The sequence below is a fragment of the Roseovarius litoreus genome, assembly GCF_900142765.1.
GTDB lineage: Bacteria > Pseudomonadota > Alphaproteobacteria > Rhodobacterales > Rhodobacteraceae > Roseovarius > Roseovarius litoreus.
Window position 1 is genome coordinate 223,755 of record NZ_FRCB01000005.1, and the last position, 56,350, is coordinate 280,104.

Annotated in this window: 54 protein-coding genes and 1 pseudogene (1 of these 55 running past the window's edge); 21 read left to right on the forward strand and 34 right to left on the reverse strand. The window is 63.9% G+C overall.

Features of this window, described 5'->3' with window-relative positions:
* Positions 1-686, reverse strand: partial view of a DUF6456 domain-containing protein gene (locus F3H35_RS11795; RefSeq protein ID WP_149779780.1) — the 5' portion only. Its footprint begins 445 nt before the window's first position; 686 of the gene's 1,131 nt are visible here — the first part of the coding sequence; it begins with the start codon at positions 684-686; the stop codon falls past the left edge of the window.
* A gap of 231 nt (positions 687-917) precedes the next feature.
* Between F3H35_RS11795 and F3H35_RS11800 the strand changes: the two genes are divergently transcribed.
* Entirely contained in the window at positions 918-1,208 is a 291-nt protein-coding gene (locus F3H35_RS11800; protein ID WP_007816144.1) for a DUF6477 family protein, read from the forward strand.
* A 9-nt stretch (positions 1,209-1,217) separates the two neighbouring features.
* Here F3H35_RS11800 and F3H35_RS11805 read toward each other — a convergent pair whose 3' ends face one another.
* Positions 1,218-2,762: a trimethylamine methyltransferase family protein gene (locus tag F3H35_RS11805; protein ID WP_149779781.1), complete on the reverse strand. Its 1,545-nt coding sequence runs from the start codon at positions 2,760-2,762 to the stop codon at positions 1,218-1,220.
* A gap of 210 nt (positions 2,763-2,972) precedes the next feature.
* Between F3H35_RS11805 and guaA the strand changes: the two genes are divergently transcribed.
* The 8 genes from guaA (at position 2,973) to F3H35_RS11845 (ending at position 11,091) form a co-directional block, all read left to right on the forward strand.
* Positions 2,973-4,535: a glutamine-hydrolyzing GMP synthase gene (gene guaA / locus F3H35_RS11810; protein ID WP_149779782.1), complete on the forward strand. Its 1,563-nt coding sequence runs from the start codon at positions 2,973-2,975 to the stop codon at positions 4,533-4,535.
* Positions 4,526-5,452, forward strand: coding sequence for a DMT family transporter (locus F3H35_RS11815; protein WP_394852313.1), 927 nt, complete (start codon positions 4,526-4,528; stop codon positions 5,450-5,452). Before guaA ends, F3H35_RS11815 begins: the two co-directional genes overlap by 10 nt.
* Positions 5,453-5,564: 112 nt before the next feature.
* Positions 5,565-6,674 carry an OmpP1/FadL family transporter gene (locus F3H35_RS11820; RefSeq protein ID WP_149779783.1) on the forward strand — a complete coding sequence of 370 codons (1,110 nt, stop codon included), beginning with the start codon at positions 5,565-5,567 and terminating at the stop codon, positions 6,672-6,674.
* A 124-nt stretch (positions 6,675-6,798) separates the two neighbouring features.
* Positions 6,799-7,659 (forward strand): ATPase, encoded by an 861-nt coding sequence (locus tag F3H35_RS11825; protein WP_149779784.1) that lies wholly within the window; start codon positions 6,799-6,801, stop codon positions 7,657-7,659.
* 40 nt (positions 7,660-7,699) lie between these two features.
* Positions 7,700-8,623: a homoserine O-acetyltransferase MetA gene (metA, locus tag F3H35_RS11830; protein WP_149779785.1), complete on the forward strand. Its 924-nt coding sequence runs from the start codon at positions 7,700-7,702 to the stop codon at positions 8,621-8,623.
* On the forward strand, positions 8,613-9,575 hold the full coding sequence (locus tag F3H35_RS11835; RefSeq protein WP_149779786.1) for an alpha/beta fold hydrolase: 963 nt from the start codon (positions 8,613-8,615) through the stop codon (positions 9,573-9,575). Before metA ends, F3H35_RS11835 begins: the two co-directional genes overlap by 11 nt.
* Before the next feature lie 36 nt (positions 9,576-9,611).
* Positions 9,612-10,481 carry a polyphosphate kinase 2 gene (gene ppk2 / locus F3H35_RS11840; protein WP_149779787.1) on the forward strand — a complete coding sequence of 290 codons (870 nt, stop codon included), beginning with the start codon at positions 9,612-9,614 and terminating at the stop codon, positions 10,479-10,481.
* The gene (locus F3H35_RS11845; protein WP_149779788.1) at positions 10,474-11,091 is read left to right on the forward strand and encodes a TetR/AcrR family transcriptional regulator; all 618 of its coding nucleotides are present in this window, start codon (positions 10,474-10,476) and stop codon (positions 11,089-11,091) included. The genes ppk2 and F3H35_RS11845 overlap by 8 nt, the downstream gene beginning before the upstream one ends.
* Positions 11,092-11,165: 74 nt before the next feature.
* Here the strand turns inward: F3H35_RS11845 and rpsI are convergent, their stop codons facing one another.
* The 3 genes from rpsI to F3H35_RS11860 all read right to left on the reverse strand — a co-directional run bounded on the left by rpsI (position 11,166) and on the right by F3H35_RS11860 (position 12,804).
* Positions 11,166-11,654, reverse strand: coding sequence for a 30S ribosomal protein S9 (gene rpsI / locus F3H35_RS11850; protein WP_149779789.1), 489 nt, complete (start codon positions 11,652-11,654; stop codon positions 11,166-11,168).
* Positions 11,654-12,118: a 50S ribosomal protein L13 gene (gene rplM, locus F3H35_RS11855; RefSeq protein WP_007816128.1), complete on the reverse strand. Its 465-nt coding sequence runs from the start codon at positions 12,116-12,118 to the stop codon at positions 11,654-11,656. Before rplM ends, rpsI begins: the two co-directional genes overlap by 1 nt.
* A 260-nt stretch (positions 12,119-12,378) precedes the next feature.
* Positions 12,379-12,804, reverse strand: a complete 426-nt coding sequence (locus tag F3H35_RS11860; RefSeq protein ID WP_149779790.1) for a PaaI family thioesterase — start codon at positions 12,802-12,804, stop codon at positions 12,379-12,381.
* 89 nt (positions 12,805-12,893) lie between these two features.
* Between F3H35_RS11860 and F3H35_RS11865 the strand changes: the two genes are divergently transcribed.
* The 3 genes from F3H35_RS11865 to gluQRS all read left to right on the forward strand — a co-directional run bounded on the left by F3H35_RS11865 (position 12,894) and on the right by gluQRS (position 16,159).
* On the forward strand, positions 12,894-13,682 hold the full coding sequence (locus F3H35_RS11865) for an enoyl-CoA hydratase (RefSeq protein ID WP_149779791.1): 789 nt from the start codon (positions 12,894-12,896) through the stop codon (positions 13,680-13,682).
* 254 nt (positions 13,683-13,936) lie between these two features.
* Complete coding sequence (gene trmFO, locus F3H35_RS11870) at positions 13,937-15,295, forward strand: methylenetetrahydrofolate--tRNA-(uracil(54)-C(5))-methyltransferase (FADH(2)-oxidizing) TrmFO (protein ID WP_149779792.1); 1,359 nt, start codon at positions 13,937-13,939, stop codon at positions 15,293-15,295.
* Between the two features lie 9 nt (positions 15,296-15,304).
* A complete protein-coding gene (gene gluQRS / locus F3H35_RS11875; protein ID WP_149779793.1) occupies positions 15,305-16,159 on the forward strand; it encodes a tRNA glutamyl-Q(34) synthetase GluQRS in 855 nt (284 codons plus the stop codon).
* Positions 16,160-16,162: 3 nt separating this feature from the next.
* Here gluQRS and hisI read toward each other — a convergent pair whose 3' ends face one another.
* The gene (gene hisI, locus F3H35_RS11880) at positions 16,163-16,525 is read right to left on the reverse strand and encodes a phosphoribosyl-AMP cyclohydrolase (protein WP_149779794.1); all 363 of its coding nucleotides are present in this window, start codon (positions 16,523-16,525) and stop codon (positions 16,163-16,165) included.
* A 67-nt stretch (positions 16,526-16,592) separates the two neighbouring features.
* Here hisI and F3H35_RS11885 point away from each other — a divergent pair, with 67 nt between their 5' ends.
* Positions 16,593-17,048, forward strand: a complete 456-nt coding sequence (locus F3H35_RS11885; protein WP_149779795.1) for an iron-sulfur cluster assembly scaffold protein — start codon at positions 16,593-16,595, stop codon at positions 17,046-17,048.
* A 207-nt stretch (positions 17,049-17,255) separates the two neighbouring features.
* Here the strand turns inward: F3H35_RS11885 and F3H35_RS19135 are convergent, their stop codons facing one another.
* The 5 genes from F3H35_RS19135 to F3H35_RS11905 all read right to left on the reverse strand — a co-directional run bounded on the left by F3H35_RS19135 (position 17,256) and on the right by F3H35_RS11905 (position 23,275).
* Positions 17,256-17,378, reverse strand: a complete 123-nt coding sequence (locus tag F3H35_RS19135; RefSeq protein ID WP_007816113.1) for a hypothetical protein — start codon at positions 17,376-17,378, stop codon at positions 17,256-17,258.
* Between the two features lie 143 nt (positions 17,379-17,521).
* Complete coding sequence (gene recG, locus F3H35_RS11890) at positions 17,522-19,612, reverse strand: ATP-dependent DNA helicase RecG (protein ID WP_149779796.1); 2,091 nt, start codon at positions 19,610-19,612, stop codon at positions 17,522-17,524.
* On the reverse strand, positions 19,609-21,771 hold the full coding sequence (gene ligA, locus F3H35_RS11895; protein ID WP_149779797.1) for an NAD-dependent DNA ligase LigA: 2,163 nt from the start codon (positions 21,769-21,771) through the stop codon (positions 19,609-19,611). The genes recG and ligA overlap by 4 nt, the downstream gene beginning before the upstream one ends.
* Positions 21,772-22,180: 409 nt before the next feature.
* Positions 22,181-22,897: a response regulator transcription factor CtrA gene (ctrA, locus tag F3H35_RS11900; RefSeq protein ID WP_149779798.1), complete on the reverse strand. Its 717-nt coding sequence runs from the start codon at positions 22,895-22,897 to the stop codon at positions 22,181-22,183.
* 93 nt (positions 22,898-22,990) lie between these two features.
* Positions 22,991-23,275: a DUF1153 domain-containing protein gene (locus tag F3H35_RS11905; protein ID WP_149779799.1), complete on the reverse strand. Its 285-nt coding sequence runs from the start codon at positions 23,273-23,275 to the stop codon at positions 22,991-22,993.
* 123 nt (positions 23,276-23,398) lie between these two features.
* Here F3H35_RS11905 and mnmA point away from each other — a divergent pair, with 123 nt between their 5' ends.
* Positions 23,399-24,538, forward strand: a complete 1,140-nt coding sequence (gene mnmA, locus F3H35_RS11910; RefSeq protein ID WP_149779800.1) for a tRNA 2-thiouridine(34) synthase MnmA — start codon at positions 23,399-23,401, stop codon at positions 24,536-24,538.
* Between the two features lie 85 nt (positions 24,539-24,623).
* On the opposite strand, the gene F3H35_RS11915 is transcribed toward mnmA, so the two are convergent.
* Both F3H35_RS11915 and F3H35_RS11920 read right to left on the reverse strand, forming a co-directional pair.
* Positions 24,624-25,241, reverse strand: a complete 618-nt coding sequence (locus F3H35_RS11915; RefSeq protein WP_149779801.1) for a transmembrane anchor protein — start codon at positions 25,239-25,241, stop codon at positions 24,624-24,626.
* A 17-nt stretch (positions 25,242-25,258) separates the two neighbouring features.
* Positions 25,259-25,933, reverse strand: a complete 675-nt coding sequence (locus F3H35_RS11920; RefSeq protein ID WP_449619070.1) for a HupE/UreJ family protein — start codon at positions 25,931-25,933, stop codon at positions 25,259-25,261.
* Between the two features lie 197 nt (positions 25,934-26,130).
* Here F3H35_RS11920 and F3H35_RS11925 point away from each other — a divergent pair, with 197 nt between their 5' ends.
* On the forward strand, positions 26,131-26,409 hold the full coding sequence (locus F3H35_RS11925; RefSeq protein WP_149779803.1) for a hypothetical protein: 279 nt from the start codon (positions 26,131-26,133) through the stop codon (positions 26,407-26,409).
* Positions 26,410-26,524: 115 nt separating this feature from the next.
* Here F3H35_RS11925 and lpxB read toward each other — a convergent pair whose 3' ends face one another.
* From lpxB to pyrH, 13 genes are all read right to left on the reverse strand, one after another.
* Positions 26,525-27,679 carry a lipid-A-disaccharide synthase gene (gene lpxB, locus F3H35_RS11930; protein WP_149779804.1) on the reverse strand — a complete coding sequence of 385 codons (1,155 nt, stop codon included), beginning with the start codon at positions 27,677-27,679 and terminating at the stop codon, positions 26,525-26,527.
* On the reverse strand, positions 27,679-28,485 hold the full coding sequence (locus F3H35_RS11935) for an LpxI family protein (RefSeq protein WP_149779805.1): 807 nt from the start codon (positions 28,483-28,485) through the stop codon (positions 27,679-27,681). Before F3H35_RS11935 ends, lpxB begins: the two co-directional genes overlap by 1 nt.
* 2 nt (positions 28,486-28,487) lie before the next feature.
* Positions 28,488-29,291 carry an acyl-ACP--UDP-N-acetylglucosamine O-acyltransferase gene (lpxA, locus tag F3H35_RS11940; protein WP_149779806.1) on the reverse strand — a complete coding sequence of 268 codons (804 nt, stop codon included), beginning with the start codon at positions 29,289-29,291 and terminating at the stop codon, positions 28,488-28,490.
* A gap of 5 nt (positions 29,292-29,296) precedes the next feature.
* Positions 29,297-29,761 carry a 3-hydroxyacyl-ACP dehydratase FabZ gene (fabZ, locus tag F3H35_RS11945; RefSeq protein WP_149779807.1) on the reverse strand — a complete coding sequence of 155 codons (465 nt, stop codon included), beginning with the start codon at positions 29,759-29,761 and terminating at the stop codon, positions 29,297-29,299.
* A gap of 81 nt (positions 29,762-29,842) precedes the next feature.
* The gene (locus F3H35_RS11950; protein WP_223228395.1) at positions 29,843-30,457 is read right to left on the reverse strand and encodes an OmpH family outer membrane protein; all 615 of its coding nucleotides are present in this window, start codon (positions 30,455-30,457) and stop codon (positions 29,843-29,845) included.
* A gap of 8 nt (positions 30,458-30,465) precedes the next feature.
* Positions 30,466-32,790, reverse strand: a complete 2,325-nt coding sequence (bamA, locus tag F3H35_RS11955) for an outer membrane protein assembly factor BamA (RefSeq protein ID WP_149779808.1) — start codon at positions 32,788-32,790, stop codon at positions 30,466-30,468.
* A 127-nt stretch (positions 32,791-32,917) separates the two neighbouring features.
* Positions 32,918-33,043: a hypothetical protein gene (locus F3H35_RS19140; protein WP_262975131.1), complete on the reverse strand. Its 126-nt coding sequence runs from the start codon at positions 33,041-33,043 to the stop codon at positions 32,918-32,920.
* Positions 33,044-33,189: 146 nt separating this feature from the next.
* Positions 33,190-34,533, reverse strand: coding sequence for an RIP metalloprotease RseP (rseP, locus tag F3H35_RS11960; protein WP_149779809.1), 1,344 nt, complete (start codon positions 34,531-34,533; stop codon positions 33,190-33,192).
* A 10-nt stretch (positions 34,534-34,543) separates the two neighbouring features.
* Positions 34,544-35,716, reverse strand: a complete 1,173-nt coding sequence (dxr, locus tag F3H35_RS11965; RefSeq protein WP_149779810.1) for a 1-deoxy-D-xylulose-5-phosphate reductoisomerase — start codon at positions 35,714-35,716, stop codon at positions 34,544-34,546.
* A complete protein-coding gene (locus F3H35_RS11970; RefSeq protein ID WP_149779811.1) occupies positions 35,713-36,492 on the reverse strand; it encodes a phosphatidate cytidylyltransferase in 780 nt (259 codons plus the stop codon). Before F3H35_RS11970 ends, dxr begins: the two co-directional genes overlap by 4 nt.
* On the reverse strand, positions 36,489-37,214 hold the full coding sequence (locus tag F3H35_RS11975; protein ID WP_149779812.1) for an isoprenyl transferase: 726 nt from the start codon (positions 37,212-37,214) through the stop codon (positions 36,489-36,491). The genes F3H35_RS11970 and F3H35_RS11975 overlap by 4 nt, the downstream gene beginning before the upstream one ends.
* Before the next feature lie 17 nt (positions 37,215-37,231).
* Positions 37,232-37,795, reverse strand: a complete 564-nt coding sequence (frr, locus tag F3H35_RS11980) for a ribosome recycling factor (protein ID WP_149779813.1) — start codon at positions 37,793-37,795, stop codon at positions 37,232-37,234.
* A gap of 51 nt (positions 37,796-37,846) precedes the next feature.
* Complete coding sequence (gene pyrH / locus F3H35_RS11985; protein ID WP_149779814.1) at positions 37,847-38,578, reverse strand: UMP kinase; 732 nt, start codon at positions 38,576-38,578, stop codon at positions 37,847-37,849.
* A gap of 141 nt (positions 38,579-38,719) precedes the next feature.
* On the opposite strand from pyrH, the gene miaA reads away from it, so the two are divergent.
* From miaA to F3H35_RS12000, 3 genes are all read left to right on the forward strand, one after another.
* Positions 38,720-39,601 (forward strand): tRNA (adenosine(37)-N6)-dimethylallyltransferase MiaA, encoded by an 882-nt coding sequence (gene miaA, locus F3H35_RS11990; protein ID WP_149779815.1) that lies wholly within the window; start codon positions 38,720-38,722, stop codon positions 39,599-39,601.
* A 79-nt stretch (positions 39,602-39,680) separates the two neighbouring features.
* On the forward strand, positions 39,681-40,505 hold the full coding sequence (locus tag F3H35_RS11995) for an AraC family transcriptional regulator (RefSeq protein WP_223228396.1): 825 nt from the start codon (positions 39,681-39,683) through the stop codon (positions 40,503-40,505).
* A 113-nt stretch (positions 40,506-40,618) separates the two neighbouring features.
* Positions 40,619-42,286 (forward strand): ABC transporter substrate-binding protein, encoded by a 1,668-nt coding sequence (locus F3H35_RS12000; protein WP_149779816.1) that lies wholly within the window; start codon positions 40,619-40,621, stop codon positions 42,284-42,286.
* A gap of 20 nt (positions 42,287-42,306) precedes the next feature.
* Here the strand turns inward: F3H35_RS12000 and F3H35_RS12005 are convergent, their stop codons facing one another.
* Positions 42,307-42,903 carry a lytic transglycosylase domain-containing protein gene (locus F3H35_RS12005; protein ID WP_149779817.1) on the reverse strand — a complete coding sequence of 199 codons (597 nt, stop codon included), beginning with the start codon at positions 42,901-42,903 and terminating at the stop codon, positions 42,307-42,309.
* Positions 42,904-43,101: 198 nt separating this feature from the next.
* On the opposite strand from F3H35_RS12005, the gene ssb reads away from it, so the two are divergent.
* Both ssb and typA read left to right on the forward strand, forming a co-directional pair.
* The gene (gene ssb / locus F3H35_RS12010; protein ID WP_149779818.1) at positions 43,102-43,620 is read left to right on the forward strand and encodes a single-stranded DNA-binding protein; all 519 of its coding nucleotides are present in this window, start codon (positions 43,102-43,104) and stop codon (positions 43,618-43,620) included.
* Positions 43,621-43,771: 151 nt separating this feature from the next.
* Positions 43,772-45,592, forward strand: a complete 1,821-nt coding sequence (typA, locus tag F3H35_RS12015) for a translational GTPase TypA (protein ID WP_149779819.1) — start codon at positions 43,772-43,774, stop codon at positions 45,590-45,592.
* Between the two features lie 12 nt (positions 45,593-45,604).
* On the opposite strand, the gene F3H35_RS12020 is transcribed toward typA, so the two are convergent.
* The 4 genes from F3H35_RS12020 to recA all read right to left on the reverse strand — a co-directional run bounded on the left by F3H35_RS12020 (position 45,605) and on the right by recA (position 50,423).
* On the reverse strand, positions 45,605-46,153 hold the full coding sequence (locus F3H35_RS12020; RefSeq protein ID WP_149779820.1) for a histidine phosphatase family protein: 549 nt from the start codon (positions 46,151-46,153) through the stop codon (positions 45,605-45,607).
* A 58-nt stretch (positions 46,154-46,211) separates the two neighbouring features.
* Positions 46,212-46,499, reverse strand: a complete 288-nt coding sequence (locus tag F3H35_RS12025; protein WP_007815998.1) for a DUF1330 domain-containing protein — start codon at positions 46,497-46,499, stop codon at positions 46,212-46,214.
* 3 nt (positions 46,500-46,502) lie between these two features.
* A complete protein-coding gene (gene alaS, locus F3H35_RS12030; RefSeq protein ID WP_149779821.1) occupies positions 46,503-49,166 on the reverse strand; it encodes an alanine--tRNA ligase in 2,664 nt (887 codons plus the stop codon).
* 162 nt (positions 49,167-49,328) lie between these two features.
* On the reverse strand, positions 49,329-50,423 hold the full coding sequence (gene recA / locus F3H35_RS12035; protein WP_149779822.1) for a recombinase RecA: 1,095 nt from the start codon (positions 50,421-50,423) through the stop codon (positions 49,329-49,331).
* A gap of 193 nt (positions 50,424-50,616) precedes the next feature.
* Here recA and F3H35_RS12040 point away from each other — a divergent pair, with 193 nt between their 5' ends.
* Positions 50,617-51,243 (forward strand): sulfotransferase family protein, encoded by a 627-nt coding sequence (locus F3H35_RS12040; RefSeq protein ID WP_149779823.1) that lies wholly within the window; start codon positions 50,617-50,619, stop codon positions 51,241-51,243.
* Positions 51,244-51,260: 17 nt separating this feature from the next.
* Here F3H35_RS12040 and F3H35_RS12045 read toward each other — a convergent pair.
* The 3 genes and pseudogenes from F3H35_RS12045 to guaB form a co-directional block, all read right to left on the reverse strand.
* Positions 51,261-53,561 (reverse strand): annotated as a pseudogene (locus F3H35_RS12045) (ATP-binding protein).
* A 113-nt stretch (positions 53,562-53,674) separates the two neighbouring features.
* Positions 53,675-54,841 (reverse strand): RsmB/NOP family class I SAM-dependent RNA methyltransferase, encoded by a 1,167-nt coding sequence (locus F3H35_RS12050; RefSeq protein WP_149779824.1) that lies wholly within the window; start codon positions 54,839-54,841, stop codon positions 53,675-53,677.
* 24 nt (positions 54,842-54,865) lie between these two features.
* Positions 54,866-56,314: an IMP dehydrogenase gene (guaB, locus tag F3H35_RS12055; protein WP_149779825.1), complete on the reverse strand. Its 1,449-nt coding sequence runs from the start codon at positions 56,312-56,314 to the stop codon at positions 54,866-54,868.
* Positions 56,315-56,350 lie beyond the last annotated feature (36 nt).

Genomic DNA, 56,350 nt, shown 5'->3' on the forward strand with positions numbered 1-56,350 from the left:
CGCTGCCGATCCGAGGCGTCGTTCGCATGGCTGTCTGCCCGGTCATGCGCCAAGGCCGGGCGCATGTCCCGAAAGCCCGCAGCGATGCCGTCCTGTGACGCCGGGGTGTCATCCAGCAGCGTCATCATGGCCTCGCGCCCGCTTTTTGTGATCCGGTAGCGGGACACCCGGCCCTGGGACTGGCAGGCGATCCAGTGATTGAGCGCCATCGCCTCGGCCACCGAACGATCCACCACCGCGGTCCGGCTTGCCTGCCCTGACGGGCCGTCGCGCAGCACAACCGCCTTTTCCATATCCGCCGCCACGGCCAGCACCGCGCCGGATTCGCACAGCCGCTTGAGCACGCGGCAGGCTTCGCTCAGCAACGTCCCGCCAGCCAGCGCAGCGGTATCCTGAAGAACAGTCTTGTCCATTTTTCTGGTCTCCTCCTGGGCGGGGTGCCGTCTGACAGGCGGCGGCATCCGCCGGCCAATGCGCCTGAGCGCGGCATCCACCAGCGGATCGTCGCGGCGGGCCTCATAGGCCCTGATCTGGCGCAGAACGGTCGAGGCGTGACAGCCGGCCCGCCGCGCGAGGGCGCGGATGGATGTGCCCGCCTCGGTATGGGCGATGTAGCGCCGCGCAGGTTCCGGCACCCAGTCCGGCAGCGCGGCTATCGGGTCGATGGTCTCTGGATCAGCAGCCACGGCGTCTCTCCATCGGTCAGGCCACGCAGGGCGCGGCAAAATCATCCACAGGGTTATCCACAACCCTTGCGTGTAAATCGTTACCAGTTCGTTAACTGATAACGTTTCAGCAACAATTGTTTCCGAATTATGAACAAGCACATATCACGGCGCGCGCCACATCAGCCAGATGCGCAACACCCGCTCAGGTTGTGTCACCAAGAGGGGAGACGATCTGATCGGAGACCAGACATGAACGACATCCTCTCGCATATGGCCGCCCTGCGCCGGCCCCGCCTTTTGATCCATGCGGCCCGTTTCGGGCTCATGGAGTATCGCCGCAACACGCATCTGCCCCGGCATCTGGGCATGGGCACCCTGCCCCGCAGCGGACCTGCTCTCATGCGGCTGATGGATATGGAACTGATTCTCGAAAGCCAGCGCACGCATCGCGACGCGGGCTATTCCGCGGAACGCCATGTCGAGATTCTGATCGCGATGATGGGCGAGGCGCGCCTGCTGCGCGCCTCGCTATCGGCCTGACCGCAACGCTCAGGAGAACGCGTCGGGCATCGAGGCTTTCTTGTGCGCCACATAGGCGGCCAGCGCCTCGGCGATGGCGGGATCAAGCGGCGGCTGCTGATAATTGGCCAGCATCTGATGCATCTTGGCGTTGGCCAGAACCATCGTGTCGCGCCCGCCTTCCTCGTGCCATGTCTCGAACGGTTTGTAATCCAGCACGTCCGAGCGCCAGAACGCCTTCTTGAAATTGGACTGCGTATGTTCGCACCCAAGGTAATGGCCGCCGGGGCCGACCTCGCGGATCGCGCCCATCGCCTGCCCGTTCTCGTCGGTGGTGATGCCTTCAGCGAATTTGTGGAGCGCGCCAAGCTGGTCGGCGTCCATCACGAATTTCTCGAAGCTCGCCACCAGACCGCCTTCCAGCCAGCCACAGCTGTGCAGCATGAAGTTCACCCCGCCCATCATCGCCGCATTGAGCGTGTTGGCGGTCTCATAGGCGGCCTGCGCATCCGGCAGCTTTGAGCCGCACAGGCTTCCGCCCGACCGGAACGGCAGGTTCATGCGCCGCGCCAATTGTCCCGCGCCATACAGGATCTGGCTGGCCTCGGGCGTGCCGAAAGTGGGCGCGCCGCTGTTCATGTCGATCGAGGTGACGAACGCGCCGAAGATCACCGGCGCGCCCGGGCGCACCAGCTGGCTATAGGCGATGCCCGCCAGCACCTCGGCCAGAACCTGCGTAAGTGTGCCCATGACCGACACCGGCGCCATCGCGCCACCGACGATGAAGGGCGACACGATGCAGGCCTGATTATGCTCTGCATAGACTTCGAGCGCGCCCATCATCACATCGTCGAAGGTCATCGGCGAGTTGATGTTGATGAGCGAGGTCATCACCGTATTGTCGCGCACGAACTCCTTGCCGAACAGGATCTCGCACATTTCGACACTGTCGCGTGCCCGGCTCGGTTCGGTGACCGATCCCATGAAGGGCTTGTCGCTCAGCGTCATGTGGGCATAGAGCATGTCCAGATGGCGCTTGTTCACCGGAACATCCGTGGGCTCGCATACGGTGCCGCCGGAATGATGCAGCCATTTCGACATATAGCCCAGTTTCACGAAACGTTCGAAATCGGCCATCGTCGCATAGCGGCGTCCGCCTTCCATGTCGCGCACGAAGGGCGGGCCATAGACCGGCGCACAGACCAGTGTCTTGCCGCCGATCTCGACATTGCGGGCGGGGTTGCGGGCATGCTGGACATAGCGCGAGGGCGCCGTCGCGCAGAGCTGCCGCGCCAGACCGCGCGGAATGCGCACCCGCTCGCCCTCGATGCTGGCACCGGCGTTGCGCCAGCGCTCCAACGCCTTGGGGTTCTCGACGAAATTGACGCCGATCTCTTCGAGAATCGTTTCCGCGTTCGTCTCGATGATCTCCAGCGCCTCATCGGTCAGGATGTCATATACCGGAATGTTGCGCTCGATATAGCGCGCGGTCTCGATGCTGACGGATGTGCGTTCGGCCCGGCGTGCGGCGCCGCCGCCGCCCCGTGCCCGTCTGCGGGTTTCTGCTTCGACCATGATTGTCTGACCCCTGCATTGGTTGAAACGCCCCGGCTCGGGGGCAGCTGCGCGCATCCATATCGCAGCAAAACGCCCCGCCATCGGAGATTTGCGCCCTCTTGGGGTCTAAAGCGACATGCAGCCCGCCATTCCGCCGCACACAGGCGCTTTCGGGGCGAATCCTGTCTGGGTCTTGCGCAAAGCGCGCCTGCGTCCTACTAGGCAATCATGAGCCAGACATCGCATGACCGCCTTCTCATCATAGACTTCGGAAGCCAGGTGACGCAGCTGATCGCGCGTCGCCTGCGGGAACTGAACGTCTATTGCGAAATCCACCCGTTCCAGAACGTGACCGAGGCGTTTCTCGCCGAGTTCGCGCCGAAAGCGGTGATCTTTTCGGGCGGTCCCGCCAGCGTGATCGATGCAGGCTCGCCGCGCCCGCCTGAAAAGGTGTTCGATCTGGGCGTGCCCATCCTTGGTATCTGCTATGGTCAGCAGGTCATGATGGAGATGCTGGGCGGCAAGGTCGAACGCGGCGACGGCACCGCCGAATTCGGCCGCGCCTATGTCAGCCCGACGGCGCATCGAATCGACCTTCTGAATGGCTGGTTCCTCGAAGAGCGCGAACAGGTCTGGATGAGCCATGGCGACCATGTCAGCCGCATCGCGCCCGGATTCGAGGTCTTTGGCACCTCGCCCAACGCACCTTTCGCCATCACCGCCGATCTGAGCCGCAATTTCTTTGCCGTGCAGTTCCACCCCGAGGTGCATCACACACCGAACGGCAAGACGCTCTATGAGAATTTCGTGCGCCTTGCCGGGTTCAAGGGCGACTGGACCATGGCCGCCTATCGCGAAGAGGCGATTCGCCTGATTCGCGAACAGGTCGGCGACAAACAGGTGATCTGCGGTCTCTCGGGCGGCGTCGACAGCTCGGTTGCCGCCGTTCTGATCCACGAGGCGATCGGCGATCAACTGACCTGCGTCTTTGTCGATCACGGCCTCTTGCGCCATAACGAGGCCGATGAAGTGGTCACCATGTTCCGCGACCACTACAACATCCCGCTGATCCATGCCGACGAGGCGGACCTGTTCCTGGGTGAGCTCGAAGGCGTAAGCGACCCCGAGGTGAAAAGAAAAACCATCGGCCGCCTGTTCATCGACGTGTTCCAGAAATACGCCAGCCAGATCGAAGGCGCCGAGTTTCTGGCCCAGGGCACGCTTTATCCCGACGTGATCGAATCGGTCAGCTTCTCGGGCGGCCCCTCGGTCACGATCAAGAGCCACCACAATGTCGGCGGCCTGCCCGAGAAGATGGGCCTCAAGCTGGTCGAGCCGCTGCGTGAACTGTTCAAGGACGAGGTCCGCGCGCTTGGTCAAGAACTGGGCCTGCCCGCCTCGTTCATCGGCCGCCACCCCTTTCCCGGTCCGGGCCTTGCCATCCGCTGCCCCGGCGAGATCACGCGCGAAAAGCTCGACATCCTGCGCAAGGCCGATGCGGTCTATATCGACCAGATCCGCAAGCATGGCCTTTACGACGAGATCTGGCAGGCCTTCGTTGCGATCCTGCCGGTGCGCACTGTCGGCGTGATGGGGGACGGGCGGACCTATGATTTCGCCTGTGCCCTGCGCGCGGTTACCTCGGTCGATGGCATGACCGCCGATTACTACCCGTTCAGCCATGAATTCCTTGGCGAAACCGCCACACGGATCATCAACGAGGTGAAGGGTATCAACCGCGTCACCTATGACGTGACATCGAAGCCGCCCGGCACCATTGAGTGGGAGTGACCTCTCCGACCGGAGATATCCCTCGCGCCGACACAGCTGAAATTCTTCGTGCGGCGCTCTGGATGCTGGGGGCGGTGGTGTCGTTCTCTGCGATGGCAGTGGGCGGCCGGTCGGTCAGTTTCGAGCTCGATACCTTTGAAATCATGATGTATCGCAGCCTGATCGGGCTGACACTCGTGGTCCTCGTCGCATGGGCCACAGGGGCGCATCGCACCATCACGGGCCGCAAGCCCGGCCTTCATCTGCTGCGCAACGTGTTTCATTTCAGCGGCCAGAACCTGTGGTTCTACGCGATCACCGTGATCCCGCTGGCGCAGGTGTTCGCGCTGGAATTCACCTCTCCGCTCTGGGTGCTGATCCTGTCGCCGCTGGTGCTGGGCGAGCATCTGACGCGGGTGCGCATCCTTGCGGCCTGCATCGGCTTTGCCGGCATCCTGATCGTCGCGCGCCCCAGCCCCGACACGATCAATTTCGGCACGCTGGCCGCGATGTGCGCCGCGATCGGCTTTGCCGGATCGATCCTCGTGACCAAGCGCCTGACCCGCACCGAGACGCTGACCTGCATCCTGTTCTGGATGACCCTCAGCCAGTCGATCTTCGGGCTGCTCTGCGCGGGCTTCGACGGCGATATCGCCCTGCCCTCGGCACAATCCCTGCCTTGGCTCGCCGTGATCGCCTGCGGAGGGCTGATGGCGCATTTCTGCCTGACCACCGCCCTTGCGATGGCGCCCGCGACGCTTGTGAGCCCTGTGGATTTCATGCGCCTGCCGCTGATCGCGGTGATCGGCCTCATGATCTATGACGAGCCGATCGACACCCTGACCATCGCCGGCGCGCTGGTGATCTTCGGGGCCAATTACCTCAACATGTGGTCCGAAACGCGGCAAGGCCGTCAGCCCATCGCACATACCCGTTAGAGGTGTGGCGCGGCTACAACCGTTTGTGCCGTTACGTCACTGACGCGGCGTCAAAGATTGACCGCGACCGCGCCGCCGATAGCATGGCCGAAATTCGGAGGAGAGCACCAGAATGAGAAACGCATCCACCACCGCCCTCGCCCTCTGCGTCATCGCAGGCGGCGCTTCTGCTGGCGGTATAGACCGCTCCGGTCAATCCATCGCGCCCCTGTTCCAGGAAGGCAACTATGCCGAGATCAGCCTCGGCACAGCCGTTCCTTCGGTATCCGGTTCGGTCGTCGGGATTCAATCGGGCGACATGGCCAAAACCTATTGGCAGTTCGGCGCTGCGATGAAGCAGCAGATCAACGACAGGTTGAGCTACTCGATCATCCTCGACCAGCCCTTCGGCGCCGATGTCGACTATAGCGCGTCCACCGGCTATCCGCTGCGCAGCACCTTTGCAGAGTTCGATTCGACCGCCCTGACCGGCGTTCTGCGCTACAACATGGATAACGGGTTCGGCGTGCATGGCGGCCTGCGCGTTCAGCGCGTCACGGCAAACGCAAGCGTCCCGACGGTCGCTGGCTATAGCGTGGAAGGTAAGGCCGATTATGGCACCGGATATCTCGCCGGCGTGTCCTACGAGCGTCCCGACATCGCGCTGCGCGTCTCGTTGACCTACAATTCCAAGATCAAGACCGAGCACCGCACCAGCGAAAACCTGGCCCTTGCCGCCACATCGCTGGTCACCAAGACCACGATCGAAACCCCGCAATCGGTCAACCTCGATTTTCAAACCGGCATCGCGAAAGACACCCTGCTGTTCGGCGGCGTGCGTTGGGTGGACTGGAGCGATTTCACGATCGACCCGCTTCTCTATCGCACAGCGACGCGCGTTCCTTTCCTGTCCTATGACGATGATACCTACACCTACACGCTCGGTGTTGGCCGCCGCATCACGGACACCTGGAGCGGCTCTCTCGCGCTGACCTACGAAGATGGCGACTCCAACAAGCCGGTCTCGAACCTCGGCCCGACCAGCGGCAAGTTCGGCGTCACGCTCGGTGCGCGCTACAAGAACGACAATTTCTCGGTGTCCACCGGCGTGAACTATACCTGGATCGGCAATGCCACGACGAATGTGCCGATCGCAGCCGGCCCGCCCCCGGTGCTGGCGCGCTCGAGCTTCTCGAACAACAGCGCCGTCGGCTTCGGCGTCAAGGTCGGCTGGCACTACTGACGCCCCGACATAAGCGGCTTCATCCCCCCCGCCCGGGCAATCGGGCGGGGTTTTTGCTGCGCATCGCTTGGCATTGACCTGCCTCGCGCCGCTGGCTACCACTTGCGCGCAGAAAGGACGCCCCATGATCTACAAATCAGCCCAAGATTGGCGCGACGCGGCGCAAAAGCGCGTTCTGTTTTATGGGATGTCCGGCCTGGGCAAGACCCACCTGTCCAACATGCTGCGCGATGCCGGCGACTGGTTCCATTACTCCATCGATTACCGCATCGGCACCCGCTACATGGGCGAGCTTATCGCCGACAACGCCAAGGCGCATGCCATGCAGGTGCCGTTCCTGCGCGATCTGCTGTTGACGGATTCGATCTATATCGGCTCGAACATCACCTTCGACAATCTCGCTCCCGTCTCGACCTATCTTGGCAAACCGGGCGATCCGGCCAAGGGCGGCCTGCCGATCGACGAATATCGCCGCCGCCAGCAGCAATTCCGCACCGCCGAAATCGCGGCCCTGATGGACACCGCGCATTTCATCGACCGGGCCGAGCGGCTGTATGGCTATCCGAATTTCGTCTGCGACACCGGCGGGTCGATCTGCGAATGGGTCGATGGCGACGATCCCGCCGATCCTTTGCTGACCGAGCTCTCGCGCCATTGCCTGCTGATCTATATCGAAGGCTCCGAGGCGCATACCCAGTCGCTCATCCGCCGCTTTGACCGCGCGCCCAAGCCAATGGCCTACCAACCCGAGTTCCTGGATCAGGCATGGGCGCAATATCTCAACGAAAACAAGTGTGAAGCGGACGAAGTTGATCCTGACGCCTTCATCCGCTGGACCTATGCCCGCGCCCTTGCACATCGCAAACCGCGCTACGAGGCGATGGCGAAATGGGGCATCACCGTCACCGCCGACGAAGTCGCCGAGACCCGCGATGCCGACGCCTTCGATGCGCTTGTCGCCACCGCGCTTGAGCGCAGCACCTGACGCCCTATCTACACCGGACCCGACGAAAGCCTGAGACGCCATGCCCATCAAGATCCCCGAAGACCTGCCCGCCTATGACGTGCTCACGCGCGAAGGCGTCATGGTCATGTCCGAGGATCAGGCCGCCCGACAGGATATCCGCCCTCTGCGCATCGGCCTTCTGAACCTGATGCCCAAGAAGATCCAGACCGAGAACCAGTTTGCCCGGCTCATCGGCGCCACCCCCCTGCAGATCGAACTCAGCCTCATTCGCATGAGCGAGCACCGCACCAAGAACACCGCCGCCGCCCATATGGAAAGCTTCTATCGCCCGTTTTCCGAAGTGGCCGATACCGGCGAGCGGTTCGATGGCCTCATCATCACCGGCGCGCCCATCGAACATCTGGATTTCACCGATGTCACCTATTGGGACGAGCTTCAGGCGGTGTTCGACTGGACGCAGTCACATGTGCATTCCACCTTCGGCGTCTGCTGGGGCGGCATGGCGATGATCAACCATTTCCACGGCGTGCAGAAACACCTGCTGGATCACAAGGCCTTCGGCTGCTTCCGGCACCGCAACATGGACCCGGCCTCGCCCTATTTGCGCGGATTTTCAGACGATTGCGTGATCCCCGTCAGCCGCTGGACGGAAATGCGCCGCACCGAGATCGAAGCCGTACCCGGCCTCAAGATCCTGCTCGACAGCGACGAGGTCGGCCCCTGCCTCGTCGAAGATCCTAGGCATGGCGCGCTCTATATCTTCAACCATCTCGAATATGACAGCGACACGCTGAAACAGGAATACGACCGCGATGTCGCCAGCGGTACGCCCATCGCCGTACCCTGCAACTACTATCCCGGCGACGATCCCTCGCGCCCGCCGCAGAACCGCTGGCGCAGCCACGCGCATCTGCTTTACGGCAACTGGATCAACCAGATTTACCAGACAACGCCCTTCGATCTGCATTCCATTGGCCGCTAAGATCGTCCTTGCCGCGCTTGTCGCCCTCGTCGTGCTCTGGGCCTATGCCCAGCACCGCGCCCGTCAGCACGAAGCCCGCGCCGAAGCGGCCTTTCCCCCGCAGGGCCGCATCCTCGATGTGAACGGCCACCGTGTCCATGCGCTCACCCTGGGCTCTGGGCCGGATGTCGTGCTGATCCACGGGGCCAGCGGCAATCTGCGCGACATGACCTTCAGCCTCGCGCCGCGCCTTGCCGCGCGCTACCGCGTCACCGTGTTCGACCGTCCGGGCCTCGGATATACCGACCGCATCAACCGCACCGGCGCCACGATCCGCCAGCAGGCCGAGCTTCTCTCGGATGCCGCGCGCCAGCTCGACATCGAGCGCCCCATGGTTCTGGGCCATTCCTATGGCGGTGCCGTGGCGCTGGCCTGGGCGGTGCACCGCCCGGATCACATCGCGGCCCTCGTGCCGCTCGCGGCCCCCGCGAAACCCTGGAAAAGCGATCTCAGCCTCTATTACAAGACCTTGTCGCATCCCGTCATTGGCCCCCTCGTCATTCCGCTTCTGACCGCCTTTGTCCGCGACGCGCGGGTGGAACGCGCCGTCTCCGAAATATTCGAGCCGAACGCCGTGCCGCCGGGCTATATCGCGCATGTCGGCGCGCCTCTGACCCTGCGCCGCGACAGCCTGCGCGCCAATGCCCTGCAACGCGCCAACCTGCTCTCCGAAATCACCGCCATGCAGGACGCCATCGCCCGGCTCACCCTCCCGATCGAGGTGGTCCACGGCACCGAAGACACCACCGTCGGCCTGCGCATCCATGCCGAGCCGCTCGCCGAAGAGCTACCCTCCGCCACCCTGACCCGCCTGCCCGGCATCGCCCATATGCCGCATCACGCCGCCGAAGACGCGGTGATCGACGCCATCACGCGCGCGGCCGTCCGCGCCGGATTGCACCCCGCCGATTGAGCCGCCATAGTGGCGCGAAACTGCAGGGAGACACCCATGGAGCTGCCATTCGACGGGGCGATCAGCGCCTTTTACGCCAACGAAGCGCCCGAACGCATCCGCAACGCGATCCGCCGCGGCGAAAAAGGCGACATCATCGACCCGGGCTTTCCCCATTCCGAACGCCTGCCGCGCAAACATTACGAAAAAGAGCTCGAGGCGCTGCAGATCGAACTGGTCAAGCTGCAGAACTGGACCAAGTCCAGCGGCGCGCGCATCGCCATCGTCTTCGAAGGCCGCGACGCCGCCGGCAAGGGCGGCACGATCAAACGCTTCCGCGAGCATCTCAATCCGCGCGGCGCGCGGGTCGTGGCGCTGTCCAAACCCTCGGATGTCGAAAGCAGCCAGTGGTATTTCCAGCGCTATGTCGATCACCTCCCCTCGGGCGGCGAAATGGTGTTCTTCGACCGCAGCTGGTATAATCGCGGTGTCGTCGAAAAGGTGTTCGGCTTTTGCACCCATGCGCAGCGCGAACATTTCTTCCACCAGGTCACCGATTTCGAAAAAATGCTGGTGGACGAGGGCATTCAACTTTTCAAATTCTGGCTCAACGTGGGCCGTGGCGAACAGCTGCGCCGCTTTCTCGACCGCGAGGCCAGCCCCCTCAAGCAATGGAAACTCAGCCGGATCGACGTGGAAGGGCTGGCCAAATGGGACGAGTATACCGCCGCGATCTCCGAAACGCTGGACCGCTCGCATACCAGCCACGCGCCCTGGACCGTGGTGCGCTCGGATGACAAACGCCGTGCCCGGCTCGAAACCCTCCGCCATCTGCTGCTGAATATCGAATACGGGCGCAAGGATGCCCGCGCCATAGGCTCTCCCGACAGCTCGGTCTGTGCCGGGCCGGATATCTGGAATGCCTAAACAGGGCTACCACCACGGCAACCTGAAACAGGCCCTTGTGGATGCCGCCCTGCGCCTGATCGAAGCCAGGGGGCCATCGGGCTTCACCCTGTCGGAGGCGGCCAAACAGGCCGGGGTGACGCCCGCGGCGGTCTATCGCCATTTCGCAGGGCGCGACGACCTGATCGCCGAGGCCGCGCGCCAGGGCTATGTGATCTTCGCCGATGTCATGCAGGAGGCCTATGATCGCGGCCAGCCCTCGGCCCGGGCCAGCGTCGAGGCCACGGGCCGCGCCTATCTCGCCTTCGCGCGCCAATACCCCGGCCATTACATCGCGATGTTCGAAAGCGGTCTCTCGGTGAACCGCACGCCCGAGCTCTCCCTCGTCGCGCGCCACGCCCGCGCGGTGATCGAACAGGCCGCCGAAGACCTCAGCCAGCATATCCCCCCAGAACGCCGCCCGCCTGCGGCGATGTTCAGCGCCCATATCTGGGCCATGTCGCATGGGGTGGTCGAGCTTTTCGCGCGCAACTCCCCCGGCGCGGTCGTGCCCTTCGCCCCCGAAGAGCTGCTCGAGACCGGCATCGGCATCTACCTGCGCGGCCTCGGCCTTAGCGCCCCCGACACCTGACCACCACCCGGGCCGCGCAAAGCAAAAGGGCCACCCAACCGGGCGGCCCTTCCATGAAAATCGCGAGGATCGGCTCAGCGCTTCGAGAACTGGAAGCTCCGACGCGCCTTGCGGCGACCGAACTTCTTGCGTTCCACAACGCGGCTGTCGCGTGTCAGGAAGCCAGCGGCCTTCAGCGCGCCGCGCAGCGACGGATCATAGAGCTGCAGCGCTTTCGAGATGCCGTGCTTGACCGCACCGGCCTGACCCGACAGACCACCGCCCTTGACCGTCGCCATCACGTCGAACTGGTCTTCGACACCGGCAACGGTGAACGGCTGGCGCAGGATCATCTGCAGAACGGGGCGCGCGAAATACGCGTTCATTTCCTTGCCATTCACGCTGACCTTGCCGGAGCCCGGCTTGATCCAGACGCGGGCGACCGCATCCTTGCGCTTGCCGGTCGCATAGGACCGGCCCAGCTCGTCACGGACAGGCTCGCGCGGCGCTTCGATCGCGGCCTCGGCCACGGCGCCACCGGCGACCGCTTCCAGACCCTCGAGGGATTTGATTTCTTCAGCCATCAGTTCGCCACCCGCGTGTTCTTGTTGTTCATCGACTTGACGTCCAGCACCTCGGGGCTCTGCGCCTCATGGGGGTGCTCGGTGCCGGCATAGACGCGCAGATTGGTCATCTGCTTGCGCGACAGACGGTTGCCCGGAAGCATCCGCTTGACCGCCTGCATGACGACGCGCTCAGGATACGCCCCTTCCAGGATCTGGCCCGTGGTGCGCGACTTGATGCCGCCCGGATAGCCGGTGTGCCAGTAATTGGGCTTGTTGCGCTTGTTGCCCGTCAGCTGGACCTTGTCGGCATTGATGACGATGACATTGTCGCCCATGTCCATATGCGGCGTGAAGGACGCCTTGTGCTTGCCGCGCAGGCGCATCGCGACGATCGAGGCAAGACGGCCCAGAACAACGCCCTCGGCGTCGATCAGGATCCATTTCTTGTCGATATCTGCCGGAGTTGCAGAGAATGTTTTCATTGCAGGGAAATCCCTTGGTTGACGTGTCGGGCGATCGAAACTGCCGCCCCTTCATGCGATTGCGCGGTTATATAGCCCCACACAAACAGGTCAAGGCCCTCTTTCCTTATAAAATCTAACAAATTCAATATCTTGCAATAACGGTATCTATTTACCCCAACTTTCGCGGCTTCTTCTGGCCGCAAATATCCTCGGGGGGAGTCGGTGAAATCCCATGGGATTTCAACGGCGGGGGGCAGACAGCCCCCCATCCTGCCCCCTCAGCCCTTGGCCGGCGGGATCGAATAGGTCAGGCTCGCGCGGGCCACCGGCGCTTCCATCCCTTCGGAATAGAGCAGCACATCGCCCACCGCCAGCACCCGCCCCAGCTTGAGGATCCGGCACTCCGCGATCAGATCCGCGCCGGCGGCGGGCTTGCGCATGAAATCCATGCTGCAATTGGTGGTCACCGCCAAAGCCTCCGGCCCGATCATCGCCAGGATCGCCAGGTAAAGCGATACATCCGCCAGCGCGAACATCGCCGGGCCCGACACCGTGCCGCCCGGCCGCAAATGCCGCTCCTGCGTCATCAGGCGCACGCGGATCCGGTTCTCGTCCAACTCGTCAATGGCGAAATCGCCCGCCACCTGGGGAAACTCCTCCTCCAGAAATCGCGCCAGCGCCTCGCGCGTCATCTTCAGACCCATCCGCTGTCCTCTCCGCCCTTTTCTACCCGGCCCTTTTCTCCCCGGCCCTCTCCGCGTAAGGTTGCCCATAACGGCCAGGGAGGTTCAAGATGACAATTCTCCAACGCAGCGATCAGGGCGCCGTCGCCCGGCTGACCCTCAACCACCCCGAAAAGCTCAACGCGCTGAGCGACGCGATGCTGGCGGCCCTGCAGGATCAGTTCGACAGCCTCGCGCAGGATCCCTCCATTCGCGTGGTGATCCTCGGCGGCACCGGCAAGGCGTTCTGCGCGGGCCACGACCTCAAGGAAATGACCCAAGGCCGGCAGGCGCCCGATGACGGGCGCGCCTATTTCGCCGATCTCTTCGCGCGCTGTGCGCGGGTGATGACCGCCATCCGCACCCTGCCCCAGCCGGTGATCGCCCAGCCTCATGGCATCGCCACCGCCGCGGGCTGCCAACTGGTCGCCTCCTGTGATCTCGCCATCGCCGCCACCGGTACGCGGTTTGGCGTGAACGGCGTGAATATCGGGCTGTTCTGTTCCACGCCGATGGTGGCCCTGAGCCGCAACATCCCGCGCAAACAGGCCTTCGAGATGCTCACCACCGGCGAATTCATCGACACCGACCGCGCGCTGGCGCTCGGCCTCATCAACCGCGCCGTCGATCCTGACCGGCTCGAGGCCGAAACCGACGCGCTGGCCGCACAGATCGCCGCCAAGCTCGGTGCCGCCGTGCGCATCGGCAAGCGCGCCTTCTACGATCAGCTCGAAATGCCGCTCGAGCAGGCCTATGCTTATACCGGCGAGGTGATGGTGGAAAACATGATGTATCGCGATACCGCCGAAGGCATCAGCGCCTTTCTCGAAAAGCGCAGCCCCGACTGGGATCAGGACTGACCGCCGCGCGCCCCCGCCTTGTTGTTTCCGAAACCATGCCTTGTTTTTTCCACAATCGGTATTTTTCCGGGGCGCGGGTTGGGGTATACATTGCGGGAAAGAACGGCATCGATTGAGCTTGCGATGCATTTCGGGGTCGCCGCCGGCGTCCAGTCCCTCCAGACCGGCCTCTTCCCGGTTCCGACAGGACCATCGCGGCGACCCGAGCGTTCCCTCCCTTTCCAAACGCCGCGCAATCCCCTACATCCAGCGCCATGAGCAAGACACTCCATATCATCGGCGGCGGCATGGCCGGCTCCGAAGCCGCCTGGCAGGCCGCCCGCATGGGCGTATCCGTCGTGATTCACGAAATGCGCCCGCGCGTCGAAACCTTCGCGCACCGCACCGGCGATCTGGCCGAGATGGTGTGCTCGAATTCCTTCCGCTCGGATGATGACGAACAGAACGCCGTGGGCCTGCTGCATTGGGAAATGCGCGCCGCCGACGGGCTCATCATGCAGACCGCCGACCGTCACCGCCTGCCCGCGGGCGGCGCCTTGGCCGTGGACCGCGATCTTTTCGCCCGCGATGTCACGCAAACCCTGCGCAACCATCCCCTCATCACCATCCAGCACGACGAGATCACCGAACTTCCCGCCGATGGCCATTGGATCATCGCCACAGGCCCGCTCACCAGTCAGGGGTTGGGACAGGCCATCGCGCACGAGACCGGCGCCGATGCGCTGGCCTTCTTCGATGCCATCGCCCCCATCGTCTATGCCGACAGCATCGACATGTCCAAGGCTTGGATGCAATCGCGCTACGACAAGGGCGAAACCGAGGAAGAGCGCACCGCCTATCTCAACTGCCCGATGGACCGCGCCACCTATGACGCCTTCATCGACGCGCTTCTCGCCGCCGACAAGACCGAGTTTCACGAGGGCGAGACCGCAGGCTATTTCGACGGCTGTCTGCCCATCGAGGTGATGGCAGAACGCGGCCGCGAAACCTTGCGCCACGGCCCGATGAAGCCGGTGGGCCTGACCAATCCGCATCAGCCGGATGTCAAACCCCATGCCGTCGTGCAGCTGCGCCGCGACAACGCGCTCGGCACGTTGTTCAACATCGTGGGCTTTCAGACCAAGATGAAATACGGCGCCCAGACCGAGGTGTTCCGCATGATCCCCGGCCTCGAAAACGCCTCCTTCGCGCGGTTGGGCGGCATTCACCGCAACACCTTCCTCAACTCGCCCACGCTGCTCGATGACCAGATGCGCTTGCGCTCGCGCCCGCATATCCGCTTTGCCGGACAGATCACCGGCGTCGAGGGTTATGTGGAATCCGCCGCCATGGGCCTTCTGGCGGGCCGTCTGGCTGCCGCCGAGATGCTGGGCCATCCGTTGCCCTCCCCGCCGCAGGACAGCGCCATGGGCGCGCTCATACACCACATCACCGGCGGCGCCGAGGCCAAGACCTTCCAGCCGATGAACGTCAATTTCGGCCTTTTCCGCCCCGTCGATGGGCTCAAGGGCGGGCGTCGTGGCCGCAGCGACCGCTACAAGGCCTATACCGACCGCGCCAAGGCCGCATGGCAGGACTGGCTGCAGCTTCAGAACATGAGCTGTGCCTCGTAACCCACTGATATGTCATTCATAACACGATTCGCGCCGTCGCCCACAGGCCCGCTGCATCTGGGCCATGCCTATTCGGCGATCCTGGCCCATGACAGCGCCGCGCGCGAAAACGGGACGTTTCTTCTGCGCATCGACGATCTCGACCAGACCCGCTCGCGCCCCGAATGGGAGACGCAAATCTTCGACGACCTCTCGTGGCTTGGCCTCAGCTGGCCGCAGCCCATCCTACGCCAATCCGACCGGTTACCGCTCTATGCAAGCGCCCTTGAAACCCTTTGGGATCAAGGGCTTCTCTACCCTTGCTCATGCAGCCGCGCCGATATCCGCGCCGCCGTCTCGGCCCCACAGGAAGGCGCGCCGCTGCATGGCCCCGACGGGTTGATCTATCCCGGCACCTGCAGGCCCGCGCATCCGCCCTCGGGGCCGATGCCCGATAGCCCGCTGCGCCTCGACATGGCCCGCGCCCTTGCGCATCTGGGGCGCGCGCCCGCCTTCACCGAAACCGGCGCCGGCCCCGATGGGGAAACCGGCCTCATCACGCCCTCGACCATGACCCGGACCGTGGGCGATGTCGCCCTGGCCCGCCCCGGTCTGGGCGCGTCCTATCACCTGTCGGTGGTGGTGGATGATGCCGACCAGCAGATCACCCATGTGATCCGCGGCCGCGATCTCTTCAGTGCCACGCAAATTCATGTGCTGTTGCAAGGGCTTCTGGGCCTGCCCACACCGATCTATCACCATCATCGCCTGATCCGCGACGAGACCGGCAAGCGGCTGGCCAAGCGCGACGACGCCCGCGCCATCGCCACCTACCGCGCCGAAGGCAAGACCCCGCAGGACATCCGCGCGATGCTGGGCCTCTGACTCTCAGCCCGCTTCCGGCGCCATGATCTCGATCTCTTCGCCGTCTCTCACCGCCGTATAGAAGCAGCTCCGCCGGTTGGTATGACAGGCCGGACCGGTCTGACGCACCTGCACCAGCAGGCAATCGCGGTCGCAATCCACCCGCATCTCCACCAGCTCCTGCACATGCCCCGAGCTTTCGCCCTTCACCCAGAACGCCGCCCGCGACCGGCTCCAATAAGTCACGCGCCCGCTCTCCAGCGTGCGCGCCACCGCTTCCGCGTTCATCCACGCCATCATCAGCACCTCGCCCGTAGCCTCGTCCTGCGCGATCGCCGGAATGAGGCCGCGATCATCATATGTCAAACTGGCGGGATCGAAGGGCATGGGCGAAAACCTTTTGCATCTGCGGTCAGGTTTTCTATCTATTGGGTAACGCAGCAAAGGAAAAGTCATGAGCGGCGAAACCGACCTCATCAAACTCTATTCGGCGCGCATCCTCGAACTGGCCGCCGATATTCCGCATCATGGCCGGCTCGACGCCCCCGACGCGACCGTGAAAAAACGCGCGCCGCTCTGCGGCTCGACCGTCACGGTCGATATCTGCACCGATGGCAGCACCATCACCGACTATGCCGCCGAGGTGAAGGCCTGCGCGCTTGGACAGGCCGCAGCCTCCGTCGTGGGCGCCCATATCATCGGCTGCACCCCCGATCAGGTGGTCGCGGCCCGCGACGCGCTAAAGGAGATGCTCAAGGCCGATGGCCCACCGCCCGCCGCCCCCTTCGACGGGCTCGAGGTGCTCAGCCCCGCGCGCGACTACAAGAACCGTCACGCCTCGATCATGCTGACCCTCGATGCCGCCGTCGAAGCGCTCGAACAGGCCCGCGCGGCCCAGTCCTGCATCTGACAGCGCCTCTCGCATAAAAAAACCGCCGCACGCTCGGTCGAGCGGCGGCGGAAGGAAAAGCGGGCTCCGGTAACTCCGATTTGCGCATCAAGGGATCAGGCAGAAACCCTTGTCGGACCTCGGGACAGGTAAGGGGTCAGTCACATCCCGCTTGGGGACAAGGATGCAACAGGCGCGGTACGGATCGGAACGTCGCAGGCAGAAACTCTAGAACAGACCGGGCAGCCAAAGCCCGGCAATCAGCGTGACCATGAGCGCCGCCGCCCCCAGAAAATCTCCCAACAGGGTGTCCGAGGATCGTATCGCGGTGGCCTTGATCTGACGAAACATGATCTGTTCCTTTCGCTGACGGTGTGTTGCTCCTTTGTTCTCATTTTCTTAACCATGTGTAAAGAACTTTGTGAGAACATTTGCGAACTTTTCGGCATTTTCTGGCCAAGCTTCTGATTTCGCTTGCGAAAAATTCGGGGCGCTCAGCCGACCGAAATCAGCCGGATCGCCTGATCCTGCTCCATCAGCCATAGCAGCACGCGGGCCGCCCGGCCCCGGTCTCCCTCCAGCGCGGGATCATCCACCAGAAGCTTGCGCGCATCGCTCTGCGCCACCGCCATCAGCGCCGCCTGCGCCTCGAGATCGGCGATCCGAAAGCGCGGCAGCCCCGATTGCGCCGTCCCGATCAGATCGCCCGCGCCGCGCATCTCCAGATCCACCTCGGCAATGCGGAACCCGTCCTCGGTGTCGCGCATCGTGGTCAGCCGCCGCTCTCCGCCCTCGCTCAGCGGCGCCTGATACATCAACAGACACGTCGAGGCCGCCTGCCCCCGCCCCACGCGCCCGCGCAACTGGTGCAATTGCGCAAGCCCGAAATGCTCGGCCCTCTCGATCACCATGATCGACGCATTGGGCACATCCACCCCCACCTCGATCACCGTGGTCGAGACAAGCACACTGGTCTCGCCGCGCTGAAACGCCGCCATCGCGCTGTCCTTCTGCTCGGGCGGCATCTGCCCATGCACCAGCCCGACAACGCCTTCGCCAAGCGCCGCGCGCAGCCGCTTGAACCGCTCCTCCGCGCTCGACAGATCGACCGCCTCGCTTTCATCGACCAGCGGACAGACCCAATAGGCCTGCCGCCCCTCGGCCACGGCGCGGCGCAGATGGTCCACCACCTCGTCGATCCGGCCCATATTGACCAGCGCCGTGGTGATCGGCTTGCGACCTGGCGGCTTTTCATCCAGCACGCTCACATCCATGTCGCCATATTGCGCCAGCGCCAGACTGCGCGGAATGGGCGTCGCGGTCATCACCAGAACATCCGCCTGCGCCCCCTTGCGGCCCAGCTCCAGCCTTTGCCGCACGCCGAACCGGTGCTGCTCATCGACAATGGCCAGCCGCAGATCGGCAAAATCCACATCCTTCTGAAACACCGCATGGGTGCCCACAAGGATCTGGATATCACCGCGCTTCAACGCCTCCAGCTTGGCGCGCCGCTCCGCCCCCTTGTCGCGCCCGGTCAGGATCTCGAGCACGACGCCCGCCGCCTCGGCCAAAGGCTGTAACCCCTGCAAATGCTGCCGCGCAAGGATTTCCGTGGGCGCCATCATCACGCCCTGCCCGCCTGCCTCGACCGCGATCAGCAGCGCCTTGAACGCCACCAGCGTCTTGCCCGCGCCCACATCGCCCTGCAACAGCCGGTTCATCCGCGTCTCCGACGCCATATCGCCTGCGATCTCGGCAATGGCGCGGGTCTGCGCGCCGGTCAGCGCATAGGGCAGCGCCTCCAGCACCTTGGCCTGCAACGCCCCCGTGCCCATTGTGGACCGGCCCTTGGCCCGGCGCAGCCGCGACCGCGCCAGCGCAAGCGTCAATTGATGCGCCATGAACTCGTCATACGCCAGACGCTCCCGCGCAGGATCCGCCGGGCTCAGATCGGCGGCCTCCTCGGGGCCATGCGCGCGGCGCACCGCCTCGGCCCAATCCGGCCAGCCGGCTTGCGCCTTTTGCGCAGGATCGATCCATTCCGCCAATTCCGGCAGCCGCGTCAGCGCCGATTGCGCGGCCTTGCGCATCATCTTCTGGGTGATCCCGGCCGTCAGCGGATAGACCGGCTCGAAATCCGGGATCTCCTCCGCCTCATCCACATCGAGGATATGATCGGGATGCACCATCTGCGCCACCCCGTCAAAAAGCTCCACCTTGCCCGACACGATCTTTCGCGCGCCCGTGGGCAGGATGCGCCGCAGATACTCGTCGCGCGCATGAAAGAACACCAGCTGAAACGCCGTCGCCGCATCCTCCACCGTGATCCTGTAGGCCCCGCCCCTGCGGCTTGGCGCGCGGTGCTGGCCCACCACCACCTCCACCGTCACCACACCCGGCAACTCGGCGCCCTGCACCGTGGCCCGCTTGCGCCGGTCCACCCCCGACCAGGGCAGCGTGAACAAAAGATCGCGCGGCTTTTCGATCTCCAGCCCGCCAAGATTCTGCACGGTTTTCGGCCCCACGCCCTCCAGCGTCTCCAGCCCCGCGAACAGCGGAAACAGGGCTTCGGGCCGCCCGCTCATGCGTCCCCGATCAGCGCAAGCCAGCCATCCTCGTCGATCATCTCGACCCCCAGCTTTTCCGCCGCCTTGGCCTTGGAACCCGCTCCCGGCCCCGCGATCACCAGATCGGTCTTGGCCGACACACTGCCCGACACCTTGGCGCCAAGCGCCTCGGCGCGCGCCTTGGCCTCGGCGCGGGTCATCTTCTCGAGCGTGCCGGTAAACACCACCGTCTTGCCCGCCACGGGGCTGCCATCCGTATCAGGGCGCTCGGCGCGCTCGATCTCCAGATGCGCCACCAGCCGGTCGATGCTGGCGCGTTCCTCGTCCTGCGCGAAGGTGGTGACCAGCGATTGCGCCATCACCTTGCCCACACCGTCGATGCCCAAAAGCCGGTCCCAGTCCGGCCCCTCGCCCGCCGCAGCCCCATCCATCGCCGCCGTGAACTCGTCCCATGTGCCGTAAAACCGCGCCAGCATCATGCTTGCCGCCTCGCCCACATGCCGGATGCCAAGCGCGAAAAGCAGCCGGCCAAGCGCGATCCGCCGCCGCTCGTCGATGGCGTCAAACAGATTGGCCGCACTTTTCTCGCCCCAGCCGTCGCGGTTCTTCAATTGCGTGAGGCATCCCGGCCCATAGCGATCCTTGAGCGTGAAGATATCCGCAGGCTCGCGGATCCAGCCATCGGCATGGAATTGCTCCACCTGCTTGGCGCCCAGACCCTCGATGTCGAAGGCCGCACGGCTCACGAAATGCTTGAGCTTTTCGACCGCCTGCGCAGGGCAGATCAGCCCGCCGGTACAGCGGCGCACCGCATCACCCTCCTCGCGGATCGCATCCGATCCGCATTCGGGACAAACCTTGGGAAACGTATAGGGTGCGGCATCCTCGGGACGCTTGGACAGGTCCACATCCGCCACTTTCGGGATCACGTCGCCCGCGCGGTAAACCTGCACCCAATCGCCCACCCGGATATCCTTGCCGCCGCGAATCTCGTTGCCCTTGGCGTCGCGTCCGGCGATGTAATCCTCGTTGTGCAGGGTGGCATTGCTCACGACGACACCGCCCACCGTGACCGGATGCAGCCGCGCCACCGGGCTCAGCGCGCCGGTGCGCCCCACCTGAATGTCGATCGCCTCCAACCGGGTCCAGGCCAGCTCGGCGGGGAATTTATGCGCAATCGCCCATCGCGGCGTGGTCGAGCGATACCCCAGCCGATGCTGCAAGGCGATCTCGTTGACCTTGTAGACCACCCCGTCGATGTCATAGCCCAGCTCGGCGCGCAGCTGTTCGATCCGGCGATACTGCGCCAGCATCTCGTCCGGCCCGTCGCAGAGCGCGGTAAGCGGGTTGGTCTGGAATCCGAAACCGGCCAGCCGCTCGATCGCCTCCATCTGGCTTGGCGCAAGCGGCTCGGAATGCGCGCCCCAGGCATAGGCGAAAAACTTCAAGGGGCGGCGCGCGGTGATCTTCGGGTCCAGCTGGCGCAGGCTTCCGGCGGCGGCGTTGCGCGGATTGGCGAATGTCTTGTCAGACCTTTCGGTCTGCCGCGCATTCAGCGCCTCGAAATCGGCGTGGCTCATATAGACCTCGCCGCGCACCTCGAGCAGCTCCGGCACGCCCGCACCGCCCAGATCGTGGGGAATATCGGCGATGGTACGCGCATTGGCGGTGACATTCTCGCCCTCGGCCCCGTCGCCGCGCGTCGCCGCCTGCACCAGCCGGCCCTGTTCGTAGCGCAGGCTCAGGCTCAGCCCGTCGATCTTCGGCTCGCTCGTGTAGGTCAGCGCCGCCTGCGGCCCAAGGCCCAGGTAGCGGCGGATGCGCGCGTCGAATTCGCGGATCTCGTCATCCTCGAACGCATTGCCAAGGCTCAGCATCCGCACGGCATGGGTGACCTTGCCGAACCCTTCGGAGGGGGTGAAGCCCACCCTGCGGCTGGGGCTGTCCTCGCGCATGAGACCTGGAAACCGCGCCTCGATCGCCGCATTGCGCTGCACCAGCGCGTCATAGTCGGCGTCCGACATGATCGGCGCGTCCTGCCCGTGATAGGCGGCATCGGCCTGCGCCACCAGATCGGCCAGCCGGGCCAGCTCCTGCGCGGCCTGATCCGCGCTCAGCCTGTCAACCGGCGTGTCCGCATGGGCATCCGCCCCATCCTGCTCGCGCATTTCGCTCATCGCGGCTCTCCGCCCTGACCCGACATGGGCCTTGGCGGCCCATGTCCTCTATCCGGTCAAAGTGATAGGCCGCGCGGGGTCTGACGTCCAGTGCCCGAGAGGGTGCTATGCAAGAGCCATGCGCCGCAGGGTCGGACCACTCAACACAGGTCCGGTTCTCCCCGGGCATCGGACCACTCAACACAGGTCCGGTGCTCCCCGATCATCGGACCACTCAAGACAGGTCCTGTGATCCCCGAGCATCAGACCACTCAGCACAGGTCCTGTGATCCTCGGGCATCTGACCACTCAACACAGATCCGGTGATCCCGGGCATCAGACCATTCGCGACAGGCCCGCGGAACCAGACTGTCGGACCGCGCAAAACAGACCGCGATCCACCGCCGCCAACCCTCAGGCCCTCAACCTCTCAGGCCCCGAGCGCCAAGCGGCCCGATCCGATGGCCCCCGGCTCAGGGTCGCGCAGCACATAGCCCCGGCCCCAGACGGTCTCGATATGATTGTCGCCGCCCGTCGCCTCACTCAATTTCTTGCGAAGTTTACAGATGAACACGTCGATGATCTTCAGTTCCGGCTCGTCCATGCCGCCATAAAGGTGATTGAGGAACATCTCCTTGGTCAGGGTCGTGCCCTTGCGCAGGCTCAGCAATTCGAGCATCTGGTATTCTTTCCCGGTCAGATGCACCGTCCGCCCCTCCACATCCACCGTCTTGGCATCCAGATTGACGTTGATGCGCCCGGTGCGGATCACGGATTGCGAATGCCCCTTCGAGCGGCGGATGATCGCGTGGATCCGCGCCACAAGCTCTTCGCGATGGAACGGTTTGGTCAGGTAATCATCCGCGCCAAAGCCGAACCCCTTGATCTTGTTGTCCGTATCATCCGCACCGCTCAGGATCAGGATCGGCGTATCGATGCGCGCAAGCCGCAACTGGCGCAACACCTCGTGACCGTTCATGTCCGGCAGACCCAGATCCAGAAGGATCAGATCGTAATCATAGAGCTTGGCAAGATCGATCCCCTCCTCGTCCAGATCGGTTGTATAGACGTTCAGATTCGCATGGGTCAGCATCATATCGATGCTTTTCGCGGTCGTGGGGTCGTCTTCTACCAACAGCACACGCATTCACTCAACTCCGCTATGTCTTCGACTATCCGAACGAAACCATGGACAAGATTGGTTAAGCACAAGTTACCAGTGCGATAAAAATACAATTTTCTACCTCAGGTTGTCCACCTCTTTCGTTCTGACCGTCGCGCGCAACCCCGATGTGCCCTCTCGTTCGGCCGCACTCAGCCATTCGGCAAGCTCCGCTTCGCTCAGTTCGTAAAAGCTCTGCGCCTCGTCCGGCGACATCAGCCCATGCACCACGCCGCGCACCACCGCCATCTTGCGTCGCGCCGTCCAGCGCCGCGTATCCGCCGGCGGCAGATCGCCCCTGCTCAGGATACTGCCATCCGGCAAGGTCACCATTCGCGGCCCGTTCACCTTTTTCAGAAACATCTCTCTCACCCTCAAAAGCAACCGGACAGGAATCTGCCCCTAAGGCTTTAACGGCAGGTGAAACCGCCCCTTGAGACTGTCTCGCATTTTCTTATATTCCGTCACACCAAGGAGACCCGTCCAATGCCCCTCGAATCCGGCCTCAATTCCCTGGGCTTCGCCAAAGCCCCAGCCGACACCCGTGTCGTCGTCGCCATGTCCGGCGGCGTCGACAGCTCGGTCGTGGCCGCCCAACTGGCCGAGGAAGGCTATGACGTGGTGGGGGTCACCCTGCAGCTTTACGATCATGGCGCCGCCCTTGCGAAAAAAGGCGCCTGCTGCGCCGGCATCGACATCCATGACGCCCGCCGCGTGGCCGAGGACATGGGCTTTCCCCATTATGTACTCGATTACGAAAACATCTTCCGCGACGCGGTGATCGACGAGTTTGCCGACAGCTACCTTGCGGGCGCCACGCCCGTGCCCTGCATCCGCTGCAACGAGCGGGTGAAATTCAAGGACCTTCTGGAAACCGCCCGCGATCTCGATGCCGATTGCATGGCCACCGGCCATTACATCCAGCGCAAGATGGGCGCGCATGGCCCTGAATTGCACTGCGCCGCTGATGCCGCCCGCGATCAAAGCTATTTCCTGTTCTCCACCACCCCCGAACAGCTCGATTTCCTGCGCTTTCCCTTGGGCCACCTGCCCTCCAAGCACGCCACCCGTGAGCTGGCCGCGCGCTACGGGCTGAAAGTGGCCGACAAGCCCGACAGTCAGGATATCTGCTTCGTCCCCGATGGCAATTATGCCGCAGTGATCGAAAAACTGCGCCCCGGCGCCGCCGAACCCGGCGAAATCGCCCATGTCGATGGCCGCATCCTCGGCACCCATGAGGGCGTGATCCACTACACGATCGGCCAGCGTCGCGGCCTTGGCATCGGCGGGCTGAGCGAGCCGCTCTATGTGGTCAAACTCGATGTCGACGCGCACCGCGTCATCGTCGGCCCCAAAGAACTGCTCGCCACCCGCCTCGTTCCCGTGCGCGAGATCAACTGGCTGGGCGACGCCCCCCTCGACAGCCGCCCGGAATGGCACCTCTCGGTCAAGCTGCGCTCCACCCGCCCCCCGCAAGAGGCGATCCTTCGCCCCCTGCCGGATGGCGGCGCCGAGGTCGAACTTCTCAACCCCGAAGAAGGCGTCAGCCCCGGTCAGGCCTGCGTCTTCTATGAAACCGGCGACAGCCGCATCCTTGGCGGCGGCTGGATCTGGCGCGGATACTGAGCGCGCGTTTCGCAAACGCCCTGCACCCGTCCAGTCATGTCCCTGCACAGGCACATCCGCGCCCGTGCAGGAACGTCTTTAGGCGTTACCGCGTCTCCACGATCCCGGAATAGGCCCCGCCAAGCTGCAGGGTCACCGTGATGGCGGCATCATCGCGGTTACGCCAGAACCAGCCGTGCTCTCCGGCAAAACCCGCCTCGATCCGGCCCTCGCCCTCGGTCGCACCCCGGCCCCGGTCATAATCGACGGACTGACCGTCACCATGCGCGTGCAGGTCGAAATTGATCCGTCCGCCTGTCGCACTCCAGGCATAGGTCGCGATATCGCCCGCCTGCATCACCAGCTTGATCTCCGCCGACGCGTCTGGCTCCAGCGTGAAGCTGACAACATCCGTCCACGCCTGCTCCTGCGCCTGCGCGGCCCCTGCGAACAGGCCCAACACATCCCGCAACAGGCTCGATGATGTCTCGCTCCCGTGCAAAAGCCGGTCGCGTTCGGCCTCTTCGGCCAGCTCTCGCTTGATTTCGCCCATTTCCGTCAGGCCCAGCACACGCCCGATCCCCGTGGGGTCGATCGCGCGTTCGGCGGGCAGAACCACGGTCACAAGGATCGCCACGCCGGCCACCCCTGCCAAAAGGGCCGACCGCTTCAGGCTGGCCAATGAGGGCAGCTCTTCGAGGGTGGGTTTTCTCACATTATGCATCTTGTCTCTCCCTTGTCTCAGCCATGCGCCACAAAGCCGTGCACCTGCACATAGGTCAGCCACAGCCCAAGCCCGATCATCACCACATTCGCGATGGTCGCCTGCCGCATGAAATTCGGTTGTCTGCGCCAGACCCCCATCACGATCAGGATCACCGCCAAAGCCAGCAGCTGCCCGATCTCGACCCCCACGTTGAAGGCGATCAGATTGGCCAGCAGCCCGTCCTCGGCGATCTGGTATTCAAGGATCTTCGTCGCGAGCCCCGTGCCATGGAACAGCCCGAAGATCAGCGTCGCGGCCTTGGTATCGGGCTGAACCCCGAACCACCGCTTGTAGACGCCCAGATTGTCCAGCGCCTTGTAGACGACCGACAGGCCGATGATCGCGTCGATGACATAGGCGTTGATGCCCCAGCCATACCAGACGCCCAGAAGCATCGTCACCGAATGGCCGAAAGCGAAGATGCTGACATAGATCGCCACATCCTTCATCCGGTAAAGGAAGAAAACCACCCCCAGCAGGAACAGGATGTGGTCATAGCCGGTAACCATGTGTTTGGCACCGAGATAGATGAAGGGGATGATATGCACCCCCCAGATTTCCTGGATATAGCCCGCGTCACCTGGCGTGACATTATGGGCCAGCGCCGGAACGACGCTAAAGGCGATCGCGCAAACCGCGATCAGGGTCATGACAAGCGACCGGCGCACAGCCGTATCGCCCGCATGTCGGGATGTCGAAATCATGGAACTCTCCATTTATGCGTGAACTCTTTCGGTCAGCCGCAGCACGGCGGCACCGATCACGCACGCGGAGGTCGGTCTATCCTGAAAACCCGATACGCGCCCGGGTCCGACGATCTGAACCGCCAGCCATCGCGGCTGGCCGCTTGGGTCCCGGCTGGCGCACGCGCCACCAGAACCGCCTGACTGTGATCGTGATCGGCAGCATCGTGGCTGTGACCATGCAGCAGCCGATCAAGGTCATGCTCATGTTGAATTTCGTGCGCATGACCACGTTCCTGCCCATGCCCGTGACCGTGTTCGTGCCCGTGCCCGTGACCGTGTTCGTGCCCGTGCTCGGCGATGACCTCGGGATGATTCTGAGCCGTCTCCAAAACCTCCGGCGCATGCGTGACGCTCGGCATCACAGACCACAGGATCAGTGACAGACACAGGACCGCCGCGAACGCCGTCCGACAGGCTGTTTGCGTACCAAAGGGACACAATTTTCGCCAAATTGCGCAGAGCCCGTCCCAAACCCGTGTCGGTTTCGTACGAACCCTACACATGGCGCATCCGCGCCAGAACCGCCCTTGCCGCGCGCAGCCCCGGCGCCTCACCATCGCGCCCCAGCCGTTGCATGGTCAGCTCCATCGCCGCGCGTTGCGCGCCCGGCGCCTCCATCACCTCAAGCATGCCGGGCGCGATCAACTCGGGCCGGCAGCGCTTGCCATTAAACTCCGGCACCGCCCGCGTCTCCGAGACAAGGTTGACAAGTGTCAGCGTGTCGATGGTCAGCATCTTGGAAATAATGAACCGACTCAACGGGTTGACGTCATAGGCAATGACCATTGGCGTGCCCGCCGCCGCCAGTTCCAACGACACCGTCCCCGACGCCGCCAGCGCCCAATCCGCCGCCCCGAACGCCGCCCGCTTCTCGGCCTTGGCGGTTTCGGGGTCGGTTTCGGAGGGGTCCAGGATCACCGGCCTCACCGGCCAGCCCTCGACCATCTCCCGCACCATCGGCGCCACGTTTGGCCTCGTCGGAATAACCACCGAAAGATCCGGCTTTTGCCTGATAACCCTTTGAACAACCTCACTAAATATCGGGCCAAGGCGCTGCACCTCTCCCCGGCGCGAGCCCGGCAGGATCATCCACAGCGCTCCCTCAATCCCGTGACGCTCCCTAAATCCTTGAATTTCCTCGGCATTCGCCTGACGATCACTGACCACCGGATGCCCCACAAAATCGCACGCCACCCCCGCCGCTTCCATATAGGGTGGTTCGAACGGCAAGAGCGCCAAGACCTGGTCCACGACCCGTGCCATCTTGCGCGCGCGCCCCGCGCGCCATGCCCAGACCGACGGCGCCACGTAATGCACTGTTCTTATGTCACTTTTCGCCTTGACCAGCTTGGCGACCCGCAAACAGAAATCCGGGCTGTCGATGGTGATCAGCACATCCGGCCGCGCCTCGAGCACCGCCTTGGCCGTCTGGTGCAACCGTCGCCGCAGATGCGGATATTTCGGCACGATCTCCGCCAACCCCATGACCGACAGCTCATCCATGTCAAACAGGGAAACCATCCCTTCGGCCTGCATGAGCGGGCCGCCAACCCCTTGGAACTCAACGCTTTCAAGCGATTTCAGCCCGGCCATCAGCGCAGCGCCCAGCTTGTCGCCCGACGCCTCTCCGGCGATCAGGAACACCCGCATCACAGCACCCGTGACGATAGAAAAAGCCCTGCCTTTTCAACAGCCTGCACGGTCTTTTCCCGCTCGAGGATCATCACCCTGCCGGCCTCTACCACAAGCCCCGCAAGCCCGGCATCGGCCACCGCCTCTATGGTCTTCGGTCCGATCACCGGCATATCGACCCGCAGGTCCTGCCCCCGCTTGGCGGCCTTGACGTAAACGCCCCTGACGCCCCGGCGCAACGCCTCTGGTGTGGCTGCCACGAATCCCAGCAAGGCATCGGTCCCCTGCACCGTCTCGATCCCCAGGCACTGTCCCCCGGCCACCACACAGCCCTGCCCCACATCCAGCGGTGACAAGGCCATCAGGATATCCCATGCGCGCCCGGCATCCATCAGATCGGTCTCGGACATCTCGGCGCCGACGCAAAGCCCCTCTTCAGCGGTCAGCCCCGGCACCAGCTCATGCGCGCCCATCACGGCAAAGCCCTGTTCTTCGAAAATCGCGATCACTTCTCTGAGCAGCGCGTCATCGCCGCCCTGCATCGCCACCATCAGCCGCGGGGCAAGGCCCAACATCACCGGATCGAAATCCGCAGGGTTCAGCGGCGGGCGCGAAAGCGATCCGGCAAAGACCACACGGTCCACGCCCTGCGCCTTCAACCCGTCAAAGACAGCGCCCATCTTCTCGAAGCGATGCATATTAACATCGCCCCGCAACTCATTGGGAACGCCTTGAAAACCCATCTTCAGCGCATCGGGCTGCGCCTCGGCGATCCGCACCGGAAGGCCCCCACTGCACGCCAGGATCGCCAGACGTCCCGTCATGTTCAGCCCGCGCCCGGTGTCAGGAACGACCGGTCGCTCGCCCCTGTCACGAATTCGACGATCTGGCGCACATAGTCGCTTTCGGTCTCGTCCCCAAGGCGCCGGGCGCGATCCTGAAACGCGCCTTCGCCCTGGGCCAGCATCTGAAACGCCGCCCTCAGCGCGGTGATATCCGCGCGCGGCACGCCGCGCCGCTTGAGCCCCACAAGATTCAGACCATCCAATTCACCGCGCGGCGCCTGCACCAGACCGTAAGGGATCACGTCATTGGTCACCATCGTGACCGCCCCGATGATCGCGCCCTGACCGATGCGCACGAACTGATGCACACCCGACAGGCCGCCGATGATGACATCGTCCTCCAACACGCAATGCCCGGCAAGGGCCGCGTTGTTCACGATGATGACCCGGTTGCCCAGATGCACGTCATGCGCCACGTGACAGCCTGCCATGAACAGCCCGTCATCGCCCACGCGGGTTTCCCCGCCACCGCCTTCGGTGCCGGTATTCATCGTCACATGCTCGCGAATACGGTTGCGCGCGCCGATCACCAACCGTGTCCGTTCGCCCTTGAATTTCAGGTCTTGCGGCACCTCCCCGATGCAGGCGAAGGGGAAAATCACCGTATCCTCGCCGATCACCGTGTCACCGGCCACCACGACATGCGATTTCAGCACGACGCGATCACCAAGCCGGACATCCGGGCCGACATGGCAAAACGGCCCTACATGACAGCCGGTCCCCAAAACCGCGCCCTCTTCGACAAGCGCGGTCGGGTGAATGAAGGTTTCCGCCAGTTGCGGCATCGGAGTCACTCCTTGGGCAAATCCATCATGGCGGTGAATTCGGCCTCGGCGACGACCTCACCCTCGACCTCGGCCACGCCGGCGAATTTCCACACCTTGCCGCCGGGCTTGCCGCGCAGCGTAGTCAGCTTCAACTCGAGCACATCTCCCGGCACGACCATCCGGCGGAATTTGCAATTGTCGATCGCCATGAAATAGACCAGCAGATCGCGACCTTCCATGCCCATGGCAGTCCCGACCATCACGGCCGCCGTCTGGGCCATCGCCTCGACGATGGTGACTCCCGGCATGATCGGCTTGCCGGGGAAATGCCCCTGGAAATGCGGCTCGTTGATCGTGACGTTCTTGATCCCGCGCGCCGACGTGCAGCCATCGATATCGACCACCTTGTCAATCAGCAGAAACGGATAGCGGTGCGGGATAAGCGCTTGGATCAGCTGGATATCCGCGGATTTCAGCGGCTCGGTCATGATGCGTTCCTTCGATGTGCAGGCTTGCCATGTCCCTAGCAACTCAACCTGTCATGGGCAAGCGGCCAGAGCGCGGCAGGGTCACTGGGCGCCAGAAGATGTGTCATCCGGCGCAGCTTGCGGTCCTCTCATCAGCTCAGGTGGCATTGTGTCGCCGATCGTCTCATCCACCCTCGAAATCGCAAGGGCGGTGATATCCACCGCATCGACACTGAGCAGCGTCGCGCGACTGTCAAGGATCACGGCGGCATCGGCATCGCGCATGATCTCGATCAGGATCGGCTCGACAATGCGCATGAAGGTCACAGGCGCCTGTGACCGGCTGCGCTCCAGGTCGCGCACGCGGCGTTCGCTATCCTCACGGATTTGCTGCACTTTCTGGTCGAAACTGTCCGCCATGCGGCGAAACTCTTCCGGGCTGGTCTCGGCGCGCAATTCCGTCAGCGCCTTCTCTTCGCTTTCAAGCTGCTGTTCGAGATCCCGGTTCAGCGCGATCAGCGCGTCTCTCTCGGTCTGCAATTCATCGGTCATACGCTGACCCAGCCGGGTCTCGGCAAAGAGCAGATCGGGGTTGACCACCAGCACATCGCTTTGCACCACGCCGATGGATTGCGCCGAAGCCTGCACCCCGGCCAGCATCGTGATCCCCAACCCGACAGAAACCGCCACTCTCCTGAGAAATGCCAGACCCGTCATCCGAGGGCTCAGAACTCCGTCCGGACAGTCAGGTCGAATGTCTGCTCGATATCGCCCGGCTCTTTTTCAAGCGCCGTGGACCAGTTCAGCCGCAGCGGACCGAAAGGCGATGCCCAGAACATCGACACACCGACCACATGACGCGGCTTGAAGCCCTTGGAGCGGATCAGGCCCGTGGCATTGCGCGTATCCAGACCCCAGATGCTCCCCACGTCATAGAAGGCACCCCCGGAAATCCCGTATTCTTCCGGCAAGCCCAAGGGGAATTCAGCTTCGAACTTGGCCACCGCGTAGAAGTCGCCACCCAGATGCTCCGTCCCTTCGATCGGCCCCATGCCATTCGGCTCGAAGCCGCGCATCACTTGCGAGCTGAAGCGATCCACCGCACGGCTGGTGCCCTTCTGGAAATCGAGCGCCCCACCTTCCAGCGTCGCCCGCAGGGTAACTTCCTCGTTCAGAACCATGGTCTGAGCGATGATGCGGGCATTGGTCTTGATGAATTCCGTATCCCCGCCAAGCCCGGCGAATTCCTGCCCGAAGGACAACAGCACGCCCGAATTCGGATCAAGCCCGCCCCGGCGCGTGTCATAGGTGTATTCATAGCCGATGCCGCTTGACCACAGGCCTTTCTGTGCCACCTCCGACCGCAGTACGCTCGAGAAACCACGGTAATCGGTCATCTCGTCATAGCTTGCATCATAGTACAGCGACAGACGACCGTTTTCACTCACCGGGAAGGTCAGGCTGGGCCGGAAAATGCCCGTCGTCGTGTTGAACAGGCTGAAATCACTGTCGGATTCGATCAGCGCAAAGTCCAACCCGAACGCCACATCGCGGCCAAGGAAGGCAGGCTCGACAAAGCTGATATTGTAATTGGCGTTGTTTTCCGCCGCGGCGACCTGAGCGGTCAGCTCCTGACCGCGCCCCATGAAGTTGCGTTCGCTGAAGCCCACGCTGATGCCAAGACCGCTATTGGTCGAATAGCTGCCGCCGAAGCTGAGCGAGCCTGTCGTGGTTTCCTCGACATTGACATCCACGACCACCTGATCGGGCCGCGAGCCTTCGCGCGCATCCACTTCGACATCCGAGAAATACCGCAGCGCGCGAATACGCTCTGCCGCTTCGCGGATCTGGCGCGGATTGAACGGATCACCCTCGACCACATCGAACTGACGCCGGATCACCTGATCCACCGTTGTCGTGTTGCCCTCGATGTCGATCCGCTCCACAAAGACCCTCGGACCACGCACCAGCGCAAACTCGACGTCCAGCGTCAGGTCCCTGTCATTGCGCGAGATTCGCGGCTCCACCCGCAGGAAATCCACACCCTCCTTGATCGCCAGACGCTCCATCCGCGAGATCGCGTTTTCCACGCGGGTGGGCGAATAGACCATGCCGGGTCTGACCTTGAGCACCGCCTGATAGACATCGGGATCGACTTCCGGCAGATCGCTGATGGTGGTGATCTCACCAAAGGTGAATTGCTGGCCTTCCTGAATGTTGAACGTCACGAAATAGGCGTCACGCTCCCGCGCCAATTCAGCGTTCGTGCCGGTGACGCGAAAATCCACATAGCCGCGCGACTGGTAGAAATCCGTCAGCACCTGCCTGTCGAACTCGATCCGGTCCTCGACAAAGGTATCCCGTTCGATCAGCGCGCGCAGCAGACCGGCTTGCTTGCTGTCGATCACGCGCCGCAGGCGGCGATCGGAAAACGCCTTGTTGCCGACAAAACTGATGCGCTGCACTTCGATCTTGCCGCCTTCGAAAATCTCGAACACGAGGTCGACACGATTATCGCTGCGGCGGATCACCTTGGGCGACACCCGCGCCGACAAGCGCCCGTTCTGCGCATAGGCTTCGGTGAGGGTTGCTGCGTCCCGCTCAGCCTGTGTCGGGCTGAAGACCTGTCGCACCCGGCTTTGGACAAAGCCCTCGAGATCCTCATCCTTCAGCCTGCGGTTCCCCTCGAAGGCGATGCGGTTGATGGTCGGGTATTCGACGACACTGATGAAAAGCCGGTTGCCGCGCGGCTCGATCGTCACGCTTTCGAACAACCCGGACGCAAGGATTTTCTGATAGGCATCGTTCAATTCGGCTGCGGACACCGTTTGCCCCCGCTCGATCCCCGCATAGCTGAGAATCGTGCCGGCCTCGACCCGCTGGTTGCCTTCGATCTCGACGGTGCTGAACCGATAGGACTGCGCCGAGGCCATTTCTCCATACGCCAGAACGGCGAATGTCACCATGACAAGGCCAAAGGCCCGGAGGGTCTTAACGAGGCTTGGCGAAATACCCCCGCTGAAGACGCGGCGCTGGTGCTTTATTTCCATGTCGTAATATCCGGTCCAACATCCCTATCATAGATGTCAGTATCCGGTCTGGAAAGGCTTGTCAAAACTGGGAGAGCAAGATTGCCGGACAAATTTCACGCGCCGCTGTCCAGACGCGGCGCAACCGTCACAGCGAGCCGATGAACCCACCTGCCAGCAACGCCACCGCGATGGTCGTCAGATACAGAATCCGATCCCAATTCAGATTGAACAGAAGGCTGAGCCCCCGATATCCGCGTTTGATGTGTTGCATGGTCTTGGTCCTGCCAGGTCTTGTGAGCCATGGATGCAGACCCATTATGGCGGCGGCTGGGACAGGATTTCGGCATTTTCAAGGCGCCGCAGACCGTGCCGCGACGCCCCTTGTCGTGATCATGACCCTGATGATCGCGCCGAAGATCAGCAGAAGATATCGTTATAAAGCGCAAAGGCCATCAGGCTCAGGATGAGCGTCAGGCCCAAGGTCATCAGGATGCGCAGCGCCCGGTCACTCGGCGGTTTGCCCGACACGGCCTCATAGGCGTAAAACGCCAGATGCCCGCCATCCAGAACCGGGATCGGAAACAGGTTCAGCAATCCGACCGCGGTGGACAACACGGCGATGAACCAGATGAAGCTCTGCGCGCCCTGACTGGCCATCGCGCCCGACACTTCGGCAATCCCGATAGGCCCCGACATGTTGCAACTGCTGATCGCCCCGGTGATCATGTGATACAGGCCGGACATCGAGCCCTCGATGATGTCCCAGACCTGCACCGCACCGCGCTGCACCGCCTCGACGGGGCCAAGCCGTTCGGTCGCGGGATCAAAGGCCAACGCCCCCGCGATCCCGATGCGCCATTGCGTCTCGAACCCGCCATCGGGTTGCGGCTCGTCCACGCGCCGCGGCTCGAGCGTGAAATCGAGCGTCGCGCCGTCCCGCCAGACCTGAAGCGCCAAGGGCCGCCCGTTCGAGGTCTCGACCACCTCCTTGAGTTCGGAAAACGCATGAATCGGCGTGCCGTCCACGGCGATGATCACATCGCCCGGACGCATGTTGATCTCGAAGGCGGCGGATTGCGGGGCAAGCTGCGCCACGAGGGGCGGCAGCGGATAGGGGCCTTGAACGGTCACCTCCTGACCATCGCGCAGCACCACGTAATCCAGCAGCGGCTCGGTCGGCAACTGATCCATGAACGGATCGAACACATCCGGGTTGCCGAAATCGGGCACATCGATTCCCGCCACGTTGAGCAGCGCATCTCCCGGCTGCAGGGTGATGCCCTCGACCGGCAGCGGCTTCAACTCTCCCACCGCCAAAGGCTCGGCCACCTTGCCTTGGGTCATCATGATCGTGGCGAAGACCAGAATGGACAGCACGAAATTGAACACCGGCCCCGCGGCCACCGTCGCCGTGCGCGCCCATAATGGCGCGCCATGCATGGTCTGCCGCAGCTCTTCCGGACTCATCTGCCTCACCGCGCCCTCGGCCGTGGCGCTCGCGGCATCCGCATCGCCCCGAAACTTCACGAAGCCCCCGAACGGCAGCAGCGCCAACTGCCAGCGCGTGCCGTGCTTGTCCACCCGCGACCAGATGACCGGCCCGAACCCGATCGAGAACACATCCGCCTTGATGCCCGACCAGCGACCGACGATGTAATGGCCGTATTCATGCACCGCGACGATCGCCGACAAGGCGACCACGAAAGCCAGAATTGTCATGAAGAGGCCGCCGAATTGCGGCAAAAACGCTACGCTGTCCAAGATCGCTGTCCTATCTGCTCTGCTTTTGCGCCACCTCGTCGGCGCATACCCGTGAGAGGTGGTCCAGATGCATCACGGTATCAAGGGTGATCTCGGCATCAATAAGGCCTTTATCCGCCGACAGACGGGTCAGAACCTCTTCCACGATGGCGCTCATCGCCAGAAATCCGATGCGGCCCGCGATGAAATGATCCAGCGCGCGTTCCTTGGCGCCGTTGAACACCGCCCCGCTCAACCCGCGCGCCCGCATCACCTCGCGCGCCAGTCGCAAGGCGGGATAGCGCGCCGTGTCGGGCGCGCGAAACGTCAACTGTCCCGTTGCGGCCAGATCCAGCACCTCGACCGGCAGCTCGCGCCGCTCGGGCCAGTTCAGCGCATAGCCGATGGCATGGCGCATATCTGGCGGGCCGACATGGGCCATGAGCCCGCCATCGCAAAAGCCGACAAGCGCGTGGACAAGGGATTCGGGATGCACCAGCACCTCGATCTTGTCCGGGTCCAGTGCGAAGAATTCCCGCGCCTCGATCATCTCGAGCGCCTTGTTGAACATCGACGCCGAGTCGATCGTGATCCGCTGCCCCATATCCCAGTTGGGATGGGTCGACGCCTCTTCGATCGTGGCCCCCGCCAGCCGTTCCATCGGCCAGTCGCGGAACGCGCCGCCGCTCGCGGTGATGATGACACGGCGCACGGCCTCCATATCCTCGCCCACAAGCGCCTGAAAAATCGCCGAATGCTCGCTGTCCACCGGCAGGATGCGCGCGCCCTTCCGGGCCGCTGTCGCCATCAGAAGCGGGCCCGCCGCCACCAGCGATTCCTTGTTGGCCAGCGCCAGTGTCGCGCCCTGCTCAAGCGCTGTCAGCCCCGGAGGCAGCCCCGCCGCCCCCACGATCGCCGACATCACCCAATCCGCAGGCCGGGCCGCCGCCTCGATCAGCGCCTGTGCGCCCGATGCGGCCTCGATCCCCGATCCCGCGAGCGCCGCGCGCAGATCGTCCAGCAAGTCGTCATGCGCCGTGACCGCAAGGCTTGCTCGGAACTCCCTCGCATCGGCCGCCAACTGCGCGATATTGCGCCCGCCGGTCAGCGCCACCACCTCGAACTCCTGCGGCGCACGACGGATCAGGTCCAGCGTGTTCTGCCCGATGGACCCTGTGGCCCCAAGGATCGTCACCCGCTTCATGTCAGCCCCGGCATCACGCCGGCCATCCACAAGATCATCACCATCATCGCAGCGCCAAGCATCGCATCGAACCTGTCAAGCACACCCCCATGCCCCGGAATGAGGTGAGAGCTGTCCTTCACCCCGGTCCGCCGCTTCACTGCACTTTCCGCGATGTCGCCCATCTGCCCGGCGAAGCCCACCAGCATCGAGATCACGACAAGCCCCGCCCCGGCCCCGAGCGGCTCGGAAAAGATCAAGCCGACGATCCCCGCCCCGGCCCAACCCGCAAGCGTGCCGGACCAGGTTTTCTTGGGGCTGAAACGCGGCCAGAATTTCGGCCCGCCCAGGATGCGGCCCGCGAAATAGCCCGCCACATCCGACACCACCACCACCAGCACCAGCCACGCGATCCAGCCAAGGCCAGCCGCATCCAGCAAAACGCCGAAACCATAACAGCCCAGCAGAACCCACAGCACGAACACGGCATAAACCCCGCCCTCGCGCCCCGCCTGCGTGGCCCCCACCAGCGCCGCCGCCGCCAGCGCCGGCAGCACGACCATCCCCGGCAGCAGCAACGCAAGCGCCAGCGCCACGGCCGACAAAAGCCCGAGCGCGACAGGCCCCTTGGCGACGAGCATGCGCGCGGCCTCCCACGTCATTAGACCGGCCAGCGCACAGATCATGCCCTTGAAGATCCAGCCCCCCGACCACAGCGCCACCGCACCCGCCACAGCCATCGCCAGCCCCGACAAAAGCCGCGGCGCAAGGTCGGACCAGCGGGCCGATGAACTCATCCGATGACGGCGCCGAAACGCCGCTCGCGCGCGCCATAGCTCCGGAGCACGTCGGTAAAGATGTCCTTGGTGAAATCCGGCCAGAGCGTATCGACGAATTCATATTCCGAATAGGCCGATTGCCACAGCAGGAAGTTTGAGATCCGCGCCTCGCCGCTGGTGCGGATGACCAGATCGGGATCCGGCAGAACGCAGGTATCCAGGTACTTGGGCAGGGTTTCCTCATCCACGGCATCCGGGTCCAACCGGCCAAGCGCCACATCCTGGGCCAGCCGCTTGGTGGCCCGTGCCACCTCGTCGCGCCCGCCGTAATTCAGCGCGATGGTCAGGTTGAGACGGGTGCAATGGCTTGTCATCGTCTCGGCCTCATCCATCAGGTCCTGCAAGGACCGATCCAGCCGCCGACGATCCCCGATGAACCGCACCCGCACGTTTTCCTTCACGAATTCCTGCATTTCCTTGATGATATACCGCCGGAACAGCGCCATCAGCCCGGAAACCTCGGTCTGGGTGCGCTTCCAGTTCTCGGTAGAAAAGGCAAAGATCGTCAGGTAATCCACGCCCAGTTCCGGGCAGGCGCTGACGATGTCGCGCACGCGCCGGGCGCCTGCGTGATGCCCGAAAAGGCGCGGCCTCCCGCGCGCCTGCGCCCATCTGCCATTGCCATCCATGATGATCGCCACATGGCGCGGTCCACCGGTCGGGGGGCTGTTCCTCGCCATGTCGCAATCCTTCATCGTCACACCTGCATGATCTCGGCTTGCTTGGTCTCAAGCGCCTCGTCGACCTGGGCGATAAACTTGTTGGTCAGGTCCTGCACCTCGGTTTCCCAGAACTTCTGGTCATCCTCGGACATGCCATCGGCCTTGGCCTTCTTGATCTGGTCCATGCCGTCGCGGCGCACGTTGCGCACGGCGACGCGGGCATGCTCGGCATATTGGGCCGCGACCTTTGTCAGCTCCTTGCGGCGCTCCTCGTTCAATTCGGGGATCGGCAGCATGATGATCGTTCCGTTGAGCTGTGGGTTGATCCCCAGCCCGCTTTCGCGGATCGCCTTTTCCACCTTCCCGACCAGCGCCTTGTCCCAGACATTGATCGTCACCATACGCGACTCGGGCACATTGACCGTGCCGACCTGATTGACCGGGGTGCGTTGCCCATAGGCATCGACCATCACCGGCTCTAGGATCGACGCCGACGCGCGCCCCGTGCGCAACGAGGCGAATTCCGTCTTCAACGCCCCCATGGCGCCCTCCATGCGCCGTTGCAGATCATCCGTGTCCAGTTCGAACTCTTCCGCCATGTTCCTCGGTTCCTTCTTGCGGCATTCGCCTCTTTGTTGGTCTCTTTTGCCTCAGCCATGCACAGTTGTATAGGTGCCGTGGCCCGCAAGGATGCCCTTGAAGCCGCCCGGCTCGTCCAGACTGAAGACGATGATCGGCAGGTTGTTGTCGCGCGCAAGCGCAATCGCGCTGGCGTCCATCACCTGCAGATGCTGGGCCAGCACATCGTCATAGCTGATCCTGTCATAGCGCTTGGCATCAGGGTTGGTCATCGGATCCTTGTCGTAAACGCCATCCACCTTGGTGCCCTTGAAAATCGCCTCGCAAGCCATCTCGTTGGCGCGCAGCGTGGCCGCGGTGTCGGTCGTGAAATAAGGATTGCCCGTGCCCGCCGCAAAGATGCAGACGCGCTTTTTCTCAAGATGGCGGACAGCACGCCGCCGGATATACGGCTCGGCCACCTCGTCCATCCGAATGGCCGAGATCACCCGGCAATAAACCCCCATCTTCTCGAGCGAGCTTTGCATCGCCAGCGCGTTCATCACCGTGGCCAGCATCCCCATGTAATCCGCGGTGGTGCGCTCCATCCCCTGCGCCGAGCCTTGCAGCCCGCGAAAGATGTTGCCGCCGCCGATCACCATGCAGATCTCGACGCCCAGATCGTGCACCGACTTGACCTCGCGGGCGATCCTCTCGACCGTCGGAGGATGCAGCCCATAGCCCTGATCGCCCATCAGCGCCTCGCCGGATATTTTCAGAAGAACGCGCTGGAATCTGGTTTCGGGCGGGGCAGTGTCTGACATGGGCGGATCTCCGTGCGGCCTTCTGATTGTGCGCAAAATGTCGGAAAACCCGCCGGTGTTCAATGACCGAAACCCGTTCCCGGCAGGATAAACGCCGATGGCTCTCGAAATGGGCGCCGATTTCGCATATCTGACGCCCCGATGACGCAGCTGCCCCACATATCGCCCGATCGCCCCGTGCTGATCGCCGGTCCAACCGCCAGCGGCAAGTCGGCGCTGGCCCTGCGCATCGCCCGCGATCAGGGCGGCGTGATCGTCAATGCCGACGCCATCCAGGTCTATGACAACTGGCGCGTGCTCACCGCGCGCCCCTCGCCCGAGGACGAGGCCGCAGCCCCCCACCGGCTCTATGGCCATGTGCCGCGGGACCGGGACTATTCCGTGGGCCACTGGCTGCGCGATCTGGCGCCGCTTCTGCGCGATGGCCCCCGCCCGATCATCATCGGCGGCACCGGGCTCTATTTCACGGCCCTCACCGAAGGTCTGGCGCAGATCCCTCCGACCCCGCCCGCGATCCGCGCGCTGGCCAATGACCTTATGGCCCGCGAGGGCTGCGCCGCCCTTCTGGCCGATCTCGACCCCGCCACCCGCGACCGGATCGACACCCGCAACCCGATGCGGGTCCAACGCGCCTGGGAGGTGCAACGCGCCACCGGTCGCGGCCTTGCCGACTGGCAGGACGACACGCCACCGCCGCTCCTGCCCCTCGATCACTGCACCGCCCTCCTGGTCGAGGCGGACAAGGACTGGCTCACGCCCCGGATCGAACGGCGCTTCGACGCCATGCTGCGCGCCGGCGCTCTGGACGAGGCGCGCGCCAATCTTGCGGGCTGGCAACCCGATCTGCCCTCGTCGCGCGCAATCGGCGCGCCCGAACTGATCGCCCATCTGCGCGGAGACACCAGCCTAGACGCCGCCCGCGAGGCCGCAACCATCGCAACCCGCCAATTCGCCAAGCGACAACGCACATGGTTTCGTGCCCGGATGTCCGGCTGGCACAGGATTGCCGCGCCAGACTTGTGAATTATCAACAATTTTTATTAACAAGGTCAGGATAATGGGCATATAGTGACGAAATTTCGTCAATCGGGGCTGTCCGGCCATGCAACGTCAACCGCACATCATGACGCTGGCCCAATGGGCCGGTCCCGCCCGCTGGAAAGCCGAACTCCCCCACAGCCACGACACACATAGCATCCTGTGGATCACCCGTGGTCAGGGGCGCTGCCTGCTCGATGGCATCCGCCGCGGCGTCGGGGTGCATAACGCCGTCATCATTCCCGCAGGCACGCTCTTTTCCACGGATCTGGCCCGGCTGGGCTTCGGACTTGTCTGCGCGATCCCCCCGAGCGAGGCCGTGCCGATGCCCGACAGCGCACAGCTTCTGCGGCTGCGCGATGTCCATGCACAGTCGGAACTGACGACGATCCTTGAAACCATGCAGCGCGAAGACAAGGCACAACGCCCCTTCTCGGACGAGGCGATGCGCGCCCATGCCGTTCTGCTCGGGGTCTGGCTCCGGCGCAGCATGATCGAGCAAGACCCCGATCCCGTCCGCCCCCCTGCCGCCGAGCGGCTGGTCCGTGCCTATGCCGCCCTGATCGAACGGGACCACGCGACCGGCAAGCCGATGGCCGATTTTGCCCGTGCGCTTGGCGTGACACCCACCCATCTGACCCGCACCTGTCGGCAATGCGCGGGCATGAGCGCCTCTCAGCTTCTCACGCAACGCATCCTGCACGCCGCGCGCAGCCTGCTGGAACACTCGGATCATCCGTTCAACCGCATCGCCGCAATGCTGGGCTTTCGCAGCGCCGCTTATTTCTCGCGTTTCATGCTGCATCATACCGGACAGACGCCCACCCAACTGCGCCGGGAGTCGCATGGCGCGCCGATGCCGCAAGCCGGCGAACGCGGTTTTGGTTGAACTCGCAGCGCACCGGATGTGTAATGGAACTGCGAGTCCTGATTTGCACCTCATAAACGCGCCCGCACCCGATTGCCTGTCTCCCCACGCCAACCGAAAGCGAATTTCAGCACATGCCTTCACGCCCCTGCCGCCCCGCCTCTTTCCATCCCGCCGCCCGGCCCCTCGCCCGCGCGCTACAGGAAGGACGCATCGACCGGCGCGAGTTTCTGACCCGTGCCACCGGCCTTGGCGTCGGGGCGGCGGCGGCTTTCGCGCTTGGCGGTTTGCCAACCCCTGCCCCGGCCCAGACCGCGATCGCTCAGGGCGGCACGCTGCGCATCCAGCAAAACGTCAAGGCCCTGCGCGATCCACGCAGCTATGACTGGAGCGAGATGGGCAACCAGACCCGGGGCTTTCTGGAGTATCTGGTGGAATACAATGCCGATGGCACGTTTCGCGGCCTTCTGCTCGAGACATGGCAGGTCAACGAAGACGCCACCCGCTACGTGCTCAACCTGCGCCCCGGCATCACCTGGAACAATGGCGATCGTTTCACCTCGGCGGATGTCGCGCATAATCTGGCGCGCTGGTGCGACAGCACCGCGCCGCGCAACGGAATGGCCAGCCGCTTTCCCGGCCTGATCGACCCCGCCACCGGCCAGCTGCGCGACGGCGCCGTGGGCACGCCCGACGATCTGACCGTGACGTTGCAGCTGTCGGCCCCCGACATCACCGTGATCGCCAATATGTCGGATTATCCCGCCGCCCTCGTGCATTCCTCCTATGATGGCGGCGATCCCTTCATGCATGGCATCGGCACCGGTCCCTTCCGGCCTGTCAGCCTCGAGGTCGGCAAAAGCTGCGTGCTCGAACGCGATCCCGCGCATCAGTGGTGGGGCACCGAGGTTTTCGGCGGACCCTATCTGGACCGCATCGAATTCATCGATTACGGCACCGACCCTTCGAAATGGGTCGAAGCCGCGCGCAACGGGGAAATCGACCTGCTCTATGAAAGCGTTGGCGATTTCATCGACATCATGGACGCCATCGGCTGGACCCGCACCCGCACCGAAAGCGCCTCCACCGCCGTGATCCGCGCCAATGCCCGCGCCGAGATCGACGGCGCCACCCCCTATGCCGACGCCGCCGTGCGGCGGGCGATGGCGCTGGCCGTCGACAACGAGATCTGCCTCGAGCTGGGTCATGCCGGGCGCGGCACCGTCGCCGCCAATGATCATGTCAGCCCCCTGCATCCTGCCCATGCCGATCTTGGCCCCGCCCCCTATGATCCCGATCAGGCGCTGGCCGATATCCGCGCGGCGGGGCTTGGCGATTTCGAGCATACGCTGGTCACGCTCGATGACGAATGGCAGCGCAATACCGGCGATGCGGTGGCAGCACAGCTCAATGATGCCGGGATTCCCGTGCGCCGCGTGATCCTTCCCGGCGCCGAGTTCTGGGACAACTGGAAGGAATTTCCCTTCTCGCTCACCTTATGGAACCACCGCCCCCTTGGCATCCAGATCCTGAACCTGGCCTATCGCTCGGACGCCGCGTGGAACGAAAGCGGCTATGCCAACCCGGCCTTCGATGCGCTTCTGGATCAGGCCATGTCGCTCACCGATGCCGACGCCCGCCGCGAGGTGATGCGCGGCATCCAGACCATGATGCGCGACGACGGCGTGATCATTCAGCCCTATTGGCGCGCGCTCTATAATCACCACAACGGCACGCTGGTGAACGCCGAGAAACACCCGGCCAACGAAATCCATCTCTACAAGATCGGCTTTTCGGCGTAACCCGTCCGGGCCGCCGCGGCTCAGCCGTTGCCCCAGATGATCCGCACGTAGTTGCGCGTTTCCTTGAACGGGGGAACGCCACCGTATTTCTGCACCGCCCCCGGACCCGCATTATACGCCGCCAGCGCCAGCGGCCACGACCGGAAGGTGCGATACTGCTCGGCCAGATACCGCGCACCCCCATCGAGGTTCTCGTAAGGATCATGCGGATTGACCCGCAACAGACGCGCCGTCCCCGGCATCAGCTGCGCCAGTCCGATCGCGCCCTTGTGCGACAGCGCCTTGGGGTTCCAGCCCGATTCCTGCTGCACAAGCCGCAAGAACAGATCGACCGGCACATCGTGCCGCCGTGCCGCATCCTTGGCCATATCCAGGTAAGGCCCGCGATACGCGCCGCCAAAGCCCGGTCCCGGCTCGATTCCCCATTTGGTCGGCGTATGAAACGTCTGGGGCTGCAAGCGCACCGAATTGTTGTATTGCTGCTTGGCGCGGGTATCCAGAACCTTGGTCTGCGACTTGAACACCATGGCCCGGTTCTTGCTGGACAGCACATCCGCATGGCCAATGAGCGGCATCAGAATGCCGCACGACATCACCGCAACCATAAGATACCGCATGCGCGCTCTGCCCCCCGGCCTGTTTCGCTTCGGCGCAATATACGCGAATCCTTCATGAATTCCAGTTGCCTGCAGCCGCCTGCGTCGTTTTTCCCGACCAGCCATGCGAATTTTCGGCAAAATTTACCTTTCCTTCATCCCCATGCGATGGTGTAACGCTGCGCATAGACGCAAGCGACAGTTCCAAGGAGGTCCGCCATGGCCGGCTCAGTCAACAAGGTAATTCTCATCGGCAATCTGGGCCGCGATCCCGAAGTGCGCACCTTCCAGAACGGTGGCAAGGTCTGCAACCTGCGCATCGCCACCTCCGAAAACTGGAAAGATCGCACCACCGGCGAACGCCGCGAGCGCACCGAATGGCACACCGTGGCGATCTTCAACGAAGCTCTCGTCCGTCTGGCCGAACAATATCTTCGCAAAGGCTCCAAGGTCTATATCGAGGGCAAGCTCGAAACCCGCAAATGGCAGGACCAGTCCGGACAGGACCGCTACAGCACCGAAGTCGTGCTGCGCCCCTATGCCGGTGAAATGACCTTCCTCGATGGCCGCAGCGATGCGGGCGGCGGCGGTGGCGGCGGCTCTTATGGCGGCGGTCAGGACAGCGGCGATTACGGCGGCGGCTATGGCGGCTATGACAACGATCCGGGCCGCGGCGGCCCGCAGGGCGAGCCGGCCCGTGGCCCATCGCGCGATATCGACGACGAAATCCCGTTCTGATCTTGCCGCATCGCAGCATTTCGGGGCCACCTTCCGGGGTGGCCCTTTTGCTTATGCACACTCACAACCCTGCCGCGCGGCGCTTTTGCCTCTTTCTTTTCTGCCCCACAGCCTATAGGGCGCAGGGAAACTTCCCCGGGATCGGACCAAAATGGACCTGCGCAACATCGCAATCATCGCTCACGTCGACCATGGCAAGACCACGCTTGTCGACGAACTTCTCAAGCAATCCGGCGCCTTCCGCGCCAATCAGGCCGTGGACGAACGCGCCATGGACTCCAACGACCTGGAGCGTGAGCGGGGCATCACCATCCTCGCCAAGGCCACCAGCGTCGAATGGAAGACCACGCGCATCAACATCGTCGACACCCCCGGCCACGCCGATTTCGGCGGCGAGGTGGAGCGTATCCTCAGTATGGTCGATGGCGTCGTTCTGCTGGTCGATGCCGCCGAAGGCCCGATGCCGCAGACCAAATTCGTCACCTCCAAGGCGCTTGCCCTCGGCCTGCGCCCGATCGTGGTTCTCAACAAGGTCGACAAGCCCGATGCCGAACCCGACCGTGCGCTCGATGAATGCTTCGATCTCTTCGCCAATCTCGACGCGAACGAAGATCAGCTGGATTTCCCGCATCTCTACGCCTCGGGCCGCGCAGGCTGGGCCGATACCGAACTGACCGGACCGCGCAAGGATCTCTCGGCGCTGTTCGACCTGATCGTGAATCACGTCCCCGCCCCGCGCCAGATCAAGCACGTGAACGACGATTTCCGCATGCTCGCCACCACCCTCAGCGCCGACCCCTTCGTGGGCCGCATCCTGACGGGCCGGGTCGAGACCGGCCGCCTCAAGGTGGGCCAGACGGTGCAGGCCATCAGCCGCGTGGGCCAGAAGATCGAACAATTCCGCGTCACCCGCATTCAGGCATTCCGCGGCCTTGGCCAGCAGGACATCGACGAGGCGACAGCCGGAGATATCGTCAGCCTCGCAGGCATGCAGAAAGCCACCGTCGCCGACACGATCTGCGCGCTCGCCGTGGACGAACCGCTCGAGGCACAGCCGATCGATCCGCCGACCATCTCGGTCACCTTCGGGATCAACGACAGCCCCCTCGCGGGCCGTGACGGCAAGAAGGTGCAATCGCGCGTGATCCGCGAACGCCTGATGAAAGAGGCCGAATCGAATGTCGCCATCAAGGTCACCGACACCCCCGGCGGCGAAGCCTTCGAGGTTGCGGGCCGTGGCGAATTGCAGATGGGCGTTTTGATCGAGAACATGCGCCGCGAAGGCTTCGAGCTGTCGATCTCGCGCCCGCAAGTGCTGCTGCGCAAGGATGCCGACGGCAACACGCTCGAACCCATCGAAGAAGTCACCATCGACGTGGATGACGATTACTCGGGTGCCGTGATCGAAAAGATCACCGGCGCGCGCAAGGGCGACCTCGTTGAAATGCGCCCCGGTGGCGCCGGCAAGACGCGCATCATCGCCCATGTCCCCTCGCGCGGGCTCATCGGCTATCAGGGCGAGTTTCTGACCGATACGCGCGGCACCGGCGTGCTCAACCGCGTCTTCCACAGCTGGGCGCCCCACAAGGGCCCGATCCCCGGCCGCCGTGCCGGTGTGCTGATCTCCATGGAAGACGGCGAGTCGGTCGCCTATGCGCTCTGGAACCTCGAAGATCGGGGTCGCATGTTCATCGGCGCTCAGGCCAAGGTCTATCAGGGCATGATCATCGGCGAGCACAGCCGCGAAAACGATCTCGAGGTGAACCCCCTCAAGGGCAAGAAACTCACCAACGTGCGCGCCTCGGGCACCGACGAGGCCGTGCGCCTCACCACGCCGATCACCATGAGCCTCGAAGAGGCCATCGCCTATATCGATGACGATGAACTGGTCGAGGTCACCCCCAACGCGATCCGCCTGCGCAAGCGGCATCTCGATCCGCATGAGCGCAAGCGCGCGTCGAAATCCTCCTGAGGCGCACAGCCCTCAGGGCGCGGTCTCGATCCGGCCCACCACCTCCAGCCCGCCGCGCCCGTCGCGGCGGGTGACGATGATCTCGCCCGAACTAGGGCCAACCCCGGTCAGAGCGCTGATATTCACGAAATGCCCCACCAGCAGCACGCGCGCACCCTGCGGCAGCGCGTCGATCATTTCTTGCGTGCGGGCCGTTTGCGCCGCCCGGTCACCGCGCCCCTGAAAGAACGAATTGAGCGGCGGTTGCTCGACCACCTCCCCGATCTCCAGCAACTCCGCGGTCTCGCGCGCCCGGCACCACTGGCTTGTCCAGATGTGATCGAAACTCACCCCCGCCGCCCGCATCGCCTCGCCTGCACGCCGGGCCTGATCGCGCCCCCGTGCATCCAGATTGCGCTGCGTGCTGCAATCGCCGATCTCGAAATTGGCCGGATCCCCCGTGCCCGGCGCCAGCGCATGCCGCATCAGCGCCACGACTCCGGGCTGCTTGAGCATCGACATATCCTGCGCCATTGCCCCCAAGGGCAGGCAAAGCATCGCAACTAAAAGCAAAAACCGCATCGCGCGCCTCCTCTATCCGCTGAAAGCAGATAGCGCGCACCCGGCGGCTGGCCAGTGCCTATTCGGTGGTCTCGACGATCAGCAATTCGCGCTCGGACGCGCCGCGCGCATGGCTCAGCGCCTCCTGGTATTCGGGGCTGTGGTAACAGGCCTCCGCCGCCTCGATCGACGGAAAGCGCGCCACGACATTGCGCGCGCGCTCCTTGCCCTCAAGCTGCACATAGCGCCCGCCACGGGCGATGAACTGCCCGCCATGCTGCGCAATCGCAGGCCCGGCAAGCTCGGCATATCGGCCATAGGCCTCCGCGTCGGTCACCGTCACATGCGCAATCCAGAGTGCTGGCATCGCTTATCCCTCCAATATCTGTTCTGCGGCCTTGATCGCCGCCTCGGCATTGCCCGCATCGGGGCCACCGCCCTGCGCCATATCGGGCCGCCCGCCGCCACCCTTGCCACCCAGAACCGGCACGGCCGCCCGCACCAGATCCACCGCCGACACCCGGCCAGTCAGATCCTGCGTGACACCCGCTGCCACCGCAGCCTTGCCATCGGCGTCCGCAATCAGCAGCACCGCGCCCGATCCCATCCGCGCCTTGTGCTCGTCGATGATCGCCGGCAGATCCTTGCCCGACACGCCGCGCAGCACCTGCGCCAAGAACGGCACGCCGCCGATCTCGCGCACCTCAGGGCCATCGCCCTGCCCCGCGCCGCCCGCCATCGCCAGCTCGCGGCGCAGCTGCGCCACTTCATTGGCCAGCTGCTTGCGCTCATCCATCAGCGCCTTGACCCGTGTCACCACGTCGTCGGGCCGCGCCTTCAACTCGGCGGCCAGCGCATCCACCCGATGCGCCTGCGCACTCAGATACTGCCGCGCCGCCTCTCCGGTCAGCGCCTCGATCCGGCGCACACCCGCACTCGACGCCTGATCGCCGGTCACCACGAACACCCCGATATCCCCGGTCTGGCGCACATGGGTGCCGCCACATAATTCGATCGAATAGGTCCGCCCGTCCGAGCCCTTGCCCGACCCGTCCAGCTTGCCCATCGACACGACGCGCACCTCGTCGCCGTATTTCTCACCGAACAGCGCCTGCGCCCCAAGCGCGCGCGCATCATCCGGCGTCATGATCCGCGTATCAACGGCTGCGTTCTGGCGGATGAAGCCATTCACATCCGCCTCCACCCGCTCCAATTCCTCCGCGCTCAAGGCCTTGGCATGGCTGAAATCGAACCGCAGCCGGTCCGGCGCGTTCAACGATCCGCGCTGTGCCACGTGATCGCCAAGCGCCTCGCGCAGCGCCTCATGCAGCAGATGCGTCGCCGAATGGTTGGCCCGGATCGCTGCGCGCCGCGCGTGATCGACCTCCAGCTGCGCGGCCTCGCCGGCCGCAATCCGCCCCTCGGTCACCTCGGCCACATGCAGGAAGACGCCCGCCACCTTGCGCGTGTCGGTGATCCGTGCTGCCCCGCCTTCGGTGCGCAACACCCCCGTATCGCCCACCTGGCCACCGGATTCGGCATAAAACGGCGTCTGGTTCAGAACGATCTGCACCTCTTCGCCCTGTGACGCGGCCTCGATCCGCTGCGCATCGCGCACAAGGGCCGTGATCTGCCCCTCGGCGCGCTCCGTGTCATAGCCCAGGAAATCCGTGGTGCCCTTGTCCTCGGCGATATCGTACCAGATCGTCGCATCCGCCGCCTCGCCCGAGCCGGACCATGCCGCGCGCGCCTTGGCTTTCTGCTCGGACATCGCCGCATCGAACCCCGCCACATCGACAGACCGACCCTTTTCGCGCAACGCATCCTGCGTCAGGTCAAGCGGGAAACCGAACGTATCGTATAGCTTGAACGCGGTCTCTCCCGGCAGCGGCGCATCGCTGGCCAGCTTGTCCAACTCGTCATCCAGAAGCCGCAACCCGCGATCCAGCGTTTGCCGGAACCGCGTCTCCTCCAGTTTCAGCGTCTCCTCGATCAGCGCCTGCGCGCGCCCCAGTTCCGGATAGGCCTGCCCCATCTGCGCAACAAGGCTCGGCACCAGCCGGTGCATCACCGGATCGCCCGCGCCCAGCTGATGCGCATGGCGCATCGCGCGGCGCATGATCCGCCGCAGCACATAGCCCCGCCCCTCGTTCGACGGCATCACCCCATCCGCGATCAGGAACGAGGTCGACCGCAGGTGATCCGCGATCACCCGGTGATGAACGTTGCCCGGCCCATCTGGCGCGCCGTCGGTGATATTGGCGCTGGCCTCGATCAGCGCGCGCAGCAGATCGGTGTCGTAATTGTCATGCTTGCCCTGCAACAGCGCACCGATCCGTTCCAGCCCCATGCCGGTGTCGATCGACTGCATGTCCAGATCGCGCTGCGTGCCATCCTCGAACCGCTCGTTCTGCATGAAGACGAGGTTCCAGATCTCGATGAACCGGTCGCCATCCTCTTCCGGGCTGCCCGGCGGACCGCCCCAGATTTCGGGACCGTGGTCATAGAAAATTTCCGTGCACGGCCCGCACGGCCCGGTCGCGCCCATCGACCAGAAATTGTCATCCGTTGCGATCCGGATGATCCGCTCTTCCGGCAGGCCCGCATATTTCTTCCAGATATCCGCCGCCTCGTCATCGGTGTGATAGACCGTGACCAGCAGCTTGGATTTGTCGATGCCGAAATCCTTGGTCAGCAGGTCCCAGGCATAGGGGATCGCCTGTTCCTTGAAGTAATCGCCGAAGCTGAAATTGCCCAGCATCTCGAAGAACGTGTGGTGCCGCGCGGTATACCCCACATTGTCCAGATCGTTGTGCTTGCCGCCTGCGCGCACGCATTTCTGACTGGTCGCCGCCCGACTGTAATCGCGATGTTCGACCCCGGTGAAAAGGTTCTTGAACTGCACCATCCCCGAATTGGTGAACATCAGGGTCGGATCGTTGCGCGGGACTAGCGGCGAGCTGTCGACGATCTGGTGATCGTTCTTTTCGAAAAAATTCAGAAAGGTCGAGCGGATGTCGTTGAGCGTGGGCATCTGTGTCTCTTTATCCGGAGCGGTCTGGGCTTGCGTTCGTGCAGGTTTATCCAGCACCGTTGCCGGTGTCCACCGCAAGAAAGCGCCCGCTCAACCGCAGAAAAGACCCGGCGCAAATCTGCGCGCGGGCCTTCCACCTTCAACCCCGGTCCCAAAGGACCGTCACGCCTCGAGGATATCGTCGCCCTCCGGGCCGCCATGACCGCCCCCATCAGGCTCGGCCATATCGAATTCCAGCCCGTGCGACGCGCGGATCTTGTCCTCGATGCTGTAAGCGATCTTGGGATTGTCCTTGAGGAACTGCTTGGCATTCTCGCGGCCCTGACCGATGCGCTCGTCACCATAGCTGAACCAGCTGCCCGATTTCTCCACCACGCCAGCCTTGACGCCAAGATCAAGAAGCTCTCCGGTTTTCGAGATGCCCTCGCCATACATGATGTCGAATTCCACCTGCTTGAACGGCGGGGCCACCTTGTTCTTCACCACCTTCACGCGTGTCGCGTTGCCGACCACCTCGTCGCGGTCCTTGATCGAGCCGATGCGGCGGATATCCAGACGCACGGAGCTGTAGAATTTCAACGCGTTGCCGCCTGTCGTGGTTTCCGGGCTGCCGAACATCACGCCGATCTTCATGCGGATCTGGTTGATGAAGATCACGGTGCATTTGCTGCGGCTGATCGATCCGGTCAGCTTGCGCATCGCCTGGCTCATCAGGCGGGCCTGCACACCCACATTGCTGTCGCCCATATCGCCTTCAAGCTCGGATTTGGGCGTGAGCGCCGCCACCGAATCAACCACGATCATGCTGACCGCACCGGACCGCACCAGCGTATCCACGATCTCCAGCGACTGCTCGCCGGTATCGGGCTGCGAGATCAGCAATTCGTTGATATCCACACCCAGTTTCTGCGCATAGATCGGGTCGAGCGCATGTTCCGCATCCACGAATGCGCAGACCCCGCCCTTTTTCTGTTCCTCGGCCACGCAATGCAGCGTCAGCGTCGTCTTGCCCGAGCTTTCCGGACCGTAGATCTCGACGATCCGGCCCTTCGGCAGACCGCCGATTCCAAGCGCGATATCCAGCCCCAGCGACCCGGTCGAGGTCGCCTCGATATCGGCAACGGGATTGTCCGACCCCATCTTCATGATCGAGCCTTTGCCGAACTGCCGTTCGATCTGCGCCAGCGCGCTTTCCAGCGCCTTTTGCTTGTCCGCGTTCTTCTTGCTGTCCATTGTCAAAAGATCTGCCGTTGCCATTGTTCCGGTCCCTTATTTCACACCCTGTATCGAGCGGCAATCGCTGCCTGTGTTCACCTCTTGTTCCGGAAGGTATGGAGACAAAAGGAGAACATTTCAAGAATTTTGTTCACAAGACCCAGTTTTTCATGCAGTGATTAAAAAGCCGTAAACAGGCGCCGAAATCTGTTGTCGCGTGGGGGATTGGGCGAAAATGCTCGTGTTTTCAAAGGCCAGGCTGGTGTTCTTGTCAGTGCCGAAGACCGGCTCCACGGCCTATCAGGCGGCGCTGGCGCCCCATGCCGCGATGATCGTCAGCGATCCACCCGAACTCAAACATGCGCCGGTGTTCCGCTACAACCGGTTTTTCCGCCCCGCTCTCGAGAAATACATCGGCGCTCCGCTCGATGTCCTGGCGGTCATGCGCGAGCCGGTGGACTGGTTGGGCAGCTGGTATCGCTACCGGCGCCGGCCCTTCCTTCAGGGGCAGCCCAAATCCACCCATGACATGAGCTTCGACGCGTTCGTCGATGCCTATACCCAGGGCGAAAAACCGCCCTTCGCCAATGTCGGCTCGCAGGCCAAGTTCCTCGAGCCGCAGAAAAACGGCACGGCGGCCACCCATCTCTTCCGCTACGAGGATCAGGCCGGGCTTCAAAGCTTCCTGCAGGAGCGTCTCGGTCTCGAGGTTGATATCGGCCGTCAGAACGTCTCGCCCCCGATGCCGCTCGAGCTGAGCGACGCCACGCTTGCCAAGCTGCGCCGCAAATGCCCCCAGGAGTTCGCGCTTTACGACAGCATCCGCCCCGGCGGCGCCTATACCCCCCTTCCGCGCGACTGACGGGCACAGACCATCGGTCATGCCATCTGGCGCAGAACGATATCGGTCAGTTCGGTCAGCGAAAACGGTTTGGGCAGGAAGACGGAATTCGGGATCTGTGCCTGACTGTCGCTGAAAGTCTCCTCGGCATAGCCCGACATGAATACCACATGCACACCGGGCCGGTCGCGCAACGCTTGCCGCACCCATGTCGGCCCGTCCAGACCGGGCATCACCACGTCGGTCACGAAGACATCCACCACAAGGTCCTTCTGCGCCAGAAGCTCGAGCGCATCCTCGGCCGACTCCGCCTCGAGAACGGTAAACCCCCGCATCTGCAGGGCCCTGCTGGCAAAGGCCCGCACCGGAGCCTCGTCCTCCACCAGCAGAACGACCCCGTCCGATCGCCCCCCCGCGATCCGCGGGGTCGGTTCGGGCGCTGATCGAGGCGGTGCCTCGTCCTGATGGGCCGGCAACAGCACCTGAAAACGCGCGCCCTGCCCCGGTGCGCTTTCGACGAAAATGAACCCGCCCGTCTGCTTCACGATTCCGTAAGCCGTCGACAGACCAAGGCCCGTCCCCTCGCCCACGCGTTTGGTGGAATAGAACGGCTCGAACACCTTCTGGAGTTTGTCCGGCGCGATCCCCACGCCCTCATCGCTGACCTCCACCGAGACATACCGCCCCGGCGCCACCACCGCACGCCCCCGGCGCAACGGTTCGTCCAGCACCAGGTTCTCGGTCACGATGCGGATTTCCCCGCCCTGTGGCATGGCATCGCGCGCATTCACCACGAGATTCATCAACACCTGCTCCAACTGCCGCTTGTCCGCGCGAATCCGCGCCAGAACCGGATCATGCCGCAGGATCAGGCTCACCTTCTCGCCGACCAGCCGATTGAGAAGATGCGTCAGATCCGCCAGCATATCGCGCAGGTCCATGATTTCCGGGCGCAGCGTCTGCTTGCGGGAATAGGCCAGCAGTTGGCTGACCAGGGCAGCGGCACGGTTGGCATTCTGACTGATCTGCACGAGATCGGCATAATCGCCATCCCCCTGATCGTGCCGCAACAACAGCAGGTCGCAATGCCCTGAAATCGCCGTCAGAAGATTGTTGAAATCATGCGCCACGCCACCGGCAAGCTGACCAATGGCCTGCATTTTTTGAGACTGGACGAATTGCGCTTCCAGCGATTTGAGCTTGGTCGCATCGCTGAGCACCGCGATCAGCACGGCTTGCCCGTCTTCAACCACACGATTGAGCGACACTTGCGCGAAGACTTCCTTGTCGTCGCGCCGCACACGCATGAATTCCGAATGCACCGTGCCGCGTCCCGCGGCCGCATCGCCCAGCCAATCCGTGATCGGTCGGCCCAACCCTTCCATCAGATCCCCAAGCCGCACATTTTGACACCGATCCACGCCAAGCAGATCGCGCGCGGGCCGGTTGGACAGCTGCACCTCGCCCGTCGCGGCCAGCTTCAGCAATGGCACCGGCAATTCATCGAAAAACGCCCATCCATCCGGCTGATATTCCGGCGCGGCGATCCCCGGCAAAAGGAACACTTCACGGCGCCCGGCCACGCCTTCCAGTTCGACCATGAGACATGATTGCGCGCCGTCGCGCGTGGTGATCGCATTCATCGCCCCGGAACGCAGCGGAAGCTTTGGACACAGCTGATCGAGCGATCGCAGCCGGTCGCCCACCAGATGACGGGCCGCCGCGTTCATGAACAGGATCGTGTCATTGCGCCCCACCGTCAGCATCGGCAAAGGGGTGGCATCGCCCTAGGATTGCGGCCGGTCGGCGGATTTCTCCACACGCCAGAGCAGCAGATCATCGCCCACCCGATGCGCGCTGATCCGCAGATGACCGCTGCGGGTCACCACATCCTCCTGTGCCGCGCCGGTCGCCTGCGCCCGACTTTCAAGACGAAAGAGAATCAGCCCCGGATCGGCGAGGCAAGCCCGCAAGGCGGCGACCAGCGTTGTCGCGCGGTCGGTAACAAGCTGCTCCGCCGCCGCCGGGTTGACATAGACCAGACGCCCGTCGCCATCCGCCACAAGGCTGGGCGCGCCGTCATGATCCAATATGGCGGAGAAGGCACCCCGCGCGCTGTCGCGCACTCTTTGCCCCGCGCGGGCGATCACATGGCTCCAGCCTGCCCACATCGCCAGCGTTCCAGCCACCAGAAACAGCACCGCCTGCCCCGGTCCCGGCCCGAGCAGCCACCCCGTTGCGGCAAAAAGAGCCGCCGACAGAACAAGAAGCCCCGCACGCGGCCGCAGCTCCGTTACCGCCCGCCGCACCGGCAGAATGAATTGCGTCGTCTCGGCCACCTTGTCACACTCGTCTCGCACCTCGCTGCCAAGGCAGTTTGCCCGAAACGACTTAAACAGGGGTTAACGCGGGCGCTTTTTTTGGCGGGCTTTCGGGAGCACACAAGCGCGCCTCATATCCTCTTGAAAACAGACAGGAAAAAACCGTCACCCTCGGCCGATATCGGCCAGCGGCGGCGCAAGGTTTCGCCCCATTCGGGATGGGTCTGCAAAAAAGCCGCGCTCTGATCCTCGTTCTCGCAGCGAAACACCGAACATGTGGTCAGCACCAACTGCCCGCCGGGGGCCACCAGCGCCGCGGCGCTCTCCAGGATCTCCCTCTGGATCGCGCAAAGCGCATCAAGCCGCTCCGGCGTCAGCCGCCACTTGGCATCCGGCGCGCGCCGCCATGTGCCGCTACCCGAACAGGGCACATCGCACAGCACCAGATCGAACGGCCCCGCCGCAGCCAGATCCCGCCCCTCCAGCCGTGTCACCTCGACACCGGCGCGCGCCGCGCGCGCCGGAAGGTCGGCCATCCGCCGCGGATCGGCGTCATGGGCGAACCAAAGCGCGTCATGCCGCACCGCCAGCGCCAGCACCTTGCCACCGCCGCCCGCGCAGTAATCGAGCACGCGCGCGCCCGGTGCGATCTCCAAAGCCGCCATCGCCGCCTGGCTTGCGCCGTCCTGCAGCTCGATGCCGCCCGTCGCATAGAGCTCCGATTGCGCCACCTTGCGCGCGCCTTCGGTCACGATGAGTGCCTCTTCGGCAATCTCGGACCGCCGAACCGAAATCCCGCTTGTCACCATGTTTTCAATTACTTCTGAGACGGAGTTCATGCGAATATTGACCCGCAAGCACACAGGCGCCCGCTCGCGCAACATCCGCGCCGCCGCCTCGGCCCCGTCCCCGAGCGCCGCCTCGAAAAGCGGCACCATCCAGTCCGGCAGATCAAGCCTGTCGCCCGCCGTCACCGGCGCAGCACCGCCCGCCTCCTCGTCCTCGCTCAGCACCTCTGGCGCATGGCCCTGACCGGTGAACACCGTCTGAGGTGCCACGCCCGCCGCGCGCAGCGCGCCCAGCATCAGCCCGCGCCCGGTCTCAGCCCCGCCAAGACAGGCATAGGAGCGCCGACAGCGCAGCGCCTGAAACACGTGATCGCGCACCGCCGCGCGGTCCTTCGAACCCGCGAAGCGCGACCGCCGCCCCCAGGAGGTCAGCGCCTTTTCGGCCGCATCGCCCGCCAGAACCCCGTCCAGCACCTCGATCGCGGCCTGAATGCGCGCCTCGGGGGTCATGCCTCACCGCCCTGCAAACGCGCCTCAGCCGATCCGGTAATTGGGGCTCTCGCGGGTGATCTGCACGTCATGCACATGGCTTTCCTTGAGGCCCGCGCCGGTGATCCGCACGAATTTGCAATCGCGGCGCATCTCCTCGACCGTGGCGCAGCCGGTATAGCCCATCGCGGCGCGCAGCCCGCCCACCAGCTGGTGCAGCACATTGCCCGCACCGCCCTTGTAGGGCACCTGCCCCTCGATCCCTTCGGGCACCAGCTTGTCGCTGGCGGCATCCTTCTGGAAATACCGGTCCGCCGAGCCGCGCGCCATGGCGCCAAGGCTGCCCATCCCGCGATAGGCCTTGAAGGTGCGCCCCTGATACAGGATCACCTCGCCCGGCGATTCGTCCGTGCCCGCCAGCATCGAGCCGACCATCGCACAGGACGCGCCCGCCGCGATCGCCTTGGCGAAATCCCCTGAAAACTTGATGCCGCCATCGGCGATCACCGGCACATTGCCCGCCGCCTGCGCGCAATCCATGATCGCGGTCAATTGCGGCACGCCCACACCCGCCACCATCCGCGTGGTGCAGATACTGCCGGGGCCGATGCCCACCTTGACCGCATCGGCCCCCGCATCGATCAGCGCGCGCGTGGCCTCCGCCGTGGCGACATTGCCGGCCATGACCTGCACCCGATTGGACAGCGCCTTGACCCGCTCCACGGCGATCGCCACACCTTCGGAATGGCCATGCGCCGTGTCGATCACGATGATATCGACCCCCGCATCGATCAGCGCCGCCGACCGCTCGAACCCGGCATCCCCCACGGTCGAGGCCGCCGCAACCCGCAACCGGCCCAGATCGTCCTTGCAGGCCGTGGGATTGAGCACCGCCTGTTCGGTGTCGCGCAGCGTCAGAAGACCGGTCAGCTTGCCAGTGCCATCGGTCACCAGCAATTTCTCGATCCGCCGCGCCTTCATCAACGATTTCGCCTCTTCGCGATCCGCAGGCTCCTGCAGGATCGCCAGGTTGTCCGACGTCATCATCACCCGCACCGGCGTGTCATCGCGATCCGCAAAACGCATGTCCCGGTTGGTGACGATCCCCACGACCCGGCCCTTGTCATCGACCACCGGAAATCCGGTGACGTTGTAGCGCTCCTGCAGCGCCTTGGCATCGGCAAGCGTCTGATCGGGGGTCAGAGTGATCGGGTTATAGACGATCCCCGATTCGAAGCGCTTGACGCGGCGCACTTCGCGCGACTGCTCCTCGGTGGTCAGGTTGCGGTGGATGACACCCATGCCGCCCGCCTGCGCCATGCAGATCGCCATGCCGCTTTCGGTCACGGTATCCATCGCGGAGCTGAGAAGGGGAATATTGAGGTCGATCGACCCCGTCACCCGCGTGCGCGTATCGGCGGTGCTGGGCAGCACGCTCGACTTTGCGGGAACAAGCAGAACATCATCGAAGGTCAGCGCCTCACGAATCTCCATTGTGTCTCTCCATGGGCAGATCGTTTGGCGCTTCCC

Excerpts from the sequence above, each read along its gene's own strand:
- ligA (WP_149779797.1), bottom strand. The coding sequence starts at position 21,771 with ATGAGCGAAATGCGCGAGCAGGATGGGGCGGATGCCCATGCGGACACG.
- F3H35_RS19135 (WP_007816113.1), bottom strand. The coding sequence starts at position 17,378 with ATGTTTCGTCAGATCAAGGCCACCGCGATACGATCCTCGGACACCCTG.
- F3H35_RS11885 (WP_149779795.1), top strand. The coding sequence starts at position 16,593 with ATGAGCGGCGAAACCGACCTCATCAAACTCTATTCGGCGCGCATCCTC.
- F3H35_RS11825 (WP_149779784.1), top strand. The coding sequence starts at position 6,799 with ATGATCTACAAATCAGCCCAAGATTGGCGCGACGCGGCGCAAAAGCGC.
- F3H35_RS11975 (WP_149779812.1), bottom strand. The coding sequence starts at position 37,214 with ATGGCGAGGAACAGCCCCCCGACCGGTGGACCGCGCCATGTGGCGATC.
- lpxA (WP_149779806.1), bottom strand. The coding sequence starts at position 29,291 with ATGCCGCAACTGGCGGAAACCTTCATTCACCCGACCGCGCTTGTCGAA.
- lpxB (WP_149779804.1), bottom strand. The coding sequence starts at position 27,679 with ATGCGGGTGTTCCTGATCGCCGGAGAGGCGTCGGGCGACAAGCTGGGC.
- metA (WP_149779785.1), top strand. The coding sequence starts at position 7,700 with ATGCCCATCAAGATCCCCGAAGACCTGCCCGCCTATGACGTGCTCACG.
- ssb (WP_149779818.1), top strand. The coding sequence starts at position 43,102 with ATGGCCGGCTCAGTCAACAAGGTAATTCTCATCGGCAATCTGGGCCGC.
- F3H35_RS11805 (WP_149779781.1), bottom strand. The coding sequence starts at position 2,762 with ATGGTCGAAGCAGAAACCCGCAGACGGGCACGGGGCGGCGGCGGCGCC.
- F3H35_RS11920 (WP_449619070.1), bottom strand. The coding sequence starts at position 25,933 with ATGACCCTGATCGCGGTTTGCGCGATCGCCTTTAGCGTCGTTCCGGCG.
- F3H35_RS12005 (WP_149779817.1), bottom strand. The coding sequence starts at position 42,903 with ATGCGGTATCTTATGGTTGCGGTGATGTCGTGCGGCATTCTGATGCCG.
- F3H35_RS12025 (WP_007815998.1), bottom strand. The coding sequence starts at position 46,499 with ATGCCAGCACTCTGGATTGCGCATGTGACGGTGACCGACGCGGAGGCC.
- mnmA (WP_149779800.1), top strand. The coding sequence starts at position 23,399 with ATGCCCCTCGAATCCGGCCTCAATTCCCTGGGCTTCGCCAAAGCCCCA.
- F3H35_RS11865 (WP_149779791.1), top strand. The coding sequence starts at position 12,894 with ATGACAATTCTCCAACGCAGCGATCAGGGCGCCGTCGCCCGGCTGACC.
- F3H35_RS12050 (WP_149779824.1), bottom strand. The coding sequence starts at position 54,841 with ATGACCCCCGAGGCGCGCATTCAGGCCGCGATCGAGGTGCTGGACGGG.
- F3H35_RS19140 (WP_262975131.1), bottom strand. The coding sequence starts at position 33,043 with ATGCAACACATCAAACGCGGATATCGGGGGCTCAGCCTTCTGTTCAAT.
- gluQRS (WP_149779793.1), top strand. The coding sequence starts at position 15,305 with ATGTCATTCATAACACGATTCGCGCCGTCGCCCACAGGCCCGCTGCAT.
- F3H35_RS12000 (WP_149779816.1), top strand. The coding sequence starts at position 40,619 with ATGCCTTCACGCCCCTGCCGCCCCGCCTCTTTCCATCCCGCCGCCCGG.
- F3H35_RS11970 (WP_149779811.1), bottom strand. The coding sequence starts at position 36,492 with ATGAGTTCATCGGCCCGCTGGTCCGACCTTGCGCCGCGGCTTTTGTCG.
- rpsI (WP_149779789.1), bottom strand. The coding sequence starts at position 11,654 with ATGGCTGAAGAAATCAAATCCCTCGAGGGTCTGGAAGCGGTCGCCGGT.
- typA (WP_149779819.1), top strand. The coding sequence starts at position 43,772 with ATGGACCTGCGCAACATCGCAATCATCGCTCACGTCGACCATGGCAAG.
- hisI (WP_149779794.1), bottom strand. The coding sequence starts at position 16,525 with ATGCCCTTCGATCCCGCCAGTTTGACATATGATGATCGCGGCCTCATT.
- F3H35_RS11845 (WP_149779788.1), top strand. The coding sequence starts at position 10,474 with ATGCCTAAACAGGGCTACCACCACGGCAACCTGAAACAGGCCCTTGTG.
- alaS (WP_149779821.1), bottom strand. The coding sequence starts at position 49,166 with ATGCCCACGCTCAACGACATCCGCTCGACCTTTCTGAATTTTTTCGAA.
- rplM (WP_007816128.1), bottom strand. The coding sequence starts at position 12,118 with ATGAAAACATTCTCTGCAACTCCGGCAGATATCGACAAGAAATGGATC.
- F3H35_RS11800 (WP_007816144.1), top strand. The coding sequence starts at position 918 with ATGAACGACATCCTCTCGCATATGGCCGCCCTGCGCCGGCCCCGCCTT.
- F3H35_RS12020 (WP_149779820.1), bottom strand. The coding sequence starts at position 46,153 with ATGCGGTTTTTGCTTTTAGTTGCGATGCTTTGCCTGCCCTTGGGGGCA.
- miaA (WP_149779815.1), top strand. The coding sequence starts at position 38,720 with ATGACGCAGCTGCCCCACATATCGCCCGATCGCCCCGTGCTGATCGCC.
- frr (WP_149779813.1), bottom strand. The coding sequence starts at position 37,795 with ATGGCGGAAGAGTTCGAACTGGACACGGATGATCTGCAACGGCGCATG.
- ppk2 (WP_149779787.1), top strand. The coding sequence starts at position 9,612 with ATGGAGCTGCCATTCGACGGGGCGATCAGCGCCTTTTACGCCAACGAA.
- F3H35_RS11995 (WP_223228396.1), top strand. The coding sequence starts at position 39,681 with ATGCAACGTCAACCGCACATCATGACGCTGGCCCAATGGGCCGGTCCC.
- guaA (WP_149779782.1), top strand. The coding sequence starts at position 2,973 with ATGAGCCAGACATCGCATGACCGCCTTCTCATCATAGACTTCGGAAGC.
- F3H35_RS11915 (WP_149779801.1), bottom strand. The coding sequence starts at position 25,241 with ATGCATAATGTGAGAAAACCCACCCTCGAAGAGCTGCCCTCATTGGCC.
- F3H35_RS11860 (WP_149779790.1), bottom strand. The coding sequence starts at position 12,804 with ATGGGTCTGAAGATGACGCGCGAGGCGCTGGCGCGATTTCTGGAGGAG.
- guaB (WP_149779825.1), bottom strand. The coding sequence starts at position 56,314 with ATGGAGATTCGTGAGGCGCTGACCTTCGATGATGTTCTGCTTGTTCCC.
- F3H35_RS11950 (WP_223228395.1), bottom strand. The coding sequence starts at position 30,457 with ATGACGGGTCTGGCATTTCTCAGGAGAGTGGCGGTTTCTGTCGGGTTG.
- recG (WP_149779796.1), bottom strand. The coding sequence starts at position 19,612 with ATGAGCGGGCGGCCCGAAGCCCTGTTTCCGCTGTTCGCGGGGCTGGAG.
- F3H35_RS12040 (WP_149779823.1), top strand. The coding sequence starts at position 50,617 with ATGCTCGTGTTTTCAAAGGCCAGGCTGGTGTTCTTGTCAGTGCCGAAG.
- F3H35_RS11905 (WP_149779799.1), bottom strand. The coding sequence starts at position 23,275 with ATGTTTCTGAAAAAGGTGAACGGGCCGCGAATGGTGACCTTGCCGGAT.
- pyrH (WP_149779814.1), bottom strand. The coding sequence starts at position 38,578 with ATGTCAGACACTGCCCCGCCCGAAACCAGATTCCAGCGCGTTCTTCTG.
- recA (WP_149779822.1), bottom strand. The coding sequence starts at position 50,423 with ATGGCAACGGCAGATCTTTTGACAATGGACAGCAAGAAGAACGCGGAC.
- bamA (WP_149779808.1), bottom strand. The coding sequence starts at position 32,790 with ATGGAAATAAAGCACCAGCGCCGCGTCTTCAGCGGGGGTATTTCGCCA.
- F3H35_RS11935 (WP_149779805.1), bottom strand. The coding sequence starts at position 28,485 with ATGACGGGACGTCTGGCGATCCTGGCGTGCAGTGGGGGCCTTCCGGTG.
- fabZ (WP_149779807.1), bottom strand. The coding sequence starts at position 29,761 with ATGACCGAGCCGCTGAAATCCGCGGATATCCAGCTGATCCAAGCGCTT.
- dxr (WP_149779810.1), bottom strand. The coding sequence starts at position 35,716 with ATGAAGCGGGTGACGATCCTTGGGGCCACAGGGTCCATCGGGCAGAAC.
- ctrA (WP_149779798.1), bottom strand. The coding sequence starts at position 22,897 with ATGCGTGTGCTGTTGGTAGAAGACGACCCCACGACCGCGAAAAGCATC.
- trmFO (WP_149779792.1), top strand. The coding sequence starts at position 13,937 with ATGAGCAAGACACTCCATATCATCGGCGGCGGCATGGCCGGCTCCGAA.
- F3H35_RS11820 (WP_149779783.1), top strand. The coding sequence starts at position 5,565 with ATGAGAAACGCATCCACCACCGCCCTCGCCCTCTGCGTCATCGCAGGC.